General features: G+C 40.8%; 42 protein-coding genes, 1 tRNA gene, 1 other RNA gene and 2 pseudogenes (1 of these 46 only partly in view). 12 read left to right on the forward strand and 34 right to left on the reverse strand.

Annotation, left to right across the window (positions count from 1 at the left end; translation table 11 throughout):
- Nucleotides 1-302, forward strand: the 3' portion of a protein-coding gene (argS, locus tag ACGF5R_RS08645) for an arginine--tRNA ligase (protein WP_387690482.1). It extends 1,429 nt beyond the left edge of the window; only the last 302 of its 1,731 coding nucleotides appear in the window; the start codon falls outside the window, past its left edge; the stop codon is at nt 300-302.
- A 219-nt stretch (nt 303-521) separates the two neighbouring features.
- Here the strand turns inward: argS and ACGF5R_RS08650 are convergent, their stop codons facing one another.
- The 7 genes and pseudogenes from ACGF5R_RS08650 to rimJ form a co-directional block, all read right to left on the reverse strand.
- Nucleotides 522-4,802 (reverse strand): amino acid adenylation domain-containing protein, encoded by a 4,281-nt coding sequence (locus tag ACGF5R_RS08650; RefSeq protein ID WP_387690484.1) that lies wholly within the window; start codon nt 4,800-4,802, stop codon nt 522-524.
- A gap of 6 nt (nt 4,803-4,808) precedes the next feature.
- Nucleotides 4,809-4,997: a hypothetical protein gene (locus tag ACGF5R_RS08655; RefSeq protein WP_262980121.1), complete on the reverse strand. Its 189-nt coding sequence runs from the start codon at nt 4,995-4,997 to the stop codon at nt 4,809-4,811.
- A gap of 14 nt (nt 4,998-5,011) precedes the next feature.
- Complete coding sequence (locus ACGF5R_RS08660) at nt 5,012-5,980, reverse strand: diiron oxygenase (RefSeq protein WP_112876073.1); 969 nt, start codon at nt 5,978-5,980, stop codon at nt 5,012-5,014.
- A gap of 360 nt (nt 5,981-6,340) precedes the next feature.
- The gene (locus tag ACGF5R_RS08665; RefSeq protein WP_112876074.1) at nt 6,341-6,589 is read right to left on the reverse strand and encodes a hypothetical protein; all 249 of its coding nucleotides are present in this window, start codon (nt 6,587-6,589) and stop codon (nt 6,341-6,343) included.
- Nucleotides 6,590-7,270: 681 nt separating this feature from the next.
- A complete protein-coding gene (gene murJ, locus ACGF5R_RS08670) occupies nt 7,271-8,809 on the reverse strand; it encodes a murein biosynthesis integral membrane protein MurJ (RefSeq protein ID WP_112876075.1) in 1,539 nt (512 codons plus the stop codon).
- A 513-nt stretch (nt 8,810-9,322) separates the two neighbouring features.
- A pseudogene (locus tag ACGF5R_RS08675) lies at nt 9,323-9,709 on the reverse strand (hypothetical protein); the annotation flags it as partial.
- 528 nt (nt 9,710-10,237) lie between these two features.
- Entirely contained in the window at nt 10,238-10,822 is a 585-nt protein-coding gene (gene rimJ / locus ACGF5R_RS08680) for a ribosomal protein S5-alanine N-acetyltransferase (RefSeq protein ID WP_112876076.1), read from the reverse strand.
- A gap of 187 nt (nt 10,823-11,009) precedes the next feature.
- Here rimJ and mdtH point away from each other — a divergent pair, with 187 nt between their 5' ends.
- Both mdtH and ACGF5R_RS08690 read left to right on the forward strand, forming a co-directional pair.
- A complete protein-coding gene (mdtH, locus tag ACGF5R_RS08685; RefSeq protein ID WP_112876077.1) occupies nt 11,010-12,215 on the forward strand; it encodes a multidrug efflux MFS transporter MdtH in 1,206 nt (401 codons plus the stop codon).
- Between the two features lie 37 nt (nt 12,216-12,252).
- Nucleotides 12,253-12,816, forward strand: a complete 564-nt coding sequence (locus ACGF5R_RS08690) for a lipoprotein (protein WP_387690486.1) — start codon at nt 12,253-12,255, stop codon at nt 12,814-12,816.
- Nucleotides 12,817-12,881: 65 nt separating this feature from the next.
- Here the strand turns inward: ACGF5R_RS08690 and ACGF5R_RS08695 are convergent, their stop codons facing one another.
- Nucleotides 12,882-13,421 (reverse strand): molecular chaperone, encoded by a 540-nt coding sequence (locus ACGF5R_RS08695; RefSeq protein ID WP_262980123.1) that lies wholly within the window; start codon nt 13,419-13,421, stop codon nt 12,882-12,884.
- Nucleotides 13,422-13,493: 72 nt separating this feature from the next.
- The gene (ghrA, locus tag ACGF5R_RS08700; RefSeq protein ID WP_262980124.1) at nt 13,494-14,435 is read right to left on the reverse strand and encodes a glyoxylate/hydroxypyruvate reductase GhrA; all 942 of its coding nucleotides are present in this window, start codon (nt 14,433-14,435) and stop codon (nt 13,494-13,496) included.
- 323 nt (nt 14,436-14,758) lie between these two features.
- Here ghrA and ACGF5R_RS08705 point away from each other — a divergent pair.
- From ACGF5R_RS08705 to mazF, 4 genes are all read left to right on the forward strand, one after another.
- Nucleotides 14,759-14,848, forward strand: a tRNA-Ser gene (locus ACGF5R_RS08705).
- A 48-nt stretch (nt 14,849-14,896) separates the two neighbouring features.
- Nucleotides 14,897-15,020: non-coding RNA, RtT sRNA (locus ACGF5R_RS08710), on the forward strand.
- Between the two features lie 342 nt (nt 15,021-15,362).
- Nucleotides 15,363-15,608 carry an AbrB/MazE/SpoVT family DNA-binding domain-containing protein gene (locus ACGF5R_RS08715; protein ID WP_112876081.1) on the forward strand — a complete coding sequence of 82 codons (246 nt, stop codon included), beginning with the start codon at nt 15,363-15,365 and terminating at the stop codon, nt 15,606-15,608.
- Nucleotides 15,609-15,941, forward strand: a complete 333-nt coding sequence (gene mazF, locus ACGF5R_RS08720; RefSeq protein WP_205068643.1) for an endoribonuclease MazF — start codon at nt 15,609-15,611, stop codon at nt 15,939-15,941.
- A 360-nt stretch (nt 15,942-16,301) separates the two neighbouring features.
- Here mazF and ACGF5R_RS08725 read toward each other — a convergent pair whose 3' ends face one another.
- The 9 genes from ACGF5R_RS08725 to ACGF5R_RS08765 all read right to left on the reverse strand — a co-directional run bounded on the left by ACGF5R_RS08725 (nt 16,302) and on the right by ACGF5R_RS08765 (nt 26,814).
- On the reverse strand, nt 16,302-17,414 hold the full coding sequence (locus ACGF5R_RS08725; RefSeq protein WP_112876082.1) for a long-chain fatty acid--CoA ligase: 1,113 nt from the start codon (nt 17,412-17,414) through the stop codon (nt 16,302-16,304).
- A gap of 62 nt (nt 17,415-17,476) precedes the next feature.
- A complete protein-coding gene (locus ACGF5R_RS08730) occupies nt 17,477-18,451 on the reverse strand; it encodes an alkanal monooxygenase (protein ID WP_112876083.1) in 975 nt (324 codons plus the stop codon).
- A gap of 14 nt (nt 18,452-18,465) precedes the next feature.
- The gene (locus ACGF5R_RS08735) at nt 18,466-19,548 is read right to left on the reverse strand and encodes an alkanal monooxygenase (RefSeq protein ID WP_387690489.1); all 1,083 of its coding nucleotides are present in this window, start codon (nt 19,546-19,548) and stop codon (nt 18,466-18,468) included.
- Nucleotides 19,549-19,730: 182 nt separating this feature from the next.
- Nucleotides 19,731-20,654 (reverse strand): acyl transferase, encoded by a 924-nt coding sequence (locus ACGF5R_RS08740; RefSeq protein WP_112876085.1) that lies wholly within the window; start codon nt 20,652-20,654, stop codon nt 19,731-19,733.
- A gap of 12 nt (nt 20,655-20,666) precedes the next feature.
- Nucleotides 20,667-22,109: an acyl-CoA reductase gene (locus tag ACGF5R_RS08745; RefSeq protein ID WP_112876086.1), complete on the reverse strand. Its 1,443-nt coding sequence runs from the start codon at nt 22,107-22,109 to the stop codon at nt 20,667-20,669.
- A 542-nt stretch (nt 22,110-22,651) separates the two neighbouring features.
- Nucleotides 22,652-23,116, reverse strand: a complete 465-nt coding sequence (locus ACGF5R_RS08750; RefSeq protein ID WP_240000676.1) for a type II toxin-antitoxin system PemK/MazF family toxin — start codon at nt 23,114-23,116, stop codon at nt 22,652-22,654.
- A complete protein-coding gene (locus ACGF5R_RS08755) occupies nt 23,088-23,372 on the reverse strand; it encodes a hypothetical protein (RefSeq protein ID WP_112876088.1) in 285 nt (94 codons plus the stop codon). The genes ACGF5R_RS08750 and ACGF5R_RS08755 overlap by 29 nt, the downstream gene beginning before the upstream one ends.
- A gap of 512 nt (nt 23,373-23,884) precedes the next feature.
- Nucleotides 23,885-25,636, reverse strand: a complete 1,752-nt coding sequence (locus ACGF5R_RS08760) for a carbamoyltransferase (protein ID WP_387690491.1) — start codon at nt 25,634-25,636, stop codon at nt 23,885-23,887.
- Nucleotides 25,637-26,121: 485 nt separating this feature from the next.
- The gene (locus ACGF5R_RS08765) at nt 26,122-26,814 is read right to left on the reverse strand and encodes an SDR family NAD(P)-dependent oxidoreductase (RefSeq protein ID WP_112876090.1); all 693 of its coding nucleotides are present in this window, start codon (nt 26,812-26,814) and stop codon (nt 26,122-26,124) included.
- A 698-nt stretch (nt 26,815-27,512) separates the two neighbouring features.
- Here ACGF5R_RS08765 and dauA point away from each other — a divergent pair.
- Nucleotides 27,513-29,228, forward strand: a complete 1,716-nt coding sequence (gene dauA, locus ACGF5R_RS08770; protein WP_387690494.1) for a C4-dicarboxylic acid transporter DauA — start codon at nt 27,513-27,515, stop codon at nt 29,226-29,228.
- Nucleotides 29,229-29,378: 150 nt separating this feature from the next.
- Here dauA and kdsA read toward each other — a convergent pair whose 3' ends face one another.
- The 3 genes and pseudogenes from kdsA to ACGF5R_RS08785 form a co-directional block, all read right to left on the reverse strand.
- A complete protein-coding gene (gene kdsA / locus ACGF5R_RS08775) occupies nt 29,379-30,233 on the reverse strand; it encodes a 3-deoxy-8-phosphooctulonate synthase (protein ID WP_262980128.1) in 855 nt (284 codons plus the stop codon).
- 98 nt (nt 30,234-30,331) lie between these two features.
- Nucleotides 30,332-30,832, reverse strand: a pseudogene (locus ACGF5R_RS08780) (tetratricopeptide repeat protein); the annotation flags it as partial.
- A gap of 45 nt (nt 30,833-30,877) precedes the next feature.
- Nucleotides 30,878-32,047 (reverse strand): RNA-guided endonuclease InsQ/TnpB family protein, encoded by a 1,170-nt coding sequence (locus tag ACGF5R_RS08785; RefSeq protein WP_387690496.1) that lies wholly within the window; start codon nt 32,045-32,047, stop codon nt 30,878-30,880.
- A 56-nt stretch (nt 32,048-32,103) separates the two neighbouring features.
- Between ACGF5R_RS08785 and tnpA the strand changes: the two genes are divergently transcribed.
- A complete protein-coding gene (gene tnpA / locus ACGF5R_RS08790) occupies nt 32,104-32,529 on the forward strand; it encodes an IS200/IS605 family transposase (protein WP_112879894.1) in 426 nt (141 codons plus the stop codon).
- Nucleotides 32,530-32,559: 30 nt separating this feature from the next.
- Here tnpA and ACGF5R_RS08795 read toward each other — a convergent pair whose 3' ends face one another.
- The 4 genes from ACGF5R_RS08795 to hemA are packed head-to-tail and all read right to left on the reverse strand — an operon-like array spanning nt 32,560 to nt 36,115.
- Entirely contained in the window at nt 32,560-32,907 is a 348-nt protein-coding gene (locus ACGF5R_RS08795; protein WP_240000889.1) for a transglutaminase family protein, read from the reverse strand.
- The gene (prmC, locus tag ACGF5R_RS08800) at nt 32,891-33,739 is read right to left on the reverse strand and encodes a peptide chain release factor N(5)-glutamine methyltransferase (protein WP_112879578.1); all 849 of its coding nucleotides are present in this window, start codon (nt 33,737-33,739) and stop codon (nt 32,891-32,893) included. Before prmC ends, ACGF5R_RS08795 begins: the two co-directional genes overlap by 17 nt.
- Nucleotides 33,739-34,821: a peptide chain release factor 1 gene (gene prfA / locus ACGF5R_RS08805; protein ID WP_112879577.1), complete on the reverse strand. Its 1,083-nt coding sequence runs from the start codon at nt 34,819-34,821 to the stop codon at nt 33,739-33,741. The genes prmC and prfA overlap by 1 nt, the downstream gene beginning before the upstream one ends.
- 31 nt (nt 34,822-34,852) lie before the next feature.
- On the reverse strand, nt 34,853-36,115 hold the full coding sequence (gene hemA, locus ACGF5R_RS08810; protein WP_112879576.1) for a glutamyl-tRNA reductase: 1,263 nt from the start codon (nt 36,113-36,115) through the stop codon (nt 34,853-34,855).
- 376 nt (nt 36,116-36,491) lie between these two features.
- Between hemA and lolB the strand changes: the two genes are divergently transcribed.
- From lolB to prs, 3 genes are all read left to right on the forward strand, one after another.
- Nucleotides 36,492-37,115, forward strand: coding sequence for a lipoprotein insertase outer membrane protein LolB (gene lolB, locus ACGF5R_RS08815; protein ID WP_262981592.1), 624 nt, complete (start codon nt 36,492-36,494; stop codon nt 37,113-37,115).
- The gene (gene ispE / locus ACGF5R_RS08820; protein WP_112879574.1) at nt 37,115-37,990 is read left to right on the forward strand and encodes a 4-(cytidine 5'-diphospho)-2-C-methyl-D-erythritol kinase; all 876 of its coding nucleotides are present in this window, start codon (nt 37,115-37,117) and stop codon (nt 37,988-37,990) included. The genes lolB and ispE overlap by 1 nt, the downstream gene beginning before the upstream one ends.
- 63 nt (nt 37,991-38,053) lie before the next feature.
- A complete protein-coding gene (prs, locus tag ACGF5R_RS08825) occupies nt 38,054-39,001 on the forward strand; it encodes a ribose-phosphate diphosphokinase (RefSeq protein ID WP_146747441.1) in 948 nt (315 codons plus the stop codon).
- A 105-nt stretch (nt 39,002-39,106) separates the two neighbouring features.
- Here the strand turns inward: prs and ychH are convergent, their stop codons facing one another.
- From ychH to ACGF5R_RS08870, 9 genes are all read right to left on the reverse strand, one after another.
- Nucleotides 39,107-39,382, reverse strand: a complete 276-nt coding sequence (gene ychH, locus ACGF5R_RS08830) for a stress-induced protein YchH (RefSeq protein WP_112879572.1) — start codon at nt 39,380-39,382, stop codon at nt 39,107-39,109.
- A 397-nt stretch (nt 39,383-39,779) separates the two neighbouring features.
- Nucleotides 39,780-40,742, reverse strand: a complete 963-nt coding sequence (locus tag ACGF5R_RS08835) for an Ig-like domain-containing protein (protein ID WP_387690499.1) — start codon at nt 40,740-40,742, stop codon at nt 39,780-39,782.
- Between the two features lie 118 nt (nt 40,743-40,860).
- Nucleotides 40,861-42,186, reverse strand: coding sequence for a hypothetical protein (locus ACGF5R_RS08840; RefSeq protein WP_112879570.1), 1,326 nt, complete (start codon nt 42,184-42,186; stop codon nt 40,861-40,863).
- Complete coding sequence (locus ACGF5R_RS08845) at nt 42,183-42,869, reverse strand: hypothetical protein (protein WP_112879569.1); 687 nt, start codon at nt 42,867-42,869, stop codon at nt 42,183-42,185. Before ACGF5R_RS08845 ends, ACGF5R_RS08840 begins: the two co-directional genes overlap by 4 nt.
- Before the next feature lie 174 nt (nt 42,870-43,043).
- A complete protein-coding gene (locus tag ACGF5R_RS08850) occupies nt 43,044-44,546 on the reverse strand; it encodes a hypothetical protein (protein WP_112879568.1) in 1,503 nt (500 codons plus the stop codon).
- Nucleotides 44,547-44,984: 438 nt separating this feature from the next.
- Nucleotides 44,985-46,490, reverse strand: coding sequence for a hypothetical protein (locus tag ACGF5R_RS08855; protein ID WP_112879567.1), 1,506 nt, complete (start codon nt 46,488-46,490; stop codon nt 44,985-44,987).
- A 449-nt stretch (nt 46,491-46,939) separates the two neighbouring features.
- Entirely contained in the window at nt 46,940-48,445 is a 1,506-nt protein-coding gene (locus ACGF5R_RS08860) for a hypothetical protein (protein ID WP_192881063.1), read from the reverse strand.
- 559 nt (nt 48,446-49,004) lie between these two features.
- On the reverse strand, nt 49,005-50,501 hold the full coding sequence (locus ACGF5R_RS08865; RefSeq protein WP_112879565.1) for a hypothetical protein: 1,497 nt from the start codon (nt 50,499-50,501) through the stop codon (nt 49,005-49,007).
- A 653-nt stretch (nt 50,502-51,154) separates the two neighbouring features.
- The coding region (locus ACGF5R_RS08870) for an Ig-like domain-containing protein (protein WP_387690501.1) at nt 51,155-53,207 on the reverse strand (2,053 nt) is incomplete at its 5' end.

Consider the following 53,207-nt stretch of genomic DNA (forward strand, 5'->3'; position numbering starts at 1 on the left):
ATGAAAGCAGTCTGACCCTACCGGTTATCCTAAATGAAGATCGTGAACAAACATTGGCCACCCATTTGTTACAATTTGAAGAGGCCATTACCACCGTCGCCCGTGAAGGTACACCACATGTGATGTGTGCTTACCTGTACGATTTGGCTGGTCTATTCTCCTGTTTCTATGAACACTGCCAAATCCTCAATGCGGAAAGCGAAGAGTTGCGTCAAAGCCGCCTGAAACTGGCGCTCCTGACCGCTAAGACATTGAAGCAAGGTCTGAATACATTGGGTATTGAGACGGTAGAGCGGATGTAACAGGATAATCGCTGTTTTTCTGAAAAATTGGCGTGATTGGGCATATCTATTATCGCCTTATCACGCCTGTCACAATAGGCACTGCCACTCTTCATAATCCCCAACGCGACCACCACTCGCTGAGCGAATCCCGCTTGTTACAATTAATGTTCATATAAGCTACTCAGCGTCTGACGTGGATATTCAACCTGAGTGTCATTCCAACGTTGGATTGCATCATTATTGTGCTACTGATTGTGCTACTGGCAAAGCTGGAGTAGGAAAAGCCACCTGTTGCCAATCACGCTCAGCAACTAATCGAATCAATTGACAATAGCTGTCATGCATGGCCTTGATGGTATCGGCTGCAAACAGTTGTTCGACATAATCCCATTCAGCAACAAATCCTTCATCAGTTTCGTAAGCCTTATGATTCAGCCAGACCTGTGAAGTTTGGGAAATGGAATATTGCATCCCCTGATAGCTTTCATCCAACGGTAACTCAAACATGCTGGCTTTGCTATTCATCCCCAATACACTGGTTAACATAACCGGAGCAATAACGGTATTGGCTGATAGCTCTCTCTGCTGTTTCAACATACGTTGTACATCAACCCCATCAAACAGATTATGTTCAATATCCTGCAACAGTGCGCCATGAACCTGTTCAAGTTGCTGACAAATCGAAATATCCGTACGGTTTTGGTAAGCGAAGAGACTTAAGACGGTAAAATCGCCAATAATCTGATTAACCTGCGGATGAAGTGGCAAGCGATTAAACCGTGTCAAATTGAGGCAAATCTGCTCTTGTCCGGCCCAATAGCAAAGGGTTCGGCTATAAAGTTCAACAATCAACGCCGTTGGGCTAATACTGTAATGTTGACATTTATCCAATAATTTCTGCCATATCGATTGTGGAATAACGCCACTGATACGTTGGAAATGCGGTTTACCCATTGTATCAGGACATATTGCCAAAGGCAGATTCATCTCAAGTGATATGGAGCTGGCTTTCTGTCGCCAATAATTCTCAGCTTGCGTGAACAACGCACTGTTCCGTGCCCGCTCATACTTCAAATGATAATCACGATAAGTAATATCCAGCACCGGTAACGGCAATTCTGGCTGTTGATAGAGCTGAATCCATTCTGAAAACAGAATTTCAAAGCTGGTCATATCAATGATGATTGCATCAAAGCTGATATGCAGAATGTATTTGCCTGCGTACTCACTTAACAGAATGTCGAATAACGGATAACGTTCCGGCGCATAAACTTTATGTGAAAATTGTTCGCGCAGGGCCATAAATTCGGTATCCGTTGCGATCTGCCGATATGAGATATTGTAGTAAGGCACACTGTTTAAATAACGCTGTCCACCATTTTCAAATATCGTGCATAACGAAGGATGACGTGAAATAAGTTGGTTGAATGTCAGTTCTAAATGCCGATGATCCAATTGTCCAAAGACAAATTCACTGTAGATATGGGTTGATACCTCATTCAGTTCAAAACTCTTGAAGCGACCCAAATAGTAAGTTTGTTGAACATTATTCAGTGGGAACGGATGATAACGGTGTTCCAAATCAGTACGTTTAATCAGGTAATCCCGATACATGAATTCGCCACGGCCCACCTCCACTAACGGAACTAAGCGAGAGATCATTTTCTGCTGGAAAATATCTCTAATTTTCAGATTACAATTCAACTCACTATTTATCTGATTAACCAGATGAATCGCTGATAAGCTACTTCCTCCCAAACTAAAAAAGTCGTCAGTAATGCCAATTTGGGTTTGCCCATCCCCTAATACCTGACTAAAGATCCGACACAATATCCGCTGGCACTCCGTGTAAGGCGCAACATAGTGTTGCTGCTCATGTAACTGAATAGCTGGCAGCGCTTTGCGATCCACCTTGCCGTTGGCATTTAACGGAATATTTGCCAGGAACATATAGGTACTGGGCAACATATAATCAGGCAGTAACGGCGCGAAAAAATCTGTCAGCAGTTGGCGATCCAAAGGCGCATTAGCCTGATAATAAGCAGCAAGGAAAGGTTCCCCGCCCGGAGTAACGGATTGCTGTAAAGCCACCACCGCACGCTGGATACCCGGATATTGCTGTAATACCGACTCTATTTCCCCCAATTCAATCCGGTGCCCACGCAATTTAATCTGATTGTCAACCCGACTGATATATTCCAGATTACCGCAAGGTAAATAACGAGCCCGATCACCGGTTTTATACATAATTGGCCCAGGCCAGTTTTTCCCTGTGCAATAGAATGGATTAGGTATAAATTGACTACGGGTCAACTGTGGATTACCAAAATACCCACGTGCCACACCGGCCCCTGAAATATGCAGCTCACCAATCACACCAGGAGGAACCGGACGACCTGACTCATCTAAAACATAACACTGGGTATTAGCTATCGGTTTACCGATTAGCACCTGTGACTGTTCAACATTCAATAAGCAACCCGTTGACCAGACACACGTTTCCGTCGGGCCATACATATTCCATGTCTGAATGGTCATCTTCGCTAACCGCCGTGCCAAATCATTGGAGACCGCTTCCCCGCCACATATCGCCCGAACTGGCAGAAATTGCCCATCCATCTGTAAAATAATCTGTTGCCAGAATGAAGGAGTTCCTTGCATCAAGCTGACACGGTACGTTTCCAGATAATGTTTTAGCCTATTCGTTTCGAGTAATTGACGTTGATCCGCTAATACCACGGTGGCGCCAAACATTAGCGGCATAAAAATTTCCAATTTGCATATATCAAACGCCAACGTCGTGATAGCCAAAAAGCGATCCTGAGCTGTCAATGCAATACGCCGCTGCACATCATTAAACACATTCAGAAGATTGCCGTGTTCGATGGCGACACCTTTCGGCTTACCCGTTGTACCGGAAGTATAGGTAACATAGGCTAAATCATGAGGTTGCACTGTTAATTCAGGGTTGCTGGTCGGTTCATCAGAGAAAATATCACTGCCCGCCTGACTATTGAGATATAAATGCTGCACGCCCTGAGGTAAAAAACCTGTAGGAACAGGCTGCGAAGTGAGTAGCAACACCGGTTGGGCGTCTTCAAGAATCGAATAAGTTCTGATCGCCGGTGACTGGGTATCAATGGGAACGTAAGCGCATCCCAATTTAAGTATCGCCAACAATGCGACGAACAAATCGGCTTCACGGGACATCATGATCGCCACCCGATCACCAATTTCCAGACAATAGTGCCGCATCATATAGCTCGCAAGCTGATTGGCTCGCTGATTCAGTTCGCCGTAACTCATCGCAACTTGTTCAGTCAATACCGCCGGATGGTCTGGCGCCAAATTGACTTGCTGTTCAAACAGCGCGGGGATGGTGGTGTGCGGATAATCGCATTGTGTTTGATTATTCTGATAATAATAACGTTGCAACAAGTTTTCCGGTAACTGCGCCAATGCCATAAAACTGACTTTTCCCTGCTTAAAATCAGGCAAGCGACGCATAAATTCGGCAATATAATCGGCAACCGCACTGAAAAAAGGTATCCCCTGACGGAAGTTCAGCGTCAAGCTTTGGCTAACACTGTGCCAATTCAGACTCAGATTAAGATTCTCTTGGTCCCAATTCGGCTGGCAATCCACAAACACCGCGACACCCGGTACAGGCAGTGCAGATGAAACGCTTAAAGGATCATAAAAGGGGTTATCCAATTCACCGGACCAAAGGCAATCTATCTCATTTCGCAAACCGACATATTTCTCAACACCTGTTAATAACTGATAGTGATTCAACCAACGCTGATCATGATTCCAATCGAAACTGTAAAGTGCAGAGCGGCGGGCATTAAATAAGAACTGTAGCAACAACGCCAATAACGCAACATCTTCCTGTTGGAAAATCCCCGTAACCGGCAATGTGACAATTTCTCTTTCACTTTGCTCAAGGTTAATTTCATCTTGCAGAACAAAACAGGTGTAATGTTGGCTCTGCTCGGCCAACACCCATTGCCGGTTACGCATCTGTTCCTGCGCCTGATACCATAGCGATATATCATTTTTACTGGGATACCACTGGGGTGTATGCTCCAAATCGTAACGGCAAAAAGTAATCAAACCGTCAATAAAAAGTTCCGCCAACAATTCATGAGCCTGTACTGATCGATGCGCTTCCCAAGCCAATTTTTTTTCTGCCAATATCTGCCAGCTTCCACCATGCTCACCCACAACCTGAAATAAAGCGGCCTCTTCTTGGTTAAAAGCCACTAACTTAATCGCAGTCGCCGCAGAAATCGCGGGCATCATGCCGTAACAAAACTCGCAATCAATAGCATAATCTGCAATATGCTCATGTGAAATCAGCATGAAATTATGCTTAAATGCGGCTTGCCAGGCTGCTTGCTGCTCTACATCATCGGCTACTACATAAACAAAGTGTCCCGCGTCCAATAGATAACGGACAACATGAGAGCTTAGCTGATCCAAATGAGCGCCAGTGAGTATGTTAAGTATTCTCATAACGTATCACTCCCTCACCGAGCTGACATGATGAGGCTTAACGGCAACCAGAACAGGTACCCCCCCATTTTCGTTATAATTAACTTCCTGTATCAAAATTAAGCTTTGACGATTAATCAAACGGGTTTTAATTTCTTTTACCACACTCTTGAGTTCTGCCATTGATACGGTTTGATGAGACATTACATTACTCATTTCCTCGGCTCCTCTCATGAAATAACCCATCCGATATTTTCAAAACCACGCCGAACCGCTTGATGTTCAAGCACCCCCGCTCTCTTTAATGCCAATAAAACATTTTTTACAATAGGGACATCGGGCGTTACCTCAAATCCCTGATATATTCGCTGTACTGACTTCTCACTATAAGCCCGATCATTCGTAATACTGCTTAGGAGTTCGGTATTAAACTGTTTCTCTGATTCAATATTAAGATAAAGTTTAACGAAGTCAGCAATATGCTGACCAATTCCATAAGTTTCATCATCACTCATATGATGCCAGGTATATTGTAATAATTCATGGAAATATAGATAATGCCTGGATTCATCATTCATGTGGTCATTAACATAATATTTTATTGAAGGATGAACATTTTCACTGTTGAAAAACTCCACCAACTCTTTCACCAGCGTTGTTTCAAAAATACAGACTGCAATTATTTCAAACAAATCATGGTAACGAGGAGAAAGACGCGACATTATCTCTGAAACCGCAACATAAGCATCTGATATAGGATAAGATAACTCTTTTATATCAGGAAATTTAGCTTTCAACTGGTTCATCATATTTCTGGCAATATAAACATGATAATATTCATCAATCACAATCGTATAAGCATTGATTTTCATCTGCTCATGATATTTCACTGATAAATCATTATAGATGATTTTATTACAGGCTGAATTAATGAGTTTAATTTCAAGATTAATAATATCATTCAAATATTTAAAAAATGCTTGTATCAAAATCTCATTTTTAACTTCATAACTAATATGTTGTAAACTCTCATCAAGTAACAAAGGCTGTTTTTCTTCAGGAAAGAAAAAACCGGGTATATCAAAGTCAATATACTTCTCTGGCCGGGTTCTTATTGAAGCCCGTTGTTCCCATTTAGCGGTATAAGAGGACAATAATCCCCCTTTTGACAATACATTGCCAATCAGTTCTGAACTCATGTGTCGTTCCTTATTTTAGGATAAAGCTGCTCCTCAATGTACATTCCAGTATCTGAACACTATTCATGCCCATTATTTTGACAATAATGGTCTACACATCAATAACGCCTACTGGAATAAGCTCTCGATGTTATATAAGGTAAGATATTCACCCCAACTTAATAGAGAATACTATTCATAATTCATACCAACGGCTCCGTTAATTTCCATAATTAAAAAGACTAAGACTGATTACCCCTGATAAAACAATCTACAGAGAAAAAATTGACAAGTTGAGAGTGGTTAGCAACCTATTTCATTAGGTGACGTTATCTACCCATTTTCCTCCTATGTTACCCAGAAATTTTAACATCATCTATCTCATAATTTCCTATTTTCACCCATAGGAACATTGATTAATAATAACATAAATATCAATATGATAGATAAAGAAACATACAATTCAGTTTCTAAAGAATTAGAGATAACAATCTGCTGAATAACCCCGCCAGCAACACTAAAATTAACTGTCTTATCAGCAAAGCCAATAACAGGTCTATCAACTTCGACATCTCCAAGCAGTAAAGAGATATTTGAGATTATTGATGATGAGAAAAATTTATAACACATAGTTCCATATATTCCTTAGAAATAGTTTACTAGTATTACAAATATCTAATTAATATCACATAACGAATATAGTCTATATGATAACTATGTTCCAGAACAGCATTCCTTATAATATTTATAGAAGAAATACGACCTGACACACATAATTAATTTTTCAATAAAATACTATTCAATCGAGTGACTATAATAGTCTAGTTACCACTGATTTATAAAAACTTATAACAATTAAATATATTACTTTTCATTCATAAATCGGATAAAAAAATCAAATTGAACAATTGAGCATGTCAATAATTTCAACACAGAGAAATATAAATATAGCAAAATAACTTACCTGACAGATATAAATAACCAATAGATATATACCCGTTATCTTTCAAGTTGCCCTTTGTTGGCTGCACTCGCTCACCCCGATCACATAGTTAGCTATGCTCCCAAGGATTCACTCCCTTGCCGTCGCGATGCATCTTGAAATCCATTGGGTAAGTAAATTTTATAAAAATCATTAATAAATGTATTATTTGAGCAAACAAATAAAATAATCCCTATCTGCCATTCAATGTTTTCCCTAAAATACGCCTATATTATCTCACCAATATAACACTCATTAGCTGATATCCCGGTAACCTCAGAAAACTCAAGCTCAGCCTAAGCTAGCAATAACTACCGGGATATCTCAATTTATTGAAAACCGCGGTGGGCAAAATCTTTTAGCCGAAAACCCATCAGCGCTAACGCAGCAAAATAGCTGCTGGCCCCGGCGATAACCACCACCATCAATCGCAACAGGCGCATAGCCATATTCCCCTGCTCCCATGCTGGCATCAACCACAAAGTAACAGCCAATATTGCAATCATTACTGCAATTGCCACTACCAGCTTAAATAAGAACATACCCCAACCTGCTAACGGCTTAAAAATATTTTTCTTACGTAATTGCCAGTAAAGCATGCCAGCATTGAAACAAGATGCCAAACCGATAGAAAGGGCCAACCCGGCGTGTTTTAATGGGCCAACAAAAGCAAGGTTCATTAGCTGAGTCAGAATCAAAGTGACAATCGCAATTTTTACCGGGGTTTTAATATCTCGACGAGAATAAAAACCCGGTACCAGCACCTTGACAATAATTAGCCCCATCAATCCAAAACAGTAAGCAATTAACGCTTTTTGGGTCATTACTGCATCAAATGCCGTAAAATTACCGTATTGAAACAGAGAAACTATTAAAGGTTCTGCCAGCATACCTAAAGCAACAGCACAAGGCAGTGCTAACAAAAAACAGAGCCTCAGTCCCCAATCCATTAATTTGGTGTACTCCTCATGATTTCCGCTGGAAAAACTTTTCGCCAGTGAAGGCAAAAGAATAGTCCCAAGCGCAACACCTAATACACCAGAAGGTAATTCCATTAAACGGTCAGCGTAATACATCCAGGAGACAGAACCGGACACCAGAAATGAAGCGAAAATCGTATTAATAATTAATGAAATCTGGCCGACTGACACCCCAAGAAGTGCTGGTCCCATCTGCCGCATCACCCGCCATACGCCGCTGTCACGGAAAGAAATACGCGGTAACACCAGCATGCCAATCTTTTTTAAATGAGGAAGCTGATATAAGAGCTGTAAAATTCCTCCTACAACCACCGCCCAACCCAACGCCATCACCGGCGGATTACAATAAGGGGCAACAAATAACGCAAACACAATCATGCTGATATTAAGTAACGTCGGAGCGAAGGCAGGAACAGAAAATCGATTCCAAGTATTTAATATCGCGCCTACCAACGAGGCCAGTGATATCAGAAAAATATAGGGGAAAGTAATTCTTAACAGATTTGTTGTCAGCGTAAATTTATCAGCGGTATCGGTAAAACCTGGTGCAGTAACATAGATCACCCAAGGTGCGCTTAAAATCCCCAGCACAGTAACAATTGCCAGAATTAACGTCAGCATCCCGGAAACATAAGCAATAAACGTCCGAGTCTCTTCATCACCTTGCTGGTTCTTATATTCTGCCAAAATAGGCACAAATGCCTGAGAAAAAGCGCCTTCGGCAAAAATACGACGCAGTAAATTAGGCAGTTTAAACGCAACAAAAAAAGCGTCCGCTGCAACACCGGCCCCAAATATGCGGGCAATAATGGCATCCCGGATAAAGCCCAAAACCCGAGAGAACATGGTCATAGAGCTAACCGCAGCCAGCGATTTCAATAAATTCATCGTATTTATCTCAAAATCATGTTAGTTGATTTCCGAACTGCCTGTACGACAGTGCAAAAATGGAAAATGAATTATACACGACTGAGATACTTGTAAGCTGTCTATACTTTTTAAACCGCCTGTATGCTAGTACAAAAAAAACCAAATTACACCATCTTAATCCAGCTTGCTAAACTACCTATACCCAATGGATTTCAAGATGCATCGCGACGGCAAGGGAGTGAATCCCCGGGAGCATAGGTAACGATGTGACCGGGGTGAGCGAGTGCAGCCAACAAAGAGGTAACTTGAAAGATAACGGGTATATACCTACCAGATTGTCCAACTGGGTATTTTGACTTAACCTAACGGTGTTACCTGTTTATTAGAGTCTAATATCTTATTAGGGTCTACCGCCTTATTAGGGTCTAACATCAAAATAATTGTATTTGTTACTTGATTCTGCGATGACCCAGCATTCACTGGTTTCTGAGGCAATTCAGTACTCACTGGTTTCTGAGGTAACTGAGCATTTACTACTTTTGGATGCAGCGTATACATCCCGCCATTAAATGGATCAACTAAGAGCCAACCAATTAAACTACCAAATATAAAATTACCCCCAATGTACCAACCATTGGCGCTCGCCTTAATTGGTAACGTTACAGACTCAGAATTCTCTTTAGTAAAAGTAACCAGATAGTCTTTTTTACCAAAATAACTTCCATCTGACTTTTCTAAAATCACATCCTGAGGCGTTTTCCCTTGAGCAACAACCCTACCTAATTCATCTTTGATAGAGAATGTGGACCCTGATGGATTACTATCAACCTGAACATGCTGAGTTTTATCACCCACAATCGTAGCGCAACCGCTAGTAAACATTACAGCAGCCAAGGACAAGGCAGCAATATTATTCATGGTTAATTATTCACTTTGTTAACAAAAGCGGCGAGTATACATAAATTCATGCTTATGCACTAGAAATCATTAACCTTTATAAGCCGCCAGTGCAACATTGTATTTGGCCTAGATGATGGCACCTTGCAACTAGCCTTATTACAAAAACCACTTTAAAAAGCGCAACAACCGAAGTCAGTGCGTCAAATAAGTCAACTCATTGAAGCTTACTCATTTCTAAACTGCCTGTGCGGCAGTGTACCGTCGTGGTTCAAGTTGGCAACGAACTATCAATTTCTAAGCTGCCTGTACGGCAGTGAACTGTTACATATTAACTTTAAGCTACTGACAGTTAAAGCATATATTAATAAAACAATGAAAAAACCCTTTTTTTCAAGAGAACCAATATTTCCTTTAAAATCAATAAATTAAAATTGAGCACAAAAAAAGGGTCAAAATAAGGTATAGGCTTGGCAGATTTTCAACAGTGATTTAATTCATCATTACCAACTTGTTTTACTCTCATTAGGTGGTAATACAGCTCAACAATCAACTTTTTCCACTCCATTTTTCATCTGTCAATGCGGTTAATACGTGATCCTGCCAAACTCCATTGATCATCAGATATTTCTTGGCATAGCCTTCACGCTCAAAACCCAATCGTTCCAATAACTTCCCACTACGATGATTATCCGGCATATAATTAGCCATAATCCGATGCATCCCCTGTTGACGTTGCATATAACGGATAGCGGGTTGTAAAGCTTCATACATCAACCCTTTTCCCTGCCACTTTTCACCAAGCGAATATCCCAAATAACAGGCATGAAAAGCACCACGCAGAATATTACTGAAATTGGCAACACCAATAACTTCACTCTCATTTGAATCAAGCAGCAGAAAATGAAAAGCCACCCCCTGTCTTTGCATTTCTATGATTAAATTCAATCGATTTATCCAACCGGAAGGCTGACAATGACTGCTATCTCTGGTCGGCTCCCAAGGTTTAAGAAACTCGTAATTTTCTGAATAGTACTCAGCCAAACGATAAGTATCCCGCTCGTACACTAAACGCACCACCATTCGTTCCGTGATCAGACGAACTTTCGGTAAAGTGGAACGATAACCAAACATTATTTCTCCCTAGCTATGTTAATTTATCCGTTAAAAATTTAAACCATTTATCTGTAAAAAACAGCTTCCAGTCATTACCTTACGACAAAAAAATATTATCCATGATTCACTATCCTAATGTCCGAATTAAGTACAGAATATATAAAGAACTATATTTCCTCTCTTCTTACTACTCCAATGGTGAGCAATGTCACTGGTTTCACAAGCACGTAGCCTGGGTAAGTACTTCCTGTTATTCGATAACATGCTGGTCGTTCTGGGTTTCTTCGTCGTTTTTCCTTTAATATCAATACATTTCGTTGAGCAACTGGGTTGGGCGGCGCTGGTTGTCGGTTTTGCGCTTGGTTTACGTCAGTTTGTACAACAAGGTTTAGGCATTTTTGGTGGCGCAATTGCAGACCGTTTTGGCGCGAAGCCGATGATCGTCACCGGCATGCTGTTACGCGCTCTTGGTTTTGCTTTAATCGCTTTAGCCACCGAACCGTGGATACTGTGGCTTGCCTGCATATTATCCGCACTGGGGGGGACCTTATTTGATCCTCCCCGGACCGCACTGGTCATCAAACTAACTCGACCGCACGAGCGTGGCCGTTTCTTCTCGCTGCTGTTAATGCAGGATAGCGCCGGCGCGGTTATTGGCGCACTGATTGGTAGCTGGCTGCTGCAATACGATTTCCAACTTGTCTGCTGGACAGGTGCCGGTGTTTTCGTTCTGGCAGCCATCTGGAATGCATTATTTCTCCCTGCCTACCGGATTTCTACTACCCGCACTCCCATCTGGGAAGGGATGGAGCGCGTTATTAAAGATCGTCGCTTCTTCACCTATGTGTTGACGTTGACCGGCTACTTTATGCTGTCTGTCCAGGTGATGTTAATGTTCCCGATTATCGTCAACGAAATCGCCGGAACACCCGCTGCGGTAAAATGGATGTACGCAATTGAAGCGACCCTATCGCTCACTTTGCTGTATCCGATCGCCCGTTGGAGCGAAAAACGATTCCGGCTAGAACAGCGTCTAATGGCCGGGCTTTTCCTGATGAGCCTGAGTATGTTCCCTGTCGGTTTGATTGGTGAAATAAATACCTTGTTTGGCCTTATTTGCCTGTTCTATCTCGGCACCATCACCGCTGAACCTGCCCGTGAGACATTAAGTGCTTCACTAGCTGATCCACGCGCGCGTGGTAGTTATATGGGATTCAGCCGTCTTGGTCTGGCATTGGGTGGCGCCTTGGGTTATACCGGCGGTGGTTGGTTATATGATACCGGCCATGCGCTGAACATTCCGCAATTGCCTTGGTTTCTGCTTGGGATTATTGGCTTGATAACGCTGTATGCCCTGCACCGTCAATTTAACCAACGTAAGATTGAATCTGCCATGCTGAGTGGCAATTAATGAGGTAAAATCTGCCCTCCAAAATAAAGGAGTCGATATGAGAAAATTTTTCTTGGGGGCAGTCTTGCTGCTAGCGGGGTTAATCAGTGGTTGTGATCAGTTCAAAGATGTCAGTATCAGCGAAGAGTTAATTAATGGTTATCTAGCAAAACACGTCCATTACCAGAAACAGATCGAATTACATGGTATTGCCAATGCGGATATTGAATTGACAGAACTATCCAGCCAAATTGGTCGAACAGAACCAAACAAAATAGCGTTAACTGGCCGTGCAAACGTAAATATTACATCCTTGCTTGGCCCAGCTAAAGCCGATATGAAACTCACCCTGAAAGCACAACCTGTTTTTGAGCAGGAAAAAAGGGCTATTTTTCTGAAAGAATTAGAAGTCGTTGATTACCAAATCACACCGGAAAAAATGGAAAAACCGATTAACGCATTACTTCCTTATCTGAATAAATCACTCAGTGCTTTCTTTGATATTCATCCTATTTATGTAATAAAAGCAGATCATAGTAAAGCTGAAGCCGCAGCTAAAACATTAGCAAAAAGGTTAGAAGTGAAACCTGGCAAATTAGTTATTATGCTGACCGATAAATAATTTTCATCAAAATATAGTAAAAAGGCAAATAATTCGACATTATTTGCCTTTTTATCATTTAAAAATTAAGAATCCAGTTCTTCTCTTAACGCCTGTAACGCTTCACGGGTAATCATTGCTAATGTCCGGTAGAAACCGGTTATTGCATGGGCTTCCACTTTCCCCAGAAATTGCCCACACCATGGCAGCAAATATTCATCAAACAGCACAATTTGCCCCTGAACCTCATCTTCTGCTGCCTGATCTTCCAGCCATGAAGCCCCTAATAACAGAGAACCAAACTGATCGACTGGCCCATCGGACAATGGCATTCCTCGTTCAGTCAAAAATTGACGAATATCGTTTTCACTCTCCCCGGTATAGTCAGAACGGCGGCCTGGTACGCTAGCATTATCGCCATAAAACAGTGCCACATAATCAGCTTGCATTGCGGATAGATCGCAGCTTTGTTGCAAGCGATCCAACAATGCATCTTGCTCCAATGGCCATGATTGCTTCAATTTACCTTCGACAATCATCGTCAGAAGTGGTTTCAGAATCGGGTCTTGCGGTTGACGATTAAATAAAGTCCCTAAAATACGGCAGACTATTGAAAATTCATTCATCTCAGTTTCCAAATAAATAGCAATTTTGCCGTTATTGTCTCCAATAGCCGCCCCTATTGTAAAGAGACGTTATTAATACCCTAGTTTTATATCCACAACGCCGGTTGATAATTCCCCTTGTTCAATTCGTCGAATATTTTCACTAATCGTATCCATAGCAATATCGGGAATAGTAATAGCCGCAATATGTGGCGTCACCGTTATACGGGGGTGAGTCCAGAATGGGTGCATCTCTGGTAGCGGTTCCTCAACAAACACATCCAATGAAGCCCCGGCGATATAACCTTTATCAATCGCCACCAACAGATCATATTCTACTAAATGGGCACCTCGTGCGATATTAATCAGATATGACTTTGGTTTTAGCTGGCTAAACAGCGATAAATTCAGAATACCACGGGTTTTTGGTGTATCGGGCAGCAAATTGATAAGCACCTTGCTACCGGAGAGAAAATCGCCCAATTGATCTTCACCGTGAAAGCTAACTACGTTATTAACCTGTTTTGGAGTACGGCTCCAACAACGCACAATAAAGCCCCATTCAACTAACGCCTGTGCAACACGGCTGCCCAGAACACCGGCACCCAACACACCCACAACAAAATCCTTACGATCATGAGGTTCGAGTTGTTTCCACATCCTCTGCCCTTGTTGCAGCTTATACTCATCCATGCGTCGCAAATAATGTAAAACCGTTGCTACCGCATACTCCTGCATTTGCAGCCCCATGCCTGCATCTTCAAGCCGCATCAGTGGCACACCGGCGGGTAACATCCCTGGTTTTTGCTGTTCCTGCTTTAAAATCGCCTCTACTCCTGCTCCTAAAATAAAAATCCCCTTCAATCCAGAGCGATTTTCCAACATCTCATAGGGGGGAGCCCAAACCATTGCATAATCCGCATGCTTATTATCGCCGCGTTTCCATTGGCGGATATTGACATTGGGCAATCGTTGCTGCATGCCTTGAATCCATTGAGCAGCATCAAAAAAGGGGTGGTAAAAGATAATATCCACGATTAGTTATCCTCATCTTATTTTTTCACAAGGGTTATCTGATTGAGTGTAGGTTGCAAGTCCCTTTGTTAATCATCGTTACGAAAATTTTGAGAATGTTAAGTAGTTAACGAATTCATTTTTTTCTTATCAAAGGACTTGTACATTTTCTATTTCAGCGGCATCAGGTGGATATCAATTCACCGAATTGACTCTTATTTAGCTAACCAATCAAAAAACCAAAGAAAAATATCAGAAGAGTGTTGACGCTTGTAACGCTTTTCCCTATAGTAGCGCCCCGTTGCAGCGACAATGTTAGACAAAGTTGCTGGGATGAAAAGAATGGTGAGGTGTCCGAGAGGCTGAAGGAGCACGCCTGGAAAGTGTGTATACGTGAAAACGTATCGAGGGTTCGAATCCCTCCCTCACCGCCAGAATTGAAAGAAAGCTCAGGTTAAATACCTGGGCTTTTTTGCTTGCATATACCCCTGATGCAGGGAGGGTCGAGAACCCTCGACCAGGGTTCGACAAAACGGCAAGCCGTTTTGGACCGCCAACGGCGGCCCGTAGGGTGAGCGCAGCGAATCCATCCCTCCCTCACCGCCAGAATTGAAGAGAAGCTCAGGTTTACCACCTGGGCTTTTTTCTTGTATATACCCTTGAGTTAGACACCAAGTCATACATAGGAGTGCAGTTTTTTATAGGATATTTGTTGGAACTCAAATTAGCCGCTGTTCACTATCATTGGGCTGGATGAATTAACTCTCTAAATCTAACTGTTATAGGGATTTTTCGACTGAAGCCCAACCTTATGAAAACACACGCTAACCACATTATTACCCTGAATCACTATCATTCATCTTACATATTGTATCAACAATGTTGATTTTTTATCCAGAAATGTACATTATATACATTGAAGATACATACTTATGGAGAGAATAAATCATGCCTCAAGTGACTATTAAAAAATGGGGAAATAGCCCATCAGTAAGGCTGCCCATAGCTGTTATGAAAATGGCGTCTTTAAGTGTTGATGATACCGTTAATATTTCTGTAGAAGATGGAAAAGTAGTTATTGTTCCTGTCAAAGCAAAAGAATATAACCTTGATGCGTTATTGGCTGGCGTAAAAGATGAAAATATTCATACTGAGGTAGATTTCGGCGCACCCGTAGGAAAGGAAATATTATAAGTGATTAATCGCTATATTCCTGATATGGGAGATATTATTTGGCTTGATTTTGACCCGCAAACGGGGCGTGAACATGCCGGACATCGCCCCGCTCTTGTACTAAGTCCTGCGGCTTATAACGGTCGAATAGGGCTGATGCTATGTTGCCCTATGACAACAAAAATTAAAGATTATCCCTTTGAGGTTGTAATTAGTAGAAACCCCGACAGTGTTGTGCTTTCCGATCAAGTAAAAAGCCTTGACTGGAGGAAACGTAACGCCATAAAGAAAGGTAAAGTTTCTGATGATGTTTTAGCCGAGGTCAGAGCAAAAGCTAAAGCATTAATAGGGTGAATACCCATAAGTTCAGTTCAAAATAGGTACGGGGATTGAGACTGTAATTTAATTCTTCTCAACTAAAAACAAAATGGTACGCTTCGTAACATTTTGTTTTATATTTATGAGGACATTATCTTTACACCAATATTCATCATGCCAATATTCGTCAAAATATTTTTCAAAATCCATACTTTCAACATATTTTGATAAGGGTCGGCTACCGTGCTGTCATTTTTATCCAGTGTTTGGGGTTAGCTCATAAATATCCGGCCTTTTTACTTGTATATACCCCCAACGCCGGGAAAGTCGAGAACCCTAGAACAGGGTTCGACAAAACAGCAATATATTTACCTCGAAAGCATTGGGCAAAGGACATTAACTATCAAATGCTTCGGTTAAGCTTAAAGCACACCCTTTCTGTGCCCTCGTATTGACACGACGTAAAATTTCAACGAGCACGCCGGGATACTTACCATATTCTCTGCTAATTATCCCGACATCATCGGTAACAATAAATGCTGGGTAACTCGTTGATGACGCATCCATATAACTCATCAAACCCGGCGTTCCATCAGGTACAGGTTTCAATGTTTCAGGATCAAGTGCTCGCGCATATACCCACGGCGGAACACGTTTACGTTGCATCTCATCTTCAAAGAAACACGTGTTGAGTTCAACTTGATTAAATATATCGCGAATCTGACTAATATCACTGAGATTGAAAGTGTCGAATAAAAGATGATTAAAGTCGTTGCGTTTCAGGGATTCTTTTTCGTAACTTTTCCAGCCGCCCCCCGTTATGATATACAGACTTTTATCCCCAGAAAATGAGATATTTTTATCTTTCATATACTGGCAGAGCAAATAAATAAAGTATGGTGAACCGATAAGACAAATATCTTTCCCTTGATTTTTTATTCGTTCAAGACTATTCAATGTCTTAACAAAATCTATTCGCTCTTCTGTTACGGTAAATGTCGTGGGATATAATAATTCTACCAAGCTCATAACATATTTAAACCAAATGTTATGAGCATTAAATCTATCTGGCCCCAAGTTGACCAACTCCATTTGATGATCAAACCAACTACCAACATATTTCATGCCATAACTCACAGAGCCTAAGAGTCTCTCAATACTTAGTCTGTCACGCGCCACCTGACTTTTTAAACCACTCGTGCCACTACTGGTAAACCAACTTTCAATCTCGTTCTCCTGAGAAGTTAATAAGCGAGTAAACTTAAAAACTGATGTTGGGAATACAGGTATGTCATCAATTTCCGTAATATTATCATCTACTTTGTGTGCCTGACAGTAGTGACGGTATTCTTGACAATGTTTATAGTGATTACGAAATGCATCAAGCACAAGTTTGTTTCTGATTTTTTCCTGCTCATCGTAAGACCAGACTAATGGATCACTCGAAAAAATCAAATCATCAATTTCTGAGCTTGCTGTGATTTCTTGTTTATCAATATATGAAGTCATACCTGTTTTACCCCTCCCGATAATTTAGAGAGTATGGCAACATACGCTGCCATACTCTTTTACTACATGTGGTACTTTTTAATATTATCATTAACAATATTGATTACGTTTTTTTGGCGCATCAAGTCATTCATTGGTTCAAAGGATAGCAATACACCTTTTGCACCACACTTTTCAATTGCCAGCTTAGCCGCAGCTATACATTCCGTATAATCTCCGACAGCGTTTTCTGTGATTATCTCTTCAAGTTTATTTTCGAGATTTTCATTAGGATACATTTCAAGAACATAATCACGGATAAATTCCCGTGTCTCTTGTTTAGCTTTCTTACTATCTTCGTTATAGTTAACCAATACCATTAACTGATGATCTATCACTGATAAGTCAATGCCATATTTATCAGCAACAGCTTTATACCTTTCAGCATATTCATATCTAACATCATTGGAGTCATCCCACTTAAAGATGAGAGGAATGCCTTTTTTAGCAGCCCACTCAACAATATGATGACTGGTTGCTGTGACATATCTCCGAGGCCCGCCTTGGGTATAAGCATGGGGGTTTACAGATATTTTAGGGAAACTATAAAAATCGTTATCGGGATTACAATAGCCTGTTGTTAAAGCATCATTAATGATTTCATAACACTCTTCAAACAGTTGCTGTTGATATTCAACAGGGCGATTAAAAAGACGCATTTCATCTTTTTTTTCACAATCACTAAACCCTAAAATAAATCTCCCTTCGCTCAATTGATCCAATAAACAAGCCTCCTCCGCTATTCGGACAGGATGATGAGTTGTAATGATGTGATTCAATGAGCCAATTTTAATTTTTTCTGTTAAACCGAGCAAAAAACCAGAAACAGTCAGAGGAGCACCGACAATACCATTACCTGAAAAATGATTTTCATACACCAAAATCTGTTCAAAATTCAACGTGTCAACATGCTCCGTTATTTCCTGCATGCGAACTATACTTTGTTCTTGAGCAGTTGTTGAATTGATGAAGTTAAGGAAGAACAATCCAAATTTCATTTCTTTTTCCTTAGCTAATATAATAGCGATCGTTGTTTTTCTTTAAGAAACGGCATGACATCAGACTGGAAGAGCTTCATGGAGGCAATAATTTCGTCTACTGTTCCATTAGCTTCAAACCCACAACAGATATTTGATATTCCTGTGGCGTCAATGTCTTTTTGAATTATGTCAATGCATTCCTGCGGGGTTCCCACGGGATTGATTTCATAACTGTAATCAATGCGGCGATTAGTATCTTTATGTCCTTTTAATACAAAGTCACGCCACTGCCCTTTATTGAAATCATAACCTCTTGTTTTGTCTGAATCATCAAAAATAGTCGTGGCATTCACATAAGAGTCATACCAATACCCTAGAAAATTCCGACAAATCTCTTTCGCTTTATTTGAGTCATGATCTACAGATGTTATATATGATAAGCAATGGTCGATATTATGAATATCGTGCCCATATTCTTGAGCCACCTCGTTATAGAGCTCAAGTTGTGCTTTCTTTTCGTTAGTATTTATAATCCAACTTAATATCATCGGTAAACCAAATTGAGCGGCCCATTCAGTAGTCGAGGCTGATTCAGCAACCACATAAACAGGTGCTCCACCTTTACTATATGCTGTCGGGTTTACTTTTACCTTATGGAACTTGATATGTTCATTATCAGCTTCCATATATCCCTCTATCATTCCATTTTTTATCAACCCGTACCAGCATTCCGCTAAAGCGCGACTGTTATTCATATCTGTGCCAAATACGCGAAAGTCTTTGTTGTAAAGCCCCCGACAAATACCAAACCGAAATCGTCCTTTTGACATTTGATCCAATAAATTCACATCTTCAAGTTGGCGCACTGGATGAGCTGTGGGAAGAACAATAGCCGCAGTCCCTACATTCAATTTTTTGGTTGCACCAAGTAAATACGCAGCAGCGACATAAGGGTTACCAAGCAAACCAAACTCCGTGAAATGGTGCTCCAGTAACCATACAGTATCAAAACCACACTCCTCAGAAATACGACCTAATTTAACCAAACGTTTCATTACTTCTGTTTGAGAAAATTGGGGGGGTTGGTATGTAAGCAAAAAGTTTCCAAATTTCATAGTGAGTCCTTATATTGCTATTTGAGTGATAGTATTAACCATACCCGTTATCTTTCAAGTTGCCTCTTTGTTGGCTGCACTCACTCACCCCGGTCACATCGTTATCTATGCTCCCGGGGATTCGCTCCCTTGCCGTCGCGATACACCTTGAAATCCATAGGGTATATCTATCCCAATAGGTTTTAAGACAGCGAAATCGCTTGATTTTCAATCTCAATTTTCATTCGACGTTCATTGACTGTCGCAATAGTTAGATGTTCAAATGATGGTTCAATAATATCAACATCAATATCCAGACGATCATTATCCATCGCGATAGCGGCCTTCGTAACCGATTGATAAAAATTGCGTAAGACCACTAAGTTTTCACCCAAGTCATGAGAGCTTCCCAGCAAAGAATATATCTTGCATCGATTACTACGAATATTTGATAACAATGTGATAACTTCATCTTGCTTTACCCAATTGTCATTATTTGCAGTAAAAGCAATAAACGGTATATCAAGATACATCATGCTATTGATTGTAGAAGTTAAATCTTCCCAGCCAAAATCAAAGCAATCTCTCGCAAAGACTTCAGCACCCAATTTATGGCCTTCAAAATCCAGATTATTCGGCAGTTCATCAATGGGTAAACTGAGATAATCAAATCCTAAAGCTCTTTCAAGCGTATATCTTAAGTTAACAACACCGACCGCGGTGATTAAAAACGAAACATTAATTTCAGATAGACTTGCATAAACTATCCGTGCAGACAAGCTTGAAGCCAAAACACCACGGTTATTTATTTTTCGTGTATTTAACCAATCAACAACTGCTAATAGGCTCTGTTTTCCTATAGACATTGTAAATTCATCAATTGTCCCTGAACTCAACCCAACGTGGTGAAGTGAATCATAGCGAATCACATGAAACCCATTCTGCGATAAATATTCCGCCAGGCCAGCAAAATGATCCATCCTTCGGGCAAAGCCCGACGCAATAATAATGGTATTCTTTCTCTTTGAGCTGTTTTCTTCTGGCAGCGTTTCCCAAACATGAATTTTTTTATTTCCTTCAACACAAAGAACATGGTCGATGGTTTTATATTTGGATTTATTTTCCATACTTTTTACCTATTATGGGACAAATACAAGGAATTTATCTTCTTCCAGGAATCGAGTCTGTTCTATTTCAACAGCAACATCCTTAGCAGTATAGTTAGATGGCCTTTCATGAGAAATATATGTCACTAATCGTTGTAACGGTCTCATTCCATCATGAGATCCACCAACGCGAAATATGTTATTCATCCCTGCTTCTACAATCCTTTCTGCACCTTTTAGTGCTAATGCGTCTCGATATTTAAATGCTGATTCCCAAGGAAAAATAGATATGGTTTGCGTCTTATTTTTTTGAACATAAGGCAATATTTGCTCAATATTATCGACGTGATGAAGATACACACATCTGCCAAGTGGTTGATTAAATTCCACACCTGCATTTGATTCAATAATCATCCAACGTTGATGAATATCCACCTCTACTTTTAATCCAGCAAACAAGCTCTCTTTTTGGACTAAAGAATAGGCCGCCTTTTCATCAAAATCTTTTTTGGCGTTTGGTAATATATGCGCATATAGATTAAGTTTTTCTATCAACGCTAGCTTAAATTCTTCATAATGACTTCCCATGTAGTATATGTTTTGGGTGGAAAAACAAGCTCGCTGATCGTAAAAACAAATATCATGAGCCGCACCGGTAGCTGCTGATGTCAAGTCAACTGGGTCATCAATAATGCAAAAACTCTTCTTAGAACCAAATTTAATCACGTCAACATAAGGTGGCGCCTGTTCTACAGCCCAATTAATCGCATCTTCTCCTCCCCAAGCAACAATGACATCCGCATGTTGCATAATTTCTTTTGCGAGTGATGTATCCCCTTGATGTTGCCAATATACAACAGACAAAGAGCGCGTTATCGGGTGATTAGGGTCTACATCGATAAAGCTTAACGCTAATGCATGAGCTGTAAAAGGATCGGTTGATGATGTTTTTATAATACACTGATTCTTGGTTAAAATTGCGCGCAATATAGACATGATCCCAGATAATGGAACATTACCTGCCAACAGATGTACAGACTTACCTTTTGGGAAAGCCCTAATATAACTCTCATCCTGAGGTAGCCACTCATCCATGATATGGCGAGAACCAAGCTCATTATTTACAACATCATAAAGGCCACCTTTAGAACATAAAATCATAGATATCCAGTTGGCCTCTAGCTTTGCCATTTCTTCTGAATATCCCATATATTTTTTTAAGTCACGTATATATGTCCTGCGTCTTGAATATTCTTCATTTTTCCATCTTTGCCCTACCGTATAGAGAAAATTGACAATGTTATGCAACCGTAATTTATTATTTTCATTATAATCAATAATGTTTTTTACATGAGAATCATTCAATATTGGCAGGTAAACACTATTATCACCAAAGTCAATGGATTGCACTAAATCATCACTTTCAGGAAAGATTTCGACCTGGCCGTTAATAATGAATGAAATTTTTTTAGTCATATTTACCATCCATTTAATAGGGTAATTTCAACTTAAATTGTTGTTTAACCATCTTTGCAAACTGGTCGTACCAACTCTTACTTCTTGTATTTTTATATTAAGATAATGCAAGTAACAAAATATCCATAAAATTCAGATTCTGACTACCGGACTCCTGAGCTGTAAATTTCGTTAGGATTATGATAATAATATGAATTTTCTGCTCAAGGCTGTTAATGTGAATGAGTGGATCGTCAATATAATTTCTGCTCCAGTTTTAATACCTGTTAAAATAGCAAAGTAAAATTTTCATATCAACAAGATTTGTTAATGAAAAGTTTAAATTAAAAAAGTCACGCTCTTCTCTAATGTATGATAATACTTATGTAAATTATTAGCCTGAGTATTATTTCACAAATACCGATAGAAATAGATTGAATAGCAATCTAATTTTCACCGGCAGATTTTTAAAGAAGAGCTTAAATTCAAAATACTTGAGCTTTTTATTTGTATACGCCTACGATGGAGGGTTTATAACCCTCCAATTAAAACAATAAATCTAGCTACTTTTTGAGGCATGCTGCGGCTTGTCGCACAACATCGTAGTAGCTGGCTGGTAACGTCCCCATACGTGGCGTAACAGGGATTGGCAACGCACGCCAAGCTGGCGCGACTTCAAACCAGTTAGAATCATAAAACAGTTTTATTTCGTGGTTTAGATTGAATTTTGTGTCGTAAGCAAGACCTGTCAGTTCAAAATCTATGTCCGTTGTCTGAATAAGAAATTCGCCAGGGTAAATCTGATGGGTTTTCTGCGAGGTGCCGTAGACCACAATCACCGCGTGATCAGTCGGAGATACAGCAATTACTAACGCCGGTCGAGATTTCGGTCCCGGCGTCCCGAAGCTTTCAGGAAACCGACACCACACAATGCTGCCGATAGTGGCAAGGGGGATAAACCTGATCGTTTTGTGCTGCTGTGCCATCATTGCCTCTCGATCAGAACAGGCGTTGAGTAAAGTTATCATCCGCAATGTCGCTAGCGGCGCTCGCCTCACGGATGGCACAGATCTGCTCATTGCTCAATGGTCCGTCATCTTTCTCGTAGTGCGGTAGATACCGATCTGCAAAGTTGCGCAAGGCAAGGTGTGCGATCTCAGTTTTACTCATACCAGTGACTTTAACCAGTTCATCAAGCGTCCCGGCGCTGATCCCTGTGGGCGTATCCTGACTACGCAAGCGGATCAAGAAACTGGCTGTGGTTTTTCCTTGGGTATTGTGCATGGTGCGTTCTCCGAGTTATGCCAAAACAACGTATATCAATTCCATATCATGATAGCATATTGATATACCATTACCAAATCCCCATCACTTAATCAATTACCCTTCATTTTCCCAACTCTGGTGTAAGAATTTTTTTGCAAAAATAGACTCCCCGCTCATCCTTTCCAGAATTGAGTAAAATTGGATAGGACAAAAAAGCGAAAATGCTACCTCTGCACCAAAAAATGAAATCTCCGCAAAATATTAATTAACAACATTTCCCAACACCGATACAAGAGATTCAAACACAGATATTCCCTCACTCAAAACTTGCAAAAGTGTCTCATCAAGAAACTCAGCAGCTGCATATAAACGGTCAGAGAGCCGCCAGTAAAACAATCTTTGTTTTGCAAATAGACAGGATGTGTTTCTACATCATCAAATATCATCTCCAGATATTTTTTAAAATGACAAAGAAACACATTTGATCCCAAAATCAATTAACTGACATTTTAATCAGAAAGCCATCAGGGTTATTCTTTCCAGACAACAAACCCCTCAATATAAAGCTTATCCAGCGAAGTTTTCAAAAATGTTTCTATTGCAATTTCCGGTGACATAATAAGCGGCTGCCCCTGAATGTTAAATGAAGTATTCACCAGACAGCCATAACCGGTTATCTTCTGTACCTCTTTCAATAATCGCCAAAAAGTTGCGTTAAAAGTACGTTCAACAAGCTGAATACGCGCCGTTCCATCAGCATGAACAATACCAGACACCGGCCCCATCATTTCTGGTTTTACTTTGGCGGTGCAAAGCATATATCGAGTCGGCATTAAATTACGCGTCTCAAAAATAGTGTCGCAATCCTCATCCAAAATTGCCGGGGCAAATGGTCGGAAAGCCTCACGGAATTTCACTGTACTATTAATCCTATCCTTTATTCTTTCACCTGTTGGCAAAGCTAGAATCGAACGGTTGCCAAGTGCCCTCGGACCAAATTCCATTCGACCATGGAACCAGGCAATGATTTTATCTTCTGCGATATCTTTAGCCGCAGAAACAAAATAATCATCATTCAATCCCAAATAACGCCATTTCATTCCCGCATTGCCACCATGTCGGAATAATACATTGCGGACTTCATCGGTGGAGAAGCGTGGGCCAAGATAAGGATTAAAGCAAGGATCTACATCATTGTGGTAGCCACCAGCCACAAAAAGCGCAGCCCCCAAGGCCGAACCATCATCACCCGATGCCGGTTGGATAAAGACGTTTTCCAACCCATCAAGTTGACAAAGAACTTGGTTTGCTTTGCAGTTTAAAAATGATCCTCCAGCAAAACAGAGTGACGTTTCACCGGTTTTTTGCAGCCAATAGGTCACTAACTGTTTCAGCAACAGTGTAAATTTCTCCTGTAATCCAGCAGCAAAATCCTGATGAACATCCAGCAAAATGTTATCTTCACTTCTCGGTGTAAAACCAAACATATCGCTAAGTTGTGCCATTGCACCGGGAAAACCATATTCCGCATTGTCAAATGCTTTCGGTAACCAGTTTATCTGTATCGTTCCGCTCTCTGCATCGAATTGCGCTAATTCATTAAAAATATCGCGGTATCGCTCAGGGTTACCATACGCAGCAAGTCCCATGACTTTATATTCATCACTATTAAATACAAAACCAAGGAACCGGGTACAGATAGAATAAAATATTCCTAATGAAGAACTAATTGGCTGACTGTACAATTTCTGGAATTGCTGGCCTTTAGCAAGATAAACACTTAAAGATTCTATTTCGCCCATACCGTCTGAAATGACACATAGCGCAGACGGGAAGCCACTGGGATAAAAGGCTGATGCCGCATGAGCTAGATGGTGATCTACCCCCTGAAAACGTGATTCAATATTCTGCCATCCCTTATCAGCTAATGCATTAATCACGGTTTTTCCACTAAAAACCTCCTCGAATAACGCTTCATTAGACATGAAAAATCGGCGATAATTATCATAATTAAAACCGTGAGCAATAACCTGTATATCATCTTGCATAAGACCTGCTTCCGCTAAACAATAATTAATGGCATTAGCAGGAAACCGCCCTGTTCCTTTCTCTCCCATAAAGCGCTCTTCCGCCGCCGCTGCAACAATTTTTCCATCAATAATCACACAGGCCGCACTATCGACTCCCTGGCAAATACGTTCGTCTAATTTACTTACCTCTGGATTATTCTCTCGCAGAAAACGTTGAGCATTAGGAAGGCCACTGATACCTAATATAACCATTTTCTTCACCTCCAAATTGTTATTTTTCTTTCATAAAAATTAAACGCTCCCGGGAATTCGCTCCATTTCCGTCGCGATGCATCTTGAAATTGCCTGCAACAATTACGCCTATTGGGATAGACTCTCATTTACCCAAAAAAATAACTCATAAACGATATAAAATAAAGATATCTGATAATCAGTTTCAGCTTCTATTACAAATAGCGTAACCAACATTGAAATAATAACCAATAACCTTTTCTCATTAAAGCGATTGGCAATATTAGGCCAGGTAAAGAAATACATTTATTATAAATCCAACCCGCTATTCCAGCTAATTGATGAACGCATGCTTGCGGATCACGATTTATACCCGTCATCTTTCAAGTTGCCTCTTTGTTGGCGGCACTCACTCACCCCGGTCACATAGTTCGCTATGCTCCCGGGGATTCGTTCCCTTGCCGTCGCGATGCATCTTGAAATCCATAGGGTATATAATATTGTTATTAACCACTTAATCCCCCATCAATGCAAAGAGATGTTCCTGTGATATAGGTTGATGTACTCAACGTCCCCACACAAAAACTGGCAATTTCATTAACACCTGCCATTCGTTTTAATGCAGTGCTTCTAGCGAATTCCATCTTCTTTTCTGGAGAAATATGACGCAACATACCACCATCAACATATCCCGGCATTACAGTGTAGGCCCTAACATTAAAACGACCGTAGTCATTAGAGATGTTTTTTACCAATGCATTCATGGCTGCTTTCGAACAAGAATAAGCGATGGCGCCTGTCTCTACACGTAAACTTGCCGTAGAAGAAATAAATTGCATCACGCCATTACGATTCTTCATAAAATGTGGCAGCAAATATTTTGCTACTCTTGCTGCACCAAATAAGTTGACATTAAAAACATCATGCCAACCCTCAATATCTTGAGCATGTAATAAGCCATCCAATGACATTGCCGGCGTATAAATAACCGCATCAATACATTTTATTTTTTCAATGGCAATGCTAATGGCTTCTCTAACACTGTTATCCGACATAACATCTAAATAAATTTCTTCATTACGCGGTTTACGTGAAGTGCCTAATACCTGATAACCACTTGCAACCGCATGCTGGCAAATTGCATTCCCAATTTCACTTGATGAACCAATAATAAGTATTTTGCTATCATATTTGTGCATTTAAACATTCCCACCTTATCTAAAAGATATTTTCCAACAGTAATCCCTACTTTAAATAAAGCATACAGAATAAATATTATCTAAACAAAAAAACATTTTTAATTTATATATTATTAACGTATATATTTTTAGCTTACCTATTTTCAATTCACTTGTTCAATCTAATTCTATGAGTCACCCTAAATAATAGGGTGAGTTCTTATATCTGTCAAATTATTAATCTAATATTTAAGAGATATCAAAGCATTGGTTAAATTACACCCAAAAATTAAATAAAAAATATTATGCGTAAAAACATTCAATACAGCTAGTTTAATTCAGTCATAATCAATACTTGTGGTGAATGCATAATTAATTATTTAACTTTCTAACAATAACAATTAAAAATTACAATCAATTATGTGAATCCAAATAGCTTCAATTTTAAAAATATTAATTAAATGCTTTATGAAGTTAATTCAATAATATTCACCAATAAGAATAGACACTTAATAGAATCGGTTTCAGCCTATTTTATGGCGATAAGAACACTATTCTCCCTTTTACTTTTCACTTTCCTGACGTTAAGCTATTAACATTAAGTTTGATCTATAGCGCTATCGCTTTGAACTAAAAGCACTATTTTTACAATTCGGTCTTGCAATTTGGTTGTAACAACCTTATTGCTTTTTCCCTCTATATTTTTGGTTTATGCACAGATGAAAACTCGTAGAATGAACGGTATACGGCCGTTTAGTGCTGTAATTGATGCTTGTTGGAAGGAATCTTACTCTTTTGCTCGTTTAACTAAAGATATTATTGCCGGTATTACTGTCGGTATTATCGCCATCCCGCTCGCGATGGCGCTAGCCATCGGGAGTGGTGTCGCGCCACAATATGGGCTTTACACCGCCGCAATTGCCGGGATAGTTATCGCGATAACCGGCGGTTCACGCTATAGTGTTTCCGGCCCTACCGCCGCTTTCGTTGTCATTCTCTATCCGGTCTCTCAACAATTTGGTCTGAGTGGTTTGCTCATTGCAACATTAATGTCAGGCATTATTTTGCTGGTGATGGGGTTAGCCCGCGTTGGTAAATTGATCGAGTATATTCCGCTACCCGTAACACTCGGTTTTACTTCTGGGATCGCGATAACTATCGCAACCATGCAAGTAAAAGATTTTTTTGGTCTGCAATTGGAACATATGCCAGAGAATTATATCAATAAGGTTGCGGTTCTGTTTCAAGCTCTGCCAACGCTGTATTTGAGTGATACGCTGATTGGCCTGACGACACTTGCCGTTCTGATTTATTGGCCTAAGCTTGGGCTGAAATTACCCGGGCATCTTCCTGCTCTCATTGCAGGAACTGCTGTAATGGGGATCATGAACTTATTCGATCAACATGTTGCTACTATTGGTTCTGAATTTAGTTATATATTGAATGACGGTACACAAGGACAAGGCATCCCACCCATCCTACCGCAATTTGTTTTACCGTGGCATTTACCTGATATGGATGCTCATCAGGTTGATATCAGTTGGGCAACAATTTCAGCCCTATTACCCGCCGCCTTTTCAATGGCAATGTTAGGCGCGATTGAATCACTGCTTTGTGCCGTGGTTTTAGATGGTATGACCGGTAAGAAGCATCACTCAAACAGTGAATTGATTGGCCAAGGATTGGGAAATATTGTCGTGCCATTCTTCGGTGGTATTACAGCTACCGCCGCAATCGCCCGTTCAGCCGCCAATATTAGAGCCGGCGCAACATCACCGGTTTCAGCCATTGTTCACTCTCTGCTCGTCTTATTAACTTTACTGGCATTGGCGCCCATGCTTTCCTATCTTCCTCTGGCCGCTATGTCCGCCTTGTTGCTCATGGTCGCCTGGAATATGAGCGAAATACATAAAGTTATCGATCTGATCCGCCGTGCACCAAGGGATGACATTATTGTGCTGGTACTTTGTATGTCGCTCACCGTACTGTTTGACATGGTTATCGCTATTACGATTGGTATCGTATTAGCTTCACTGCTGTTTATGCGTCGGATAGCCAATATGACTCGCATCAGTCAATTGCCACAAACAAATGTCGATAAAGCTCTGCTGGTTGTTCGTATCAATGGCCCGCTATTCTTTGCCGCCGCTGAACGTATCTTCACAGAATTAAAGGAAGAAAGCGCCAATTATCAGACAATCCTCATGCAATGGGATGCCGTGCCAGTACTGGATGCGGGTGGGCTGCATGCTTTCCAACGTTTTATTGATGAAGTGGGTAAGGATAAATATATTGCTGTTTGTGATATTCCATTTCAGCCGTTAAAAACATTGGCCAGAGCCAGAATCCAGTTGGTTGAAAATCACCTTAGCTTCCATGCGACATTACCACGAGCAATGGAAGAGTTGAATTTCAATGGCAAAATGGATAGCTGAAATTGCCAGATAAAAGTTTGCTAGCTCTGTTTCCAATAACTCTTTTTTCAATAACTCTTTTTTTTAAAATCATGGCGCTGTAAACCAGCGCCAAATCTATTCATCACCAAATCTCGTCATCATTTGATGTCATGGCATCAAAAAGCCACTTTATTTACTGGTATCCAGTTGAGGGAAGCTTTTCACCACATCATCAATTGCTTTCATCTGGCTCAAAAATGGTTCAAGTTTTGCCAACGGCAATGCTGATGGACCATCACACCTCGCATTCGCAGGATCAGGATGAGCTTCAAGGAACAGGCCAGCAATGCCGACTGCCATTCCCGCACGCGCCAGTTCAGCAACCTGAGCACGACGACCACCAGACGCAGCACCAAATGGATCGCGGCATTGGAGTGAATGGGTGACATCAAAAATGACCGGATGCCCCCCCGTCGCCTGAGCCATAACATTGAAGCCCAACATATCCACCACCAAATTGTCATAACCAAAGTTACTGCCACGGTCACATAAGATCACCTGATCGTTGCCGCCTTCTTTGAATTTATCCACAATATTTCCCATCTGACCCGGGCTAATAAACTGGGGTTTTTTAACGTTGATTACCGCGCCGGTACGCGCCATCGCCTCAACTAAATCAGTCTGACGCGCCAGAAATGCTGGCAGTTGGATAACATCAACCACTTCCGCCACTGGCTGGGCCTGTGCCGACTCATGCACGTCAGTGATGATTTTCACACCGAAAGTTTGTTTCAATTCCTGAAAAATCTTCATTCCCTCTTCCAGACCGGGGCCGCGGTAAGAGTGAATTGATGATCGGTTTGCTTTATCAAAGGAGGCTTTGAAAACATAAGGAATGCCCAATTTTTGTGTCACTGTCACATAGTGCTCACAAATACTCATGGCCAAATCCCGTGACTCAAGGACATTCATACCACCAAAGAGAACAAACGGTAGATCATTCGCGACCTTGATATCACCAATATGAACCACTTTCTGTTGCATACTTATACCTTCCGTTAGGGACCAATAAATTAATGAGATAAATCAGTGCAGTGCGCTATTCATCAGTGCAAAACAATATTTCAATACAAAACAATATTTCAATGTAAAACAAGGCATTGCTGCTGAATGGCGTATATCTGCATTCTGACCATTTCTGCCACCGGGTCCTCCGGGCAGTGCTCCACAAAATAATTTAAATCAGAAACCGCAATATGATTACAATCAAGTTCCGCATAAATCAGCCCCCTATCACGTATTTCATAGGGGTTATCGGGATCAAATATCAGCACAGCTTCACTCGTTCTCAGTGCCAGTTCCATTTGCCCTTCGTCCATTAACGCGACTTTTATTGTATCCAGCACTTTACGTACAATGCTGGCGTTATCAGCTCCTTGCAAATCATCGGCTGCTAATTTAGCTGTCTGACTAATGTTACCTTTAAGCCACACATCAAGCACATATTCACTTAACGCTTCACCATTGAGTGGATTAATAAACCTCGCCGTGTTATCTGGATAATCAACACGCAAAATCAACTGTGTTGGAAAAACAACCGGCATAAACGGTAGCTCTAAAGCCTGAGCAATATGGATAAGAATTACCCGTGACTGCTCCCCGCCGTAAACGGCGAGGCTTCCCACTTCCTAGGCCGCAGCCGTCTGTGCGACGGATTTACGCAGGCCTCCATGGGCAGAAACGACGAGTCCCGCCGCCTGTAATTCAAATATGCCTTGCTGTTTAATATTCAGCGCAGCGTTGAGATCCCGATCGTGCTCTGTGTGGCATGCCGGACATTGCCAGAGCCGTTTGTGGAGCGGCATTTCCGGCATCTTATGACCGCAACAATGGCAGGTTTTCGAGCTGGCAAACCATTGATCCAGCTTCACCAGATGAACACCTGTTTCTGCCGCCTTGTATTCCAGTTTGGTGATGAATCCAGCCCAACCAGCGTCCCCTATGGAACGTGCCAGCCTGTGATTTTTCATCATGTTCGCCGCTTTCAGCGTCTCGACAATTACCGCTTGGTTTTCGTCAACAATTGCGCGAGATAATTTATGTTGAAAATCGGCACGGGCGTTGGCTACCCGTTCGTGAACTGCTGCAAGCTGTATGCGGGCTTTACATCTGTTGGCACTTCCCTTTTTCTTACGGGAAAGCGCTTTCTGCTTCCGTCGTAGATTGTGGCTGGCATTGATCAGATGGCGGGGATTGGCAATCTTATTACCGTCCGATTTGATGGCAAAATGCGTCAGCCCCATATCCAGACCGGTAACATTTGCTATCAGGGTTGGCTTCGCTGGTGCTTCTATCTGCTCGTCACAGAGTATCGAAGCGTAATATTTTCCCGTTACGGAACAGCTCAGAGTAATACTTTTCACTGAGCCAGAGATTTCACGGTGTAAACGCGCTTCAATCGGCGAAATTTTCGGGATTTTGATCGCGCCATCAAGCACTTTGATTCCAACACAATGATAGCTTGATTGTCTGCCGTGTTTGCGTTTGAACGAGGGATAACGGGCTTTTAACTGCGGATTGAAAAAGTTGGAAAAAGCAACGTCGAGATTGATAACCGCCTGTTGCAACGCAATGGAGTCATATTCTTTTAGCCATCCATATCTACGAGATTTTTTCGCTACGGCAAGCAAGGGTTTGAGATCTTTCCGCGGATTTAAATTTACGCCGTGTCGCTGGTAAGCGTGTCTCTTAATGCTCAGGGCTTTGTTGTACGCGAAACGAACCGCACCGAACTGGGCATTGAGATATTCAGCCTGTTCTTGTGTCGGATATACACGGACTTTCGTGGCTCTTAACATAATCAGCGCTCGTTGATATACGCTATTTATTTTAACAGGTTAATGGTAAATATCAATTGAGTAATCATCATGAATCCCTTGAGGGCTTTCTTCGGAAGCGCCATAGTGTAAGTCAACTGGTCGTGCATCTGATCTTGACGACAACGTATCGACGCAAGCTATTTGACGGACAGATGATCGCTCAGCTGCGTGAGGCTTTTGGTTCAGCAGCGGCAAAACTTGAATGCGACATTATCGAGATGGACGGCGAACGAGACCACGTCCATTTGCTGATAGCCCATCCGCCCAAACTGGCGGTCAGTGTGATGGTCAATAATTTAAAATCGGTATCGTCGCGCCTGCTTCGTCAGCAAAATACCCATTTGCGGATGCAGAGCAAAACGGGGCTGCTGTGGTCACGCTCTTATTTTGCCTGTAGCGCCGGTGGTGCCACGATAGAAACGCTCAAAGCGTATGTGCTCAGCCAGAATACCCCGGAGTAGCCAGCCCTAAAGCCCTTCGGGCTTTTCGCCTTATATCCCCGCCCGCACTGGGCTAGGGTTTACGGCGGGTCTTGCTAAAACAACAGAGGAACCTTGGCGGGTTTGCAGTACTTTATCTAGCCATAATGTATCCGACAGACAATAAACACCGCGGGCACCGCCGAATTTCCAGCTTTGATAAAAAAGTCTCAGTAATTTTTCCAACCGTTCTTCTATATTTAGCTGCAGAGATATTTCACGTCTGGCTTCATCAATCAATGCTTGAAGCTGCATTTCCACTGAATGCTGAGGAAAATCAGAACGTAATGTTCGGGAAATTAACAGGATACCGCTACTTAACGATGTATTATTAAATTCATAATCAGCTATGGCTTTCATCACTTTTCCACTGACCCAGTGTTATTCGCTCATTACCGCCATAATCCTGAAAAGTAGCCACCTGCCGATAACCACTTTCAGAAAACAGGCTTCTTACAACATTTCCCTGTTTCCAACCATGTTCCAATAACAACCACCCACCAGGTAACAAAAAATGGCGAGATAGATCAATAATGGTATTTAGATCAGCAATTCCCTGTTTTGCCGCAATTAATGCACTATCTGGCTCAAACCGAACATCGCCCTGAGATAGATGTGGATCGGTTTCATCTATGTAAGGCGGATTACTGACAATCATACCAAACTGTTGATTATTCAACGAAGAAAACCAATTACTTAACAAAAAATCCACATTTTGTATTTTGAGTTTTTCAGCATTGCCCTGCGCCAGCATCACCGCATCAGGATTGATATCAACCCCGGTAACCCGGCAATCAGGGCGCTCACTCGCGATTGCCAATGCAATTGCGCCGGTTCCCGTTCCCAAATCCAGAATGTGGCAAGGTGTCAACGATAGCCGTTCAAGCGCCTTTTCTACCAGACATTCTGTGTCAGGACGCGGGATTAACGTAGCGGGAGAGACATTTAATGGCAACGACCAGAATTCACGCTCACCGGTGATGTAGGCAATGGGTTCACCTTTCACCCGACGAGCGAGTAAAGTCTCCAACTGGCTGAACTGCTCTGGAGCCAGCTGCGTTTCACCGAATGCCAATATATAAGTTCGGGAATGGTGAGTGACAAACCCCAACAAAATTTCCGCATCTCGTTTAGGAGTGTCACTTGCCGATAACTGTCTTGTGGCTTGTTTAAGCCAAGATAGATAATCCATCAATCCTGCTCTGACAAAGCCGATAATAGATCAGCCTGATACTCATTCACGATCGGCTGAACAAGCATATCCAATTTGCCTTCCATCACTTCATCAAGGCGGTACAAAGTGAGGTTAATGCGGTGATCCGTCACCCGTCCTTGCGGGAAATTGTAAGTACGATTGCGATCTGAACGATCACCGGAACCCAGCAAGTTACGGCGCTCAGAAGCTTCCGCTTCCTGACGTTTACGAACCTCAGCAGCGCGAATACGGGCCGCCAATACAGACATCGCTTTCGCTTTGTTTTTATGCTGTGAACGTTCATCCTGACATTCAACGACAATGCCAGTTGGAATATGAGTGATACGGATGGCTGAATCCGTGGTGTTTACATGCTGTCCACCCGCCCCCGATGAACGGAACGTATCAATACGCAGATCACTTGGACTGATTTCCGGCAACTCGGCTTCCGGGATCTCGGGCAAAACCGCAACGGTACAAGCAGAAGTGTGAATACGCCCTTGCGATTCAGTTTCCGGTACACGTTGAACACGATGACCACCCGATTCAAATTTTAAATGACCATAAACCTGCTCACCGGAAACTTTAGCAATAATTTCCTTATAGCCACCATGCTCACCATCGTTAGCACTGATGACCTCAACTTTCCAACGACGGGATTCAGCATAACGGCTGTACATACGAAACAGATCCCCGGCGAAAATAGCCGCTTCATCACCACCAGTTCCTGCACGCACTTCAAGAAAACAGTTACGCTCATCATCAGGATCTTTCGGCAACAGCAACAATTGTAGTTGCTGCTCTAATTCTTCATTGCGAACCTTAGCGTCCCTGATCTCTTCCTGTGCCATTTCCCGCATTTCAGGGTCATCAAGCATTATTTCAGCTGCTTTAAGATCATCCTGAACAGCACACCAGGCCTTAAAACAGTTCGTCACATCAGTCAGTTGAGCATATTCCCGCGACAAAGCACGAAAACGTTCTTGATCAGCAATCACATCGGCATCACCGAGATGAGCCAAAACTTCCTCGTGACGTTCTTGCAATGCTTCCAATTTAGCAACAATAGAAGGCTTCATTCTTGGTTTCAGACCCTATTCCGAGATATGGTTAATTATGTTCCAGCCCCAGGCTGTCACGTAATAAATTAAGACGCTCCAGGTCACCATTGCTGGCTGCTTGCTGGAGTGATTTGGTAGGAGCATGTATCAGGCGGTTCATCAATTGATGAGTCAATTGATTGATTGCCTGTTCTACGTCAGCTCCCTGATTGATAGCAGTCAGTGCCTTAGCAGCCATTTCAGCTCGCACCTGTTCTGCCTGATTACGATACTCACGGATTGAATTCACTGCGCCTTGCGAACGCAACCAGTCCATAAAATAACGGCTTTCCTGCTGAACAATACATTCAGCCTGCACCGCCGCTGCTTTGCGCTGCGCAAGATTCTGCTGAATAATTGCCTGCAAATCGTCAACACTGTAGAGATAGACGTTATTGAGTTTTTCCACATCAGGCTCTATATCACGAGGAACCGCAATGTCAATGAGCAACATCGGTTGGTTACGGCGTAACTTTAATGCACGTTCAACCATCCCTTTACCGATAATAGGCAACGGGCTGGCAGTCGAACTAATAACAATATCAGCTTCAGCTAAACGTATGTCAATTTCAGGCAAGGTGATCACTTCCGCCTGAACTTCATCAGCCAATATCTGTGCTTTCTCTTTTGTCCTGTTAGCAATCATCATATGGTGCACACGATGCTCTTTCAAATGACGAGCCGCTAGCTCAATTGTTTCTCCGGCACCAACCAGCAAAATATTCAGTTCAGAAAGTGATTCAAAAATCTGCCGCGCCAGAGTACAAGCGGCAAATGCAACAGAAACCGCATTCGAACCAATCTCTGTTTCCGTTCTGATGCGCTTGGCGACAGAAAATGATTTCTGAAATAGTCGCTCCAGTTCACTCGATAAAGAGCGGCTGTGCTGCGACTCGGCAAATGCTTTCTTCACTTGCCCAAGAATCTGAGGTTCTCCAAGCACCAACGAGTCCAGCCCACTCGCCACTCTCATCAAGTGGCTAACAGCTTCATTATCACAATGCCAGTAAATACTGGATTTTAGATCTCTGGGATTGAGTTGATGATATTCACACAACCAGCCAATTAACTGCTCATACAGATTATCTTGCTGTTCTACGCTGAGATAAAGCTCTGTACGATTACACGTTGACAACACAACCCCCCCTTTCACCAGGGGATGCTGGAGGAGGTTATCAAGCGCTTCACCAATCGTGTCTGGAGAAAAAGTCACCCGTTCACGCAAGGATACAGGAGCCGTTTTATGGTTAATACCAAGTGCTAACAAAGTCATATCAACTTCATTGAGTTATCAGCAGAGAGACAGTTCATCATAAAAAACATTCTATACCCGTTATCTTTCAAGTTGCCTCTTTGTTGGCTGCACTCGCTCACCCCGGTCACATAGTTCGCTATGCTCCCGGGGATTCACTCCCTTGCCGTCGCGACGCATCTTGAAATCCATAGGGTATATATTGATGAAATCATCACCCTTAATAAGGACTCTTATAAGCTGTGCATTCTACTTGATACCTCAGCTCAATAAAAGACAATCAGCAGTGTCTGATATCATTATTCAGAACATTTTTTTGAAATTTAACTGGATTAATAGTTCATTCTTCATTATTAAGTGATGTAAAAGTTTTCACGTTATTAAACAGGGATTACCGATGAAGCCAATACAAAAATTATCACTATTCCGCCTATTGCCGCTCTCTTGTGTACTGTTGACCGCCTGTACATTAACGCAACCTGGCGGAACAGGTTCGGCGGATTCTCCCCAATGGCGAGCACATACCCAACAGCTACAGCAATTAAATCAATATCAAACACGTGGATCTTTTGCCTATCTGTCTAATGAGAAAAAAGTTTATGCCCGCTTTTTCTGGCAACAATATCATCCTGAACGCTACCGTTTATTACTGACTAATCCGCTAGGCAGCACTGAATTAGAGCTGCTCGTTCAGCCAGACATGACGCAATTAACCGATAGCCAAGGTAAAAAATATTTCAGTGATAATCCTGAAAAGATAATTTATCAGCTCACCAATATGGATATTCCATTAGATAATTTGCGGCATTGGATAACAGGTTTACCCGGTGATGCCAAAAACTTTAAACTGGATGCTAACCATCTATTGAAAACCGTCAATTACCAGCAACATGGCGCGACATGGCAGGTTAATTATCAATCCTACGATACCTCAACAACCCTCGCCCTTCCCAACCGTCTGGAACTGATTCAGGGTGATCGCCGCATTAAACTGAAAATGGATAACTGGACCACAAAATAATGACATTAACTTGGCCCTCACCGGCAAAACTTAACCTATTTCTCTATATCACCGGTCGTCGAGCTGACGGTTACCACCAGTTGCAAACGCTATTTCAATTTCTTAATTATGGTGATGAAATTACGGTTACCCCTCGTCAGGATAATGAAATCCGTTTACTGACACCCGTAGAGGGGGTGGAACACGATAACAACCTGATTATTCGCGCAGCACGTCTTTTACAATCCTACAGCGACAAACACCATACAGGTATTGCTCATAAAGGTGCTGATATTCAGATCAACAAACGTCTGCCAATGGGCGGTGGGTTAGGCGGAGGTTCATCCAATGCGGCTACCGTACTCATTGCCCTGAATTATCACTGGCAAACCGGTTTCACAGACGAAACACTGGCAGCCCTCGGCGTGAGCCTTGGTGCGGATGTGCCCATCTTTGTCAAAGGGCATGCCGCATTCGCAGAAGGTATTGGTGAAATCCTGCACATAGCAGAGCCGGAAGAAAAGTGGTATCTGGTTGCGCATCCTGGTATTGAAATCTCAACTCTGCGTGTCTTCACAGATCCAGAATTAAAACGTGATACGCCAATTCGCCCTCTGACCGCATTATTAAAGGCTCCGTACGTAAATGATTGTGAATCTCTTGTAAGAAAACGTTTCCGTAAGGTTGAACAGCTTCTTTCATGGCTGCTAGAATACGCGCCGTCACGCCTGACCGGAACCGGTGCATGTGTATTCGGTGAGTTTGAATCAGAAGCATCGGCCCGTAAGGTGTTAAATCAAGCCCCTGAGTGGTTGCAGGGTTTTGTTGCGCGTGGCGTTAACAATTCACCTTTGCACAGTTTCCGCTCTGGGATACCCGTGTTATTGAACCAATGAATAAATATGTTATTTAGCATTGGTCAACAATATCTCTCTGGACGCAAGCCTGAGGTCTTTCTCGTGCCCGATATGAAGCTTTTTGCTGGTAACGCTATCCCGGAACTAGCACAACGTGTTGCCAACCGCCTGTACACTAATCTTGGAGATGCTGCTGTCGGCCGTTTTAGCGACGGTGAAGTCAGCGTGCAAGTTAACGAAAATGTGCGCGGTGGTGATATTTTCATCATCCAGTCCACTTGTGCACCGACTAACGACAACCTGATGGAATTAGTCGTTATGGTTGATGCACTGCGTCGTGCTTCCGCAGGACGTATTACCGCAGTAATCCCTTATTTCGGTTATGCTCGTCAGGACCGTCGAGTCCGTTCCGCCCGTGTGCCAATTACCGCCAAAGTTGTTGCAGACTTCCTGTCCAGTGTTGGTGTAGACCGCGTACTGACTGTTGACCTGCATGCTGAGCAAATCCAAGGTTTCTTTGATGTTCCGGTTGATAACGTATTTGGCAGCCCAATTCTGCTGGAAGATATGCTACAGAAAGAGTTAGAAAACCCTATCGTTGTTTCCCCGGATATTGGCGGGGTTGTCCGCGCACGTGCTATTGCTAAGCTGCTGAATGATACGGATATGGCAATCATCGATAAACGCCGCCCACGCGCTAACGTTTCTCAAGTGATGCATATTATCGGTGATGTCTCTGGCCGCGACTGCGTGCTAGTCGATGACATGATCGATACCGGCGGCACCTTATGCAAAGCGGCTGAAGCATTAAAAGAACGCGGAGCAAAACGTGTCTTTGCCTATGCTACTCACCCGATTTTCTCCGGCAATGCGGTGGACAACATTAAAAACTCGGTGATTGATGAAGTGGTTGTCTGTGACACCATCCCATTGTCTGCTGAGATCAAAGCGCTCAATAAAGTTCGTACTCTCACTTTGTCCGGTATGCTAGCTGAAGCGATCCGGCGTATCAGTAATGAAGAGTCAATTTCTGCGATGTTTGAGCACTAATAAATAAGTTGTACTCATATATCGCTATTTAAGAAAAAACCCGTTGTACAAGAGCTTCAACGGGTTTTCTGCTTACTCTGGAAGAATAATACTTCTCCATTTTTGTTATGGATACCGATGACTACTACGACGATAACGCTCATCATAGTTTCTTAGCCACCAGTAACGATCTGCCACACCTTCCCGGCCTCCCACACCGGCACCAGCCAACCAAACAAGCGCACCAATAAAAACGCCCAATAGCGCTGCTTCAGATAAAAACTCAGGCCAGCCAAAACCGAAGATGTGAGGCAGTAATGTATAAGCCAGGCTACTCACTATGGTGAACATACCGACACCCATCAATACATTACCGACTATGAAGGCACTTTGACGTTTCATATGTTACCTCCAACACTCTTCGTGAATACACACTCTTCGTGAATACACACTCTCCGTGAATACACACTCTCCGTGAACACTAAGAACCGAAAATTCAACAGCTAACGTTAATTGACTCTATATAACTTTATAGCCTATTTATAGTATAGCCCTATTTCATAAAAGGTCATTGCGGACGCGATCACAACTAAAGGAGATTTAATAACAATTCCCTCATCATTGTGAGAAATAACATGAAGAAATAATGAGTTAGATAGCCTGAACTTCACTTAAAGAGAAGTTCAGGTTTTTAACTAAATATTGATGTATAACAATGATAGTTGTGAAATTCCATCCAGGTTATATATCTTTAATCAATAATAAACCACGCAATCAGTATCTCCTAAATATCCAGCGTCTAATACAGTAATGTGTTTAACGTTATCGGTACTCGAGAATGTATCCGATCATCCAGGCAACCTATACCAATTGCTGTATATTCCATTTTAGGCGGTTCATAACGATATGAAGATCCAATGTAACTAGAATAAATTTTAAAGCTAAAACATCCATTTATATCGGTAATGATATCTTTGCCATCATCAGCCAGCGATATAAAAAGCCCCGTAGATACTGATATGACTATATTAGGTTGACCTATATCATTTTTATATAAATATCCAGATACAACACCGTAGTCAAATGAATATATTACAGGTGGATATTCTGTGATCTCTAACCGATATGGATTATAGGTGAAACACACAATTGTAGCCTTTATGATATCTCCCGATTGTGCCGTGAGTGTCACCTCTCCAACGTTATCAGATCGTATTGAGACGGATATTTTACCATCTTTATCTGTTACACCCCATGATGGATATATCGTTGCTTCACTATCAGCATTGAAGGTTACTTTTTGGTTTTTAATTCTGTTACCAGACTTATCATACGCAGTTGCAATTACTATATTTTTATCGTTGCTATTAGCCCATGCATCATTTTTTTCTCGGTTAAGCTCAAGAGATGCCACGAATTGAGGAACAGCAGTAAACTCGACCTGGAGAGGAGGGACTTTTATTTGAGTATCATCCTCTAAACAAGCATATACATTCCCTTGACACGGAGTTGAATCAATAGAGATTATTTCAACTGATACCTTACCCATTACTCCCGTACTTTTTATAATTGTACGATCATTATTCTCCTTAAATACCATAAATTCATTATCTAATGTGAAAGTTACATTCGTTTCATGAGATAAATAACCACCTTGAGTTACTTTTATACCGATATATATAGACTTATCCGCAGTCTCCGTTTTTTCACTCGATACCCAATTTAATTTTTTAGCCTCTTTTGGTGCTTGTTCGTCATTCATTTCATTCTCCTAATTTATCACTATCATGTATATTTATATATATTACCATCGATTTAAAGTTAAAAAATAAAATGATTTCAATTTGATAAAATTATGCTAATTAACAATATTCCTTACACTAAATAGAAGGAAAATGTTTAAAATTAATAGAAAATTGAATCGACTTATCAATATCGGGTAAACTTATTATCACATTATTTTTTTCTGCTTTGGTATTAGTTATATGGAAAGTTGTACAACCATCTTTACTAATCGCAACCTGCAATTCTCTCTCGTTATCACCAAAACCTGAAATTATCGCGGAGCCATCAGTACGAACAAGTAATCTTTTACCGGAATAGACAGTACGGTCCACAATAACATAACCACTACACACACTCACGCCATCAGCAGGTACTTCCGAGGTAAATGCGTAAGCTTCGATAATATCTCTTCCATCTCTCCACTCGCTAAATATTGCCTGCCCTACACCCGGTGTTATAGCCCCATCCTCCGCAGAAACAGTACAGCGAAAACTACCCGCTTCCTCAGATTGCAAATGGAAATAAGCCAACCCGAAACTATCGGGGGCAAATTGATATTTTGTACCATCCCCTTCAACAATACTTCCTGATTCAACCCTCGCCAATAAACTCTTTCCTGGCGGCCCATAAACCGCAACCAAGTTTTTCGGTTTTATTTTAGGATATTTATTAGATACCATCGGCGCACCTTCACTAATTGATATCATGACAGATGACATATCCGTTAGCGATAATATCACTGAACCTGGAGCAGAAATAGTATTGCCAACCTCATAATACCCTGTTCCCACGCCTTCCTGCCCCAAACAAAGCACGTTTTCCACCGGCACCACTAAAGAAACATAACCCTGCTTAACATCCTCGTCGCTTACTGTTATTGGTTGTGCATCCCAAGCCGCCCGCGCAATTAAATCATAGTTAAAATTATGTCCTTGCCAATGGAATATGACGCTATCTCCTTTCCGCATCTGCCGATAACTGATATGCACATTTAACCCACGATGTTGCACAAGAGATGAATAGTGAATAACGCCAGATGTTGAATCTGGATAAATTGATGGTAATAATTTTATCGATGGAGAATTAATAACTTTAATAACAGTCGGTTCAGAGAAATCTTCATTCTCGAAATCATCAGCTGATGTATAAGTCACATTATAGCAACCATCAGGTATTTCAGAGAACGGCATAGTTACAGTAAAAAAATCAAGATCAATATTCTGAACATGATATGGTCGAGAAAAAATTCCCCCAACACTTACCACTATCACATCCCAGATTTCTATATCCTCATAATAGGGTACCTTGATAATTAAATCTTGGTTCTGTTGAACAGAAACATCAATCAAACCATTATTATCTGCTTGCGGCAATTTTGGCGACGATAAAGGAATGAGAGTATTGTCGTTATTAGTAATCATATTTCACCTCCCATTGGAATCGGTCTGAATGATAAAACAAAATTGACTTTATCCCCTGAATCTGAACCAGGCGCTGTTAGCCAAACATTAACTTTACCTACTGTATCGCTAGTCACATTCACTGTCGCACTACCATCCTCTTTTAATGGAATATCGGCCCAGTCTTTATTATAACCATCGATAACTGCATTATTATTAACTCTTATACGGATTTGATTAATATCATCATTATTTTCACGATCAATAAAAAGATAGATCGAACAAGGCGTCTTCCCATCTGCCGGAGCACCTGTAGTATAATTATAGGCGGTAAATATTATAGCCTCATCAGACTGACGATAATTACCAAAAATAAGCGGGAAAGATATTACCTTATTGATGTCCTCTTGTGGGGAAATCATCACAAAAGCCGAAAATTCTTCATTATTTTCAATATTTTTATGTTCAAACGGAGAACGAACATAAAAATGCCCTTTTCCAGTCTCATCTAACGTCAATGTGATCTGATCTACATCAACATTATCGTCTACAATAAAAGCACCGATAGATGTCGTAGCATAGAATTTATGTCCAGGTAGACCATATATAGTCACAATATTTTTGGGATTAAGATTAGGATAATTGGTTAAATCACTTTTTGCCGCGTTTTCTGTGATAATCACACTTGATATGCCGTTATTCATACTGTCACCATTAACTCCATGATTTATTAATTGAAAATAAAATGATAACGCTTAATAAAATATTATAGTTACGCAATAAAGAAATCGCCAGTTTACAAATAAGAAATATGCCCGGAAAAATGGAAAATGCTCAAGTATTTTCCAGCAAATAAATAAAAACTCAATCAGTTAAATTTATTGTCCAGGGGGAACCGTATCAATGCGTCCAAACCAAATCTTGGAGTCCTTTATTCTTACACTGTAAGTGATATAAACTAATCCTGGTCCACCACGATATGAGTCTACACCCGTAAAAGGTGCCTGACCAAGCAGAATAATAGCCTCTCCAGCCGCCACTTCGTCGGCAGTTACCGTATGAGGTTCTAGAGAATAAATTTTTGAAGATGGACTATGATTGACAACACCATTAACGTAAATACGTACATTGATAACACTATCCACGTCTATTCCATTTTTTTTACCCACAGCAATATGTGCATCCAGCCCTCCCCCTAAAATTTTTGCAAGATTGATCTTACCTCTCTGTCCAAGTTCGATCTGATCTTTATGAGTGAAAATTCTAGGCGCTGCTAATGTACGCCTAATCTCTGGTGGCTCATTCGGTACTGACCTCGTTAAATCAAAATAGAGGGCAGATGACATCGTTACATTTCCCGTTGTATCAGCCCTATAATAATATAACTCATTATCGCCAATATTTGGAATACTGGCATATGGGACTGAAATAAACGGATTATTCAACTGATCCAGATCAGTAATGACAGCAGACACACTTGGCGTTTCATCATTATCTTCTCTGATCATTAAGAAAATTCTATCTCTCGGTTTAACTCTCTCATAAAATGGGATACTCACATGAAAACCTGTACTACTATTTCCTACTGATGGTGTTAATCTATCACCGTCCAACTCTTCAATATCTGGCATTTCAAGCGTTGGAGTAATATCTTCTGTAATAAACAGAATATTTGATGAAGATTTCCTTAAAAAACCCTGCAACTCTGTAAACATATTGACTGTGTAGTTACCCCTCTCTTCCTTACTAGGGAAAACTCTTAAGGCAGCAAAACCTTTACTATTCGTATTAATATAGTATTTATTGCTATTTAACCCTCTAATAAAAGGCAATATTTCTGCTGTAGGTTGCCTTCTATTATAACCAAAAATACGCACTGGCTTATCTGTTACCAGGGGAATTTGAAAATAAGGTAACGGATCATCTGTTTTACTCAGCGCATATAAATGAACGAGGAGGCTACCATTAAATTCAGAAGGTCGTTCATCATCCTCTGCCGGAGAAAAATCTTTTATCAACGAATCGCCAATAATGATAGGTTCAAACGCTGCATGTGAAAAACCATTTTTACCAATAGAATGAAATGCTATCTCTAATTTAGCATCAGGGTCCGTAGCCTTATCCATTGAAAATGTTATGGTGAAATCACCAGCACCAGAATTGGCAGTAACAACAAATTTTGTAGTGCAGGTATTATTCTTGACATCCCTTGAAATACGAGGGATCTCATCAAAACTGACATCTTGCTGGTCACTGTACACTATATCAGTCATTTCCGTGACTTTATGAGTCTCATCACCTGAATAAGTTACAGTAACGAGAACTGGGCACTCTTCTAAAACCGTTATTCCTGAAACAATATCTGCTGTAAGTATCGACATATTAAACCTCATATTAAAGTTAAACATCAATAAGCAATAAGCGTCTAATTTCTATCAAAATAATGCGCTCCCACAACGATACTGACTACCTATTATCTCCTTCCTGTTTCTCACACAAATAAATTATTTACTTTAGCTGTTAATGTAATAGCAATAAATCTACCACTCATAACATAAGCTTTATATCCAAATATACCCTATATAGTTACAGGTTAAGATTACGGTAATTGTTAAATCACTTTTCGCCATGCTTATCATTATTTATACTGTCACCATTAGTTCCATGATTCATTGGTTGAAAATAAAATGACAACGCTTAATTAAATATTATAGCTCGGTAATAAAGAAATAGCTAGTTCACCAATAAGAAACATGTCCGGGAAAATGGAAAACGCTTACGCATTTTCCATACACAAGTAAAATCTCAATCAGTTAAATTCATCGTCTAGGTGGAACAGTATCAATATGTCCAAACCAAATCTTAGATTCCTTTTTACCTACGCTGTAAGTGATATAAACCGAGCCTGGCGTACCATCACTATATGAATCTACATTAGTAAAAGGTGCCTGACCAAGCAGAATAATAGCCTCTCCAGCCGCCTTTTCGTCAGCAGTTACCGTATGAGGTTCAACAGAATAAATCTTTGAGGATGGATTCTCATTGACAATACCATTAACGTAAATACGTATATTGATAACACTATTTACCTCTATTCCGTTGTTTTTACCCACAGCAATATGAGCATCCAATCCTCCACCTAAAATATATTCAAGATCAATCTTACCTGGCCAGCCAAATTCCTCCTGTCGTTTATGATTAAAAATTCTAGGTCTCGCTAATATACGCCTAATCTCTGGTGGCTCATTCGGTACTGACCTCGTTAAATCAAAATAGAGGGCAGATGACATAGTGATATTTCCCACTGCATCAGCAATGTAATAATATAACTCATTATCGCCAATATTTGGAATATTGGCATATGGAACTGGAATAAAAAAATTATCCAACTGATTCAAATCATTAACAACAGCAGACGCACTTGGTGTTTCATCATTACCTTCTCTGATCATTAAGAAAACTGTGTCTTTCGGCCTAACACCTCTATAAAATGGGATATTCACATGAAAACCTGTACTGCTATTTCCTTCTGATGGAGTCAATTTATTACCATTCAGTTCTACAATATCTGGTGCTGCAAGCGTTGGAGCAATGTCTTCTATAACAAACAGAATATTTGATAAAGATTTCTTTGAAAAATCCGGCAATTCCGTGAACATATCAACTGTATAATTACCACTCTCCTTCTTACTGGGGAAAACTTTTAAAGCAACAAAACCTTCATTATTTGTATTAATATAGTATTTATTATTATTGTAATTTAGAGCAAGAGGTAATATTTCTTCCGTAATCTGTTCTCCATCATACCCAAAAATACGCACTAAATTATTAATTACCAGAGGGATTTGAAAATAGGGTAATGGCTCATTTGTTTTACTCAACGCATATATATTGACGAGGAGGCTGCCATTAAACTCAGAAGGCTCCTCATTATCTGCTGCCGGAGATAAATCTTTTATCAGCGAATCGCCAATAATGATAGGTTCAAACGCTGCATGTGAAAAGCCATCTTTATCAATAGGATGAAATACAATTTCCAATTTAGCATCAGGGTCCGTAACCTTATCCATTGAGAATGTTATGGTAAAATCACTGGCACCAGAATTAGCAGTAACAACAAATTTTGCAGTGCAGGTATTATTTTCGACATCTCTTAAAATACGAGGAGTCTTATCAAAATGAGTATTTTCTGGGGTACTATACACTATGTCAGTCGTTTCCGTTACTTTATGAGACTCATCACCTAAATAAGTCACGGTAATAACAACCGGGCACTCTTCTAAAACCGTTATTCCTGAAACGATATCTGTTGTAAGTGTCGACATATTAAACCTCATATTAAAGTTAAACACCAATAAGTAACAAACACTTAATTTTCTGTCAAAATAATGCGTTTATACAACGATGCTTACTCTCTATTCCCTCCTTTCTGTTTAGTTTATCACACAAATAAGTTTTTTAGCTATTAATGCAATAGCAATAAATCCACTACTCATAACATAAGCTTTATATCCAAGTATATCCTATATAGTCATAATATATCCTGGATTAAAATTAGGATAATTGTTAAATCACTTTTCGCCACATTGACCATTATTCATGCTCCACCATTAATTTCGTGATTCATTGTTTGAAAATAAAATGACAACGCTTAATGAAATATTATAGCTCGGTAATAAAGAAATCGCCAGTTCACCAATAAGAAATATGTTCGGAAAAATGGAAAATGCGTGAGCATTTTCCAACAAACAGTTAAAAGCTCAATCAGTTAAATTTATTTCCTAGGTGGGACAGTATCAATATGTCCAAACCAAATCTTAGATTCATTTTGGCCTACGCTGTAAGTGATATAAACCGAGCCTGGCGTACCATCAAAATGCGAGTCTACATTCATAAAGGGTGCCATACCAAGCGGAATAATAGCCTCTCCTGCTGCCGCTTCGTCGGCAGTTACCGTATGAGGATCGATAGGATAAATTTTCGAAGATGGATTGTCATTGATAATACCATTAACGTAAATACGTACATTAATAACACTGTTTACCTCTATCCCACTGTTTTTACCCACAGCAATATGGGCATCCAACCCTCCACCTAAAATATATTTAAGACTAATCTTACCTGGCCAGCTAAATTCCTCCTGTCGTTTATGATTAAAAATTCTAGGTCTCGCTAATATACGCTTAATCTCTGGTGGTATATTTGGTACTGACTTCGTCAAATCAAAATAGAGGGCGGATGACATAGTTATGTTTCCTATTACATCAGCTACGTAATAATATAACCCATTATTGCCAATATTTGGAACACTAGCATATGGCACTAAAATAGATGGTATATCCAACTGACTCAGATCAGTAATGACAGCAGACATGCTTTGCGTTTCATTATTACCTTCTTTGATCATTAAAAAAATTCTATCTTTCAGTTTAACATCTTCATAGAACGGGATACTTACATGAAAACCTGTACTGCTATTTCCTACTGATGGCGTTAACCTATCACCATTCAATTCTTCAATATCTGGCACCGCGAGCGTTGGATTAATGTCTTCTGTGATAAACAGAATATTTGATGAAGATTTCTTTGAAAAATCCGGCAATTCTGTAAACATATCAACCGCATAGTTCCCCCTCCCTTTCTGACTGGGGAAAATCCTTAGAGCAATAAAACCTTTTTTATCCGTATTAATATAATATTTATTACTATTTAATTTTCGAATAAAAGGAGATATTTCTTCCGTAATTTGTCCTCCATCATACCCAAAAATACGCACTATCCTATCCGTTACCAGAGGAATTTGAAAATAGGGTAACGGCTCATTTGTTTTACTCAAAGCGTATAGATTAATAAGCAGACTACCATTAAATTCAGAAGGTCGTTCATCATCCGCTGCCGGAGATAAGTCTTTTATCAACGAATCGCCAATAATGATAGGCTCAAACGCTGCATGTGAAAAACCATTTTTATCAATAGGATGAAATGCAATTTCTAATTTAGCATCAGGGTCCGTAACCTTATCCATTGAAAATGTTATGGTGAAATCACGGGCACCCGAATTAGCAGTAATAACAAATTTCGCAGTGCAGATATTATTTTCGACATCTCTTGAAATACAAGGGATCTTATCAAAACGGGTATCTTCTGAGGTACTATACACTATGTCAGTCGTTTCCGTTACTTTATTAGATTCATCACCTGAATAAGTCACAGTGATAACAACCGGGCACTCTTCTAAAACCGTTATTCCTGAAACGATATCTGTTGTAAGTGTCGACATATTAAACCTCATATTAAAGTTAAACATCTATAAGTAACAAACACTTAATTTTCTATCAAAATAATGCGTTTATACAACGATGCTTATTATCTATTACCTCCTTCCTGTTTATCACATAAATAAATTATTTACTTTAGCTGTTAAAGTAATAGCAATAAATCCACCACTCATAACATAAGATTTATATCCAAGCATACCCGACATAGTTACAATATATCTGGAGTTAAGATTACGGTAATTATTAAATCACTTTTCACCATGCCTGACATTATTCATACTGCCACCATTAGTTCCATGATTCCTTGGTTGAAAATAAAATAACAACGATTAATAAAGCATTATAGCTCGGTAATAAAGAAATCGCCAGTTCACCAATAAGCAACATGTCCGGAAAAATGGAAAACGCTTACGCATTCTCCATAAACAGGTAAAAGCTCAATCCGTTAAATTTGTTATCCTACTGGAACCATATCAATGTATCCAAACCAAACCTTAAATTCCTTTTTGCCTACGCTGTAAGTGATATAAACTGAGCCTGGCGTACCACCACGATATGAGTCTACGGAACAGTATCAATGTATCCAAACCAAATCTTAGATTCCTTTTGGCCTACGCTGTAAGTGATATAAACTGAGCCTGGCGTACCATCACGATATGAATCTATATTAGTAAAAGACGCTTGACCAAGCGGAATAATAGCCTCTCCAGTCGCCACTTCATCGGCAGTTACCGTATGAGGAACAACAGAATAAAGTTTCGAAGATGGATTCTCACTGATAATACCATTAACGTAAATACGTATATTGATAACATTATTTACCTCTATTCCACTTTTTTTATCCACAGTAATATGGGCATCTAATCCTCCGCCTAAGATATCATTAAGATTGATCCAAGCTGGCCAGCCAAATTCCATCTGTAGCATATGACTAAAAATTCTGGGTCTCGCTAATATACGATTAATCTCTGGTGGTACATTTGGTGCTGACCTCGTTAGATTAAAATAGAGGGCAGATGACATAGTGATATTTCCCGTTGTATCAGCCCTATAATAATATAACTCATTACCACCAATATTGGGAACACTGGCATATGGAACTAAAATAAACGGATTATTCAACTGATTCAGATCAGTAATTACGACAGACGCACTTGGTGTTTCGTAATTATCTTCTTTGATCATTAAGAAAATTCTATCTTTCGGTCTAACACCTTCATAGAATGGAATACTCACATGGAAACCTGTACTACTATTTCCTACTGATGGCGCTAATTTATTACCATTCAACTCTTCAATATCTGGCGTTGCAAGCGTTGGGTTAATATCTTTTGTAATAAACAGAATATTCGATGAAGATCTCTTTGAAAAATCCGGCAATTCTGTGAATATATCAACCGCATAATTCCCATTCCCTTTCTGACTGGGGAAAATCCTTAAAGCAACAAAACCGTTTTTGTCCGTATTAATATAATATTTATAACTACTTAACTTTTGAATAAAAGGAGATATTTCCTCCGCAATGTTTTTTCCATCGTACCCAAAAATACGCACTATTCTATCCGTTACCAGAGGAATTTGAAAATAGGGTAACGGCTCATTTGTTTTACTCAGCGCATATAGATTAATAAGGAGGCTGCCATTAGATTCAGAAGGCTCCTCATTATCCGCTGACGGAGATAAGTCTTTTATCAGCGAATCGCCAATAATGATAGGTTCAAATGCTGCATATGAAAAACCATTTTTATCAATAGAATGAAATGCAATTTCCAATTTAGCATCGGGGTCCGTAGCCTGATCCATTGAAAATGTTATGGTGAAATCACCGGCACCAGAACCAGCAGTAACAACAAATTTCGCAGTACAGGTATTTTTCTCAACATCTCTTGAAATACGAGGGATATCATCAAAACTGGTATTTTTCGGGTTCTCGTACACTATGTCAGTCGAATCCGTTACTTTGTGAGTCTCATCGCCTGAATAAGTCACAGTGATAACAACCGGGCACTCTTCTAAAACCGTTATTCCTGAAATTATATCTGCTGTAAGTGTCGACATATTAAACCTCATATTAAAGTTAAACACCAACAAGTAACAACCACCTAATTTCTATCAAAATAATGTTATTCTACAATGATGCTGACTACCTATTATATCCTCCCTACTTCCCACATAAATAAACTATTTACTTTAGCCATTACTGTAATAGCAATGTATTCTTTATCCAAAAGGTATCATAAAGTGGGATACAGTGCTTTCTCCACATATTCCTTGATTAATGTATGAGGATCAATAGTAATAAATACTTAATCCAACTCCTCTCACATAATACCATCAGCGTAAACATTCATATTAATAATATCATCTACATTAATTTCAGTGAATAATTAAATAATTACTTTTCCCTCGCTGTCCAAGTTTTAAATAACCTTGGTGAGTAAAAATTCTAATTACAGCTAATGTACGAGAAACCTCTGTGATCGCTCATTAGAGGCTGAATCTGTTAAAATAACGAGAAGATAACATGGCTACGTTTTCACTATAAGTCACAGTAATGACAATTGGACACGCTTCTAAAACCATTATTCCTGAAACTATATCTGCTGTAAGTGTCAACATATTAAATCTCATATTAAAATTAAACACCAATAAGTAACAAACACCTAATTTCCTATCAAAATAATGCTCTTCTATAAATGATGCTTATCCCCCTACTCCTCACATAAAACCACATAAGCATTTGAAGCTAAACCACTATTATCCAACAAATGAGCCTGAATTTTTGTATCATCTATTTGTAGCCCCCCCATTCTTATTGCCGCCTGACTGAATCCTTCAGTTGGGTCACCTAATAAACCCTTATCAATAAGATTTAAATCCAAATTATTGACCAGATAATCAATTGAGCTACCAAGATCACGCTCTTGTATCCTATCTCCTCTTGTACAACGAGCTAAAGGCTGCCTCTTGTCAATACGACTATTCAAGTCAGGGTAACCAATTCCCGGCCCTATCGGGTTAGGATCAAAAATTATAAAATGGTTAATTTTCACATCAGGAATAACATATTTTAAATACCGACCAGATTCTGGGTGTGTAAACGTTGCAGTTAATGTAACCATTCCTGCTTTTTTAACTTGAAAACGCTCTCTATCCACATCAATTACGTTCCTATTACTTGAATCATATACTCCAATATAACCACCAGATATTCTTGCTTTTCCAGGCAAATACTCAGGTTTAAACTTCATTCCTTGCCAGCCAAAGTTCATTCTTTCCTTTGGTACTGAACGCCCGAGCGATTCTCCATCTTTATGGTGATAATCCAATATAAAGAAGTTAGCAACATCCTGCTCATTAGCCTTAATTTCCACCGTCTTATTCTTAGAGCCAACAGATAAATCATTCACTTTAGCCGTTACCATAACAGCAACAAACCCGCCGCTTTTGCTATATATCTGGTACTGAGCTTTCCCATCAGCATCTGTTTTACCATCACCCACTACCTGAGTAACCAAGTTTTTATCAGTGATGGTAACTCCCTTACTATTTGTTGCACTCCAGGCCACCGCAACACCGCTTTTCGCCTGCCCGGAAAAATCTTTTACTGTGGCAGTAAAGGTGTAAGTATGCCCCTCGCCTTCTCCTTCTGTTACGTGATCTGGGCTAACAGTCAGAGAAGCAAGCTCATCAGGACCGATAAAACTGACTTTTTTATCCACCTTCACCGGCGTCTGCTGGGTAGCCGTTTTTGCGGACATTTGCACATCAATCGCTACCACTGTACTACTTAACGTTACAGTGACCTGTCCCTGCGCATTACTCACCGAATTGTTCTGCTTCGTCAGTTTTAACCCGTCAACCGCTGGATCTGTCTGCCAATCGATATCGATCGGTTTATCCACCACCAGATTGCCATACGCATCTTCCACCGTCGCCGTGAAGGTGTAAGCATCAGTGCCTTCGTTGTAGAGCGGGCCATCTTTGTCCACCGTTACGCGGGTAACATGATAACTGTCGCTCAGCTCCTCAAAGCTTACCGGGCTATCGGCCTTGATCCACGACGGGTTAGCCGCCGCCTTCGCCGATATCCACACATCCTTCACCGCCGCCGTGCTGGTTAAGGTCGCCGTGACCTGCCCCTGCGCGTTACTCACCGAATTGCTTTGTTTCGTCAGTTTTAGCCCGGCCACCGCGGGGTCTGTCTGCCACTCAATCTCGACCGGTTGATCCACCACCAGATTGCCATGCCCATCCTTCACCGTCGCCGTGAAGGTATAAGTATCGGTGCCGTTGTTGTAGCGCTTCTCGTCTTTATCTTTATCCACATCCACCGCCACGCTGGCGACATAATAGCTGTCACTCAGCTCCGCAAAGCTGACTTTACTCGCCGCCTTCACTGCCGTTTGCTGACTGGCCGTCTTCGCCGACACCTGCACATCCGTCACCGCCGCCGTGCTGGTTAAGGTCGCCGTGACCTGCCCCTGCGCGTTACTCACCGAATTGCTTTGTTTCGTCAGTTTTAGCCCGGCCACCGCGGGGTCTGTCTGCCAGTCAATCTCGACCGGTTGATCCACCACCAGATTGCCATGACCATCCTTCACCGTCGCCGTGAAGGTATAAGTATCGGTGCCGTTGTTGTAGCGCTTCTCGTCTTTATCCACATCCACCGCCACGCTGGCGACATAATAGCTGTCACTCAGCTCCGCAAAGCTGACTTTACTCGCCGCCTTCACTGCCGTTTGCTGACTGGCCGTCTTCGCC

It is taken from the genome of Photorhabdus sp. RM71S (assembly GCF_042879355.1).
GTDB lineage: Bacteria > Pseudomonadota > Gammaproteobacteria > Enterobacterales > Enterobacteriaceae > Photorhabdus > Photorhabdus kayaii.

Bases quoted from the DNA above. Each gene is read 5' to 3' on its own strand.
- ACGF5R_RS08690 (WP_387690486.1), top strand. From the start codon at position 12,253: ATGAGAAAATTTTTCTTGGGGGCAGTCTTGCTGCTAGCGGGGTTAATC.
- ACGF5R_RS08650 (WP_387690484.1), bottom strand. From the start codon at position 4,802: ATGAGAATACTTAACATACTCACTGGCGCTCATTTGGATCAGCTAAGC.
- ACGF5R_RS08750 (WP_240000676.1), bottom strand. From the start codon at position 23,116: ATGATAACTTTACTCAACGCCTGTTCTGATCGAGAGGCAATGATGGCA.
- ACGF5R_RS08725 (WP_112876082.1), bottom strand. From the start codon at position 17,414: ATGACTTCATATATTGATAAACAAGAAATCACAGCAAGCTCAGAAATT.
- hemA (WP_112879576.1), bottom strand. From the start codon at position 36,115: ATGACTTTGTTAGCACTTGGTATTAACCATAAAACGGCTCCTGTATCC.
- ACGF5R_RS08850 (WP_112879568.1), bottom strand. From the start codon at position 44,546: ATGTCGATACTTACAGCAGATATTGTTTCAGGAATAACGGTTTTAGAA.
- ACGF5R_RS08755 (WP_112876088.1), bottom strand. From the start codon at position 23,372: ATGCACAATACCCAAGGAAAAACCACAGCCAGTTTCTTGATCCGCTTG.
- ACGF5R_RS08655 (WP_262980121.1), bottom strand. From the start codon at position 4,997: ATGAGTAATGTAATGTCTCATCAAACCGTATCAATGGCAGAACTCAAG.
- ACGF5R_RS08745 (WP_112876086.1), bottom strand. From the start codon at position 22,109: ATGACTAAAAAAATTTCATTCATTATTAACGGCCAGGTCGAAATCTTT.
- ACGF5R_RS08735 (WP_387690489.1), bottom strand. From the start codon at position 19,548: ATGAAATTTGGAAACTTTTTGCTTACATACCAACCCCCCCAATTTTCT.
- ACGF5R_RS08845 (WP_112879569.1), bottom strand. From the start codon at position 42,869: ATGAATAACGGCATATCAAGTGTGATTATCACAGAAAACGCGGCAAAA.
- prmC (WP_112879578.1), bottom strand. From the start codon at position 33,739: ATGGATTATCTATCTTGGCTTAAACAAGCCACAAGACAGTTATCGGCA.
- ispE (WP_112879574.1), top strand. From the start codon at position 37,115: ATGACATTAACTTGGCCCTCACCGGCAAAACTTAACCTATTTCTCTAT.
- ACGF5R_RS08660 (WP_112876073.1), bottom strand. From the start codon at position 5,980: ATGAGTTCAGAACTGATTGGCAATGTATTGTCAAAAGGGGGATTATTG.
- ACGF5R_RS08835 (WP_387690499.1), bottom strand. From the start codon at position 40,742: ATGAATGACGAACAAGCACCAAAAGAGGCTAAAAAATTAAATTGGGTA.
- ACGF5R_RS08740 (WP_112876085.1), bottom strand. From the start codon at position 20,654: ATGGAAAATAAATCCAAATATAAAACCATCGACCATGTTCTTTGTGTT.
- ACGF5R_RS08695 (WP_262980123.1), bottom strand. From the start codon at position 13,421: ATGAATGAATTTTCAATAGTCTGCCGTATTTTAGGGACTTTATTTAAT.
- rimJ (WP_112876076.1), bottom strand. From the start codon at position 10,822: ATGTTTGGTTATCGTTCCACTTTACCGAAAGTTCGTCTGATCACGGAA.
- ACGF5R_RS08730 (WP_112876083.1), bottom strand. From the start codon at position 18,451: ATGAAATTTGGATTGTTCTTCCTTAACTTCATCAATTCAACAACTGCT.
- ACGF5R_RS08765 (WP_112876090.1), bottom strand. From the start codon at position 26,814: ATGCACAAATATGATAGCAAAATACTTATTATTGGTTCATCAAGTGAA.
- ACGF5R_RS08795 (WP_240000889.1), bottom strand. From the start codon at position 32,907: ATGAAAGCCATAGCTGATTATGAATTTAATAATACATCGTTAAGTAGC.
- ACGF5R_RS08665 (WP_112876074.1), bottom strand. From the start codon at position 6,589: ATGTGTTATAAATTTTTCTCATCATCAATAATCTCAAATATCTCTTTA.
- ACGF5R_RS08840 (WP_112879570.1), bottom strand. From the start codon at position 42,186: ATGATTACTAATAACGACAATACTCTCATTCCTTTATCGTCGCCAAAA.
- ACGF5R_RS08865 (WP_112879565.1), bottom strand. From the start codon at position 50,501: ATGTCGACACTTACAGCAGATATAATTTCAGGAATAACGGTTTTAGAA.
- ACGF5R_RS08855 (WP_112879567.1), bottom strand. From the start codon at position 46,490: ATGTCGACACTTACAACAGATATCGTTTCAGGAATAACGGTTTTAGAA.
- dauA (WP_387690494.1), top strand. From the start codon at position 27,513: ATGAAAACTCGTAGAATGAACGGTATACGGCCGTTTAGTGCTGTAATT.
- ACGF5R_RS08860 (WP_192881063.1), bottom strand. From the start codon at position 48,445: ATGTCGACACTTACAACAGATATCGTTTCAGGAATAACGGTTTTAGAA.
- prfA (WP_112879577.1), bottom strand. From the start codon at position 34,821: ATGAAGCCTTCTATTGTTGCTAAATTGGAAGCATTGCAAGAACGTCAC.
- kdsA (WP_262980128.1), bottom strand. From the start codon at position 30,233: ATGCAACAGAAAGTGGTTCATATTGGTGATATCAAGGTCGCGAATGAT.
- lolB (WP_262981592.1), top strand. From the start codon at position 36,492: ATGAAGCCAATACAAAAATTATCACTATTCCGCCTATTGCCGCTCTCT.
- mdtH (WP_112876077.1), top strand. From the start codon at position 11,010: ATGTCACTGGTTTCACAAGCACGTAGCCTGGGTAAGTACTTCCTGTTA.
- ACGF5R_RS08715 (WP_112876081.1), top strand. From the start codon at position 15,363: ATGCCTCAAGTGACTATTAAAAAATGGGGAAATAGCCCATCAGTAAGG.
- ACGF5R_RS08760 (WP_387690491.1), bottom strand. From the start codon at position 25,636: ATGGTTATATTAGGTATCAGTGGCCTTCCTAATGCTCAACGTTTTCTG.
- ychH (WP_112879572.1), bottom strand. From the start codon at position 39,382: ATGAAACGTCAAAGTGCCTTCATAGTCGGTAATGTATTGATGGGTGTC.
- ACGF5R_RS08785 (WP_387690496.1), bottom strand. From the start codon at position 32,047: ATGTTAAGAGCCACGAAAGTCCGTGTATATCCGACACAAGAACAGGCT.
- murJ (WP_112876075.1), bottom strand. From the start codon at position 8,809: ATGAATTTATTGAAATCGCTGGCTGCGGTTAGCTCTATGACCATGTTC.